The sequence below is a fragment of the Mesorhizobium sp. M1066 genome, from assembly GCF_040318635.1.
Taxonomy (GTDB): Bacteria; Pseudomonadota; Alphaproteobacteria; order Rhizobiales; family Rhizobiaceae; genus Mesorhizobium.
The window spans coordinates 1-56,497 of record NZ_JAMYMR010000033.1 but is presented as its reverse complement, the minus strand read 5'-3'; the positions used below and the strand labels follow the sequence as shown (position 1 = coordinate 56,497).

Here is a 56,497-nt window from a genome sequence, read left to right as displayed (position 1 = left end):
GGTGCCAAGCATTTCGCTCCTATCGCACCCACACCCCCCTTACACTCTCCCGCTCCACCAGCGGACACTCCAGCTTCGTAATCGGATACCGCCCCCGTCCAGGAGCCGCCGGCGCCTCCAGCTGTTCGATCGCCCATTGGCCCATCGCCATGTGCGGCAGGATCGAGGTTGTCAGCGGCGGGAACAGATGCCGGGCGATTTCCTCGTCGTCGTAGCCGACGACGGAAATATCCCCAGGGATGTGCAGGCCGGCTTCCTTCAGCGCTTCGTAGCAGCCGATCGCGGTGCGGTCGTTCTGGCAGAAGATGGCGGTGGGCTTATCCCTGAGCGCCAAGAGCTTGACGGTCGCGGCGTAGCCGGCGCTGGCCGACCAGTCGCCCTCGACCACCAATTCGCCGTCGAACGGGATGTCGGCGGTGGCGAGCGCGCGGCGATAGCCCTTCAGCCGGTCCTGTGCCGCCTGCATCCACGGCTCGCCGGTGATGGTGGCGATGCGGCGGTGGCCGTGGCTGATCAGATGGCGGGTCGAGCTCTGGCCGCCGGCGATCTCGCTCGGCACCACGGCCGGGAAGGCATAGTCCGCCGTGTAGCAGTTGAGCAGGATCACCGGGATGTCGAGGCCGTAGAGATAGTCGGGCGCGGTGATCTCGCGGGTGAAGATGGTCATGTAGATCAGCGCCGAAATGCCCCGCTTGGTGAGCGCGGCGATGGCGCGGGGTTCCATGACGGAATCGCCCAGCGTCTGCGCCACCAGAAGCACGTTGCCGGCATTCCACGAGGCCTGGCGCGCGCCCTCGATGGCGACCACGGCTTCCGGGCTGGTGGCGAGCTGGTCGACGGCAAAGCCGATCACCCCGTCGAGTCCTTCGAAGGCGGGCCCCTCGAAGGCAGGCAACGCCGGGTGAAGGGCCTCGAAAGCGGGCGCGGCGTAGCCAAGCGTCCGCGCGGCTTCGATCACCCGTTCGCGGGTCTGCTGCGACAGCTTGATCCCCGGCGAATTGTTGAGCACGAAGGAAACGGTCGCCTGCGAGCAGCCGGCCGCCCTGGCGATATCGATCATGGTGACGCGGCCCTTGGCGCCCTTGGCCGGCGCCTTGCGCCGCCTCGCCGTGTCGCTGGCCCGATCCGTCGTCTCGCTCATGGCAAATCCCAGTCTGGCTGGCCGGTCAGGCCGGCAAGATGGCGTGACGCTGTCGATTTATAGAGATATCGTCAAGTCATTTATAACTATTAGTATGCCGGAGGTCCATCCGCCATGGACCTTCATACAGGCCAAAGCTCAAATCACAATAGGCTTGGGCCGCGGGTCAGCGGTGGCCACGGCTCGGCGGCGGATACGCCTGGAAATCGCCGGCATTGGCTCGGAACTAATACTGTTTACTAATACAAAAATGCGCTGTACCGTCGATCGTCGCGTCCGGCCCGGTTGGTCCGGGGCGGCGGGAGAGTACGAAAAATGGCCCGATGGCGAGCGGATCCTACCTCCGCAAGCTTTGTCTCGGATATGTGATATGTCAGACAAATCGGACTATTTACGAACGAAGGATGAGTCTCTAAGGTCCATGATCGTGGCTGGAAGGACGCCATTCTTTCTGTGCCGGGAACCCTTTGAGGAGGAGGGCGTCCACGCTGCAAACGGCAAGTCAGGTCAGTGCAAGATCGGCCGGTCCAACGACTGAGCCAAACGGGAGGTTGAACATGAAATCCTTGATACGCAATGCATCCGTAGCCGCGGCCGCGCTGCTGCTTGGCCTGTCGGCCACGGCAATCGCGCGCGCCCAAGACAAGCCGACGCTGGCCTTCGTCGTCAACGGCGCTTCCGATTTCTGGAAGGCCGCCGAAGCCGGCGTCAAGAAGGCGCAAGGCGAACTGCCGGACTACAATCTCGAACTCAAATATCCCGAGCAGTCCTCGGTCGCCATCCAGCAGCGGCTGATGGACGATTTGGTGACCGCCGGCGTCAAGGGCATCATGGTCTCGGCCGTCGATCCCAAGACCTCGACCGATGGGTTGAACAAGATCGCTTCGGAAACCGCGCTGTTCACCACCGACTCGGACGCCCCGCAGACCAAGCGCGTCGCCTATATCGGCTCGTCCAACGTCGATGCCGGCAAGCAGGCGGCCGAAATCGCCAAGAAGGCGATGCCCGATGGCGGAAAATGCCTCGGCTTCGTCGGCCTGCTCGGCGCCGACAATGCCAAGGAGCGCATCCAGGGCATGAAGGATGGCCTCGCCGGCACCAAGATCGAGCTGATCGACGTGCGCGGCGACGACATCGACCAGGCGCGCGCCAAGAAAAACGTCGAGGACGCGCTGGTTGCCAGCCCCGACGTCACCTGCATGGTCGGCTTCTACTCCTACAACACGCCGCGCATCTATGAAGCGCTGCGCGACGCCGGCAAGCTCGGCTCGATCACCGTCGTCGGCTTCGATGACGATCCGATCACGCTGGGCGGCGTCAAGGAAGGCACCATTGCCGCCACCGTCGTGCAGCAGCCCTTCGAATGGGCCTATCAGGGCATGAAGCTGATGGCTGCCTATCTCAAGGGCGACAAGTCGGGCATCCCGGAAGGCAACCTCATCATCATCCCGACCAAGATCATCGGCAAGGATGACGTCGACGCCTACGCCGCCAACCTGAAGGCGATGGCCGGAAACTGATCGTCGGCGGCGCTGCCCCTCATCCGCCTGCCGGCACCTTCTCCCCGTATAGTGACGGGGAGAAGGGATGCGCTCCAACGCTGGCAATCCCCCTCTCCCCGTTCTTCACGGGGAGAGGGTAAGGGTGAGGGGCAGCGCCAACGCCTCGCTTTTTATTGACGGGTTCGATCAGGCCAGTCAGTCTGCGAGATCGCCAATCGCTGTCAGGCATGATGAATTATTCCGACACATCCATCGCAGCAACGACGCCGTTCCTCAGCCTCGAGAACGTGCGCAAGACCTATCCGGGCGTCGTCGCGCTGGACGGGTTTTCCATGGAGGTCAGGCCGGGCGAGGTCATCGGCCTCGTCGGTGAAAACGGCGCCGGCAAATCGACCTTGATGAAGATCCTCGGCGGCGTCACCAAGCCGGACAGCGGCACGATCACCGTCGACGGCACCGCGCATGACAGGCTCTCCGTCGAAGCCAGTCTGGGTTCGGGCATCGCCTTCGTCCACCAGGAACTCAACCTGTTCGAAAATCTCGATGTCGCCGCCAACATCTTCTTCGGCCGCGAGCCGTTGCGCGCCGGGCCGCTCAGGCTCGTCGACCGCGCAAAACTGCGCACCATGGTGGCGCCGCTGTTGAAGCGCGTCGGCGCCAATTTTTCCGCCGACACACCGGTCGCGACCCTGTCTCTGGCCCAGCAGCAGATGGTCGAGATCGCCAAGGCGCTGTCGATCGAGGCGCGGCTGGTCATCCTCGACGAGCCGACATCGAGCCTGCCGCTCGCCGAGACCGACAAATTGCTCGACGTCATCAAGGCGCTGAAGGCCGACGGCATCAGCGTCATCTTCATTTCGCACCGCCTGCACGAGGTCGAGCGCGTCGCCGACCGCGTCGTCGTGCTGCGCGACGGCATGCTGGCCGGCACCTTGCCGAAGAGCGACATCGGCCACGACCAGATGGTCAAGCTGATGATCGGCCGCATGCTGAAGGAGCGCGAGAAAGCCTCGGAGGCGGCGCGTGCGCCCGGCGCCACGGCGCTTGCGGCCAAGGCCATCCGCACCCCTGCCTATCCCGGCCGCCCGGTCGATCTCGACGTCAGGCGCGGCGAAATCCTCGGTCTTGCCGGGCTCGTCGGTTCCGGCCGCACCGAGCTGGCGCGGGTGTTCTTCGGCATCGACGGCAGCCTTGGCGGCACGCTCGAGCTCGACGGCAAGCCGCTTGCGCTGGCTTCCGCGGCCGACGCCGTCGCGCATGGCATCTTCCTGGTGCCGGAAGACCGCAAGCTCACCGGCATCCTGCTCGACCTGTCGATCGCGCAGAACATTTCGCTGCCCAATCTGCCGGCGCATGCGCGCCGCTCCCTGGTGTCCTCAAGCGCCGAGACCGCCACCGCCGAGAAGCAGAAGAAAGATCTCGGCATCAAGGCGCCTTCGGTGCAGACGCGCACCGGCACGCTGTCGGGCGGCAACCAGCAGAAGGTCGTGCTCGGCAAGTGGCTGGCCATGAATCCGAAGGTGATGATCCTCGACGAGCCGACGCGCGGCATCGACATCGGTGCCAAGGCGGAAATCTATGGCCTGATGCGCGCATTGGCCGATGCCGGCGTCGCTGTGCTGATGATCTCGTCGGACATGGAAGAGGTGATCGGCGTGTCCGACCGCATCGCCGTCATGCATGAGGGCCAGATCTCCGGCATTCTCGACAAGGACCGGTTCAGCCAGGAAAACGTGCTGCTGCTGGCGGTGGGCAAGCAGCCGAAGTAGTTCTTGCCACGGGGCCGCGCAAACGCGATCCGCTCAGGCAGGCATTGGGGAGAAGACGATGAGCAAGAAAGATCTCGGCCTGCTGATCCTGATCCTGGTGGTCGGGGCGATCGTTGCGATCATCAATCCGCGCTTCCTGTTGCCGATCAACCTCGCCAACACCTCGAACCTGATCGGCCTGTTCGGTATCCTGTCGATCGGCCAGGCCTTCGTCATCATCACCGGCGGCATCGAACTGTCGGTCGGCTCGGTGGTCGCGCTGCTGGGCACGCTGTTCATCGACTTCATCGCCGTGCGTGGCATGGGATGGCCGGTCGCCTTCGTGCTCATCCTGGTGCTTGGCGCCATCATCGGCCTGGCACATGGCTGGCTGATCACAAGACTGAAATTGCAGCCTTTCGTCGTCACCCTGTGCGGCCTTTTGATCTACCGCGGCGTCGCCCGCTTCTACACTGGCGACGGCACGGCGGGTTTTGCGTTCGGCCAGAACTTTCCCGACCTCGAATTCCTGACCGCCGGGCGCTCATACGGCGTGCCGAACAGCTTCATCGCGCTGATCGTCATCTCAATAGTCATGTGGGTGGTGCTGCACCGCTCGGTGTTCGGCCGCTATCTCTACGCCATCGGCAAGAACGAGGAGGCGGCGAAATATTCCGGCATCCGCACCGGCCGCGTCGTCATCGCCGCCTACGTCATCTGCGGCGTGCTGACGGCGCTGTCGGCGATCTATTTCGCCATGTACACGCGCTCGATCTCGCCGGCCAGCCACGGCCAGTTCTACGAACTCTACGCCATCGCCGCCGCCGTGCTCGGCGGCTTTTCGCTGCGCGGCGGCGAAGGCTCGCTGATCGGCGTCATCCTGGGCACGGTGCTGCTGCAGGAGCTGCAGAACCTCGTCAATCTGCTCGGCATTCCCTCCTCCCTCAACTTCGCGGTGATGGGCGGCGTCATCCTCATCGGCGTGCTGGTCGACCAGCAATGGGGCGTGTTCCGGGCAAGGCGGCTGATGGTCGACGCCACCCGCAAAAGCGCTGCCGGCGCGGCCGCGGAATAACCGCCTGCCGCGACACAATTGCTTGTCCGTGCTTTGAGATTATTATAATAGCATAACCCGAACTGGTCGGGGGCGAACGAGACATGCGCTGCGATTTGCGAGGCAAGGTGGCGCTGGTCACGGGAGCCGCGGGGGCGATAGGCAGTTCCATCGCCAAACGCCTGTCCGACAATGGCGCCGCGGTCGTTGTCGCCGACATCAACAGCGACGGTGCGGACCAGGTCGCCGCCGGTTTGAACGATGCGATGGCCTGCACCGCCGACATCCGCGATGCCGCCTCGGTCGACAGCGCGATCGCCGCCATCATGGACCGCTACGGCCGCCTCGACATCCTCGTCAACAATGCCGGCGTCAACACGCTGGCGCATCGTGTCACCATCGATGAGTTCCCGGCCGAGGAATGGGATCGCATCACCGGCATTGATCTCGACGGTCTCTACATCATGAGCCGCGCGGCATTGGCGCCGATGCTCGCCGCCGGCAAGGGCGGGCGCATCGTCAACATCGCCTCGGTCGTCGGCCTTGCCGCCATGCGGCTGCAAAGCCCGTTCGTCGCCGCCAAGGCCGGCATCATCCATCTGACACGGTCGATGGCCATCGAACTGGGAGCCAAGGGCATCCTGACCAACGCGATTGCGCCGGGCTCGGTGATGACGGCGCTGACCGCCAAGCTGTTTTATGGCGATGACGGCAAGTTCGCCGGCCGCACGCAGGAATTCCTCGTCCATGTCCCGCTCGGCCGTCCGGCCCAGCCCGAGGAGATCGCCGAGGCGGTGCTGTTCCTGGCCTCGCCGGCCGCCAGCTACATCAACGGCCAGGTGCTGGCCGTCGATGGCGGCTGGACGGCGGGATACATGATGTGAGCGGAGCCATGGAAATCGATCTCGATGGCGCTGCGATCGCCTTGGATGGTGACAGCAACCCGGTCGCCGAGGCAGCGCTTGCCGCACTGCTGGCCAATGGCGGCCGGCTGGTCGAAGGCTCGCATGCACGGGAAGCCGATATCCTGCTGATGTCCTGTCCGCTGCGGCCGGGTACAGTGGCGGGCGATCCGCGATCGCTTTATGCCGATGCGCGCAAGGCTGCCGTGACCATGACCGAGCGTGGCAGCGGCCGCATCGTCTTCCTGCTGTCGGCAACCGCCGGCATGCCGATGCGCCGCCATCCCCGCTTTTCCATAGACAACGCCTCGATCCTCGCCGGCATGCGCACGCTGGCCATGGAGTTCGGTCCCAAGGTGCTGGTCAATGCCGTCGGCGTCGGCGCGGTCGAGGAAGAAACCATGGTATCGGGCGACAAGGCGATGCTCAGCCACACCCCTGTCGGCCGCGCCGGCAGCATCGAGGAAGCGGTTGCAGCCGTGCTGTTCTTCTGCGATCCCCTGAACACCTACACGACGGGCCAGATGCTTTGTGTCGACGGTGGATGGATGGCAGGCTATGGGCGTAGTTTCTGAGCGGTTGACGCTGAAGGCCGGAGCGCTGGAGGTCGAGCTGGTGCCGCGGATCGGCGGCAGCGTGAGCGCGCTGCGCTGGCGCGGCATCGATCTGCTGCGCCAGCTTTCGGACCATGATCGCGACGCCGGCAATGTGCTTGGCGTGGCCATGTTTCCAATGACGCCCTATGCCAACCGCATCACCGGAAACGCTTTCGACTTCGCGGCGAAACGCTGGCACGTCCTGCCCAATAATCCGCCGGAAAAGTTCAACGTGCATGGCAGCGGCTGGCAACACGCCTGGACTGTCACCGAGACAGCAGCCGCGAACGCGACGCTGTCGCTGGACATCGCCGCCGGAGCCGAGCCCTATTCCTATCGAGCGACGCAAGCTTTCGCGGTCGCCGAAGAGGGGCTGAGCGTCACCATGACGCTCACCAACACCGGATCGGTCGCCATGCCGTTCGGTTTTGGCCTGCACCCCTGGTTCGATCGCGATCCGGATGTGACGCTGCGGTTCAGGGCTGGGCGATTCTACCTCGAAGAACCCGACGGCATTTCCGGTGACACGATCACGCTTCCGCCCGAACTCGACTTTGCCGAGGACCGGCCTTTGCCAAACGGCTGGCGCAACAATGATTATGGCGGTTGGGCCGGCGAGGCGACGATCCGCTTTCCAACACGCGGTGCCGGCTTGCGGATCAAGGCCGACCCGATCTTCAAGCATTTGATGCTCTACGCCGATCCGACAAAACCGTATTTCTGCGTCGAGCCGCAAACGAATGCCTCCGGTGCTTTCAACCGGGGCCGGTGGGACGATCCGGAGGAAGGCGTGATCGTGCTGGCCCCTGGCGAAAGTGCTGCCGGCACCGTCTCGTTCATGCCTTTTGACTTAAAGTAGCCGCGCCAGCAGCCCGCCATCCACCTGCATGGCGCTGCCGGTGACGAAGGACGCGGCATCGGAGATCAGGAAGCCTATCGCCGTGGCGATCTCGGAGGGGTTGGCGATGCGCGCGATCCTGTCGGGCTCGAAGGACAGGCCGAGCGCTTCCGCACCGCCGGCCTCTTCCAGTCCGTCCAGTGTCATCCTTGTGGCGACGGAGCCGACGAGCACGGCGTTGACGCGGATGCGGTCGACGGCATAGTCGAGCGCCATCTGCCGCGACAATCCGACCACCGCCGCTTTCGTCGCGGCATAGGCCGGCACGCCGGGAACCGTGGCCTCGGCATGCACCGAGGCGATGTTGACGATCGAGCCGCCGCCGGCCGCGCGCAGCAGCGGCAAGATTGCCCTGCAGACACGGAAGATACCCGTTAAATTGACGGCAATGGTCCGGTCCCAGTCCTCGTCGGAAAGCTCTTCGAGCCGCTTGCCGGTCGGATAGATGCCGGCGCAGTTGACGACCGCGTCGAGCCCGCCGAACTGTTCGGCCGCCGCCGCCACGGCCGCCTGGACCTCGGCTTCGCGAGTGAGATCGCACTCGCGAAAGATCAGTTCAGTCTCGTCATGGCGACCGGCAAGCGCCTTGCCCTCCACGGCATCCAGCCCGGCGCCGAACACCTTGGCACCCTGAGCGACAAGATGCTCCGCCGTTGCCCGCCCAATGCCTGTCGCCGCACCGGTGACGAGAACGCGTTTGCCGGCGAACATCATGGCGAAACCTGTGTCGCAATCGCGTGGCGTTGCACCTGCGCCTCGGTCACCGAACGCAGCACGCGATCCTCGCCGCCCTCGCCGCGGCTGAATTCGTCGACGATGCGGCCATCGGCGACGACGAGGCAGCGGTCGCAAAGGCCGATCAGTTCCTCGAGTTCCGACGCGACGATCAGCAGGGCCACGCCTTTTTCGGCCAGTTCGACCACAAGCCGGTAGATCTCGTGCCGCGTCGCCGCGTCGACGCCCTTGGTCGGCTCGTCGAGCAGCAGCACCTTCGGCGCCCGCATCAGCACGCGGGCAAACAGCAGCTTCTGCTGGTTGCCGCCCGACAGATGGGTGACAGCTGCCTGCGGCGACGATGCCTTGACATTGAGCGCGCGCATGGCGCTCAGGATCGAGCTGCGTTCCAGCCCGCCACGCACCATGCCGTGCCGCGAAAGGGGCGCGAGATTGCCGATGGTGATGTTGGCGCCGACAGGCAGGTTGAACAGCAGGCCGTCACGCTTGCGGTCCTCGGTCAGCAGCGCGATGCCGGCCGCGAGCGCATCGCCTGGCGATCTGATCGAGACGGGCTCGCCGGCGACACGGATTTCTCCTTCGGCTGGAACACGGCCATAGATGCCGTGCAGGATCTCGCTGCGGCCCGACCCGAGCAGGCCTGCAAGTCCGACGATCTCGCCGGCGGCGACGGAGAGGTTGACGTCCTTGGCGCCATGAACAGCGCCGCCGTGGCCGGCGACCGTGACCCGGCGAACCTCCAGCGCGGTCGGCGCGCCGACGGGCGCTGCGTGCTGCGGAAACAGCCGCTGCAGCCTTTGGCCCGACATCGAGAAGATGAAGGTCTCGGCATCGAAGTCCTGCCTTGCGATCCGCACCGCCACCTGCCCGTCGCGCAGGACGGTGGCACGGTCGCAGATGGCGAGCACCTCGGGCAGGCGATGGGTGATGTAGATCATGGCGACGCCTTGCGCCTTCAGACGACGCAGCACGCTGAACAGCGCATCGACTTCGGTGCCCGAGAGCGAGGCCGTCGGCTCGTCCAGCATCAGCACGCGTGGTTTCAGCACGATGGCACGGGCGATCATCACCAGATGGCGCTGTGCCGAGGTCAGCGAAGCGACATAGGCCCTGGGATTGATGTCGATGCCAAGCTCGGCAAAGATCTCGCCGGCACGCTGTTCGAGCTTGCGCTGGTGCACCAGCATGCCGTCGCCCAGCCCGGTGCGGCCGGCAAAGACGTTCTCGGCGACCGAGAGCTGTTCGAGCACCTCGATTTCCTGCGGCACGTAGCCGACGCCGTTCGACCGCGCATCGGCGGGAGAGGTAAAGCTGACGGACCGGCCATCGAGCCTGATGGTGCCGGTGTAGGAGCCGGCCGGATGCACGCCGTTGAGGATCTTGACCAGCGTCGACTTGCCGGCGCCGTTCTGGCCGAGCAGAGCGTGGATTTCACCCGGCACCACATCGAAATCGACGCCGCGCAACGCTTGCACGCCGCCGAAATTCTTGGCGATTCCAGTGGCCGAAAACAGCGACTCTTGCGTGGTGTTGAACAAGACGATCCTCTCAAACAGTGCCCGGCCCGCTAGCTGCGGACCCGGCGGCAAGCGTTACTGGCCGGCGCTGTCCAGCATCTTGTAATAGGGGTCGAGGTCTGCCGATGTGATCACCTTGGCCGGCAGCGGATTGCTGTAGGGCACGGTCTTGCCCTGGGCGAGGTCGCCGAGCAGTTCGGCAACCTTGGCGCTCTCTTCATAGAGCGGCTGCGCGACGATGCCGTAGGCGGCGCCCGACTTCACCAGATCGAGGTTCTGCCTGATATAATCCATACCGATGATGACGACGTCGCGTCCCGCCTTGCGCGCCGCGCCCGACCAGGTCTGGATGCTGTTGCCGGTGGTGCCGAATGCGGCGGTGACGTCCGGATTGCCCTGCAGGATCGCCACCGCCTTGGCCTCGGCCGCCGACGGCTCGAAGCCTTCCATCTGCGTGTCGAGGACCTTGATGCCGGGGTATTTCGCGCCGATGGTCTTGCGGAAGGCATCCGACATGGCGTTCTCGGTGTCATTGGAAGCGCCTTGCGTCAGCGCCACGGTGCCCTTGCCGCCCAGTTTTTCGCCAATGGCGACAGCGGCATTCTCGCCGGCGCCGGCAATATCCTCACCGGTCGCGGCTTTGAGCCCCTGCACCGTGCCCTCGGGCGGCAAAACATGCCAGGTGACGATCGGGAAACCTTCCTTGGCCAGCTTGGAAATATAGGAATAAATCGCCGGATCCGGGCCGTAGACGCCGATTGCGTCGTATTTGGTGCGGGCAAGGGCAGCCTCGGCGAGCGGCAGCGTCGCCGGAATATCCCAGTTGGTGGCGCTCGGATCGCCGACGACCTCGCAGGTGTAGCCGAGCTCCTTGCACCTGTTGAGGAAGCCGGCCTGCATCAGCCGGTGCACGGGATGATCCTTCATCGCCTGTACCCAGAGCAGATGAATGTCCGCTGCCCGGGCGAGGCTCGCGGAGCCCAGCGACGTGGCAACCATCGCCGCAATAAGCGCAGCGCGGATCAGGCCGTTCTTCAAATGGATTTTCATGTCTTACCTCCCTTCGTTCACCGACATTTTGCCGGCGGGCTATCTCCCGGGTTTATCTAAGCCCCGGCGATGAAGTAGCGGCGGCGCAATATGTCGAGGCCGACGGCCATAACCATGATCACGCCGACCGCGATCTGCTGCCAGTTGGAGTTGACGCCGATGACGACGAGGCCGCTCTGCACCACTTTCAGCATCAGGATGCCGACGACGCCGCCGGCGACCGTGCCGGCGCCGCCGAACAGGCTGACACCGCCGACCACGACACCGGCGATGACGGTCAATTCCCAGCCGCTGCCGATCGAGGTGCCGCCGCTGCCGAGATCGGCCATGACGAACATGCCGGCGATCGCGGCCAGCGCGCCGACGACGATGAAGGCGCCGATCTTGTAGGCATTGGTGTCGATGCCGACGAGATGCGCCACTTCCTTGTTGCCGCCGGTGGCATACATGTTGCGCCCCAGCACGGTGCGCCGCAGCACGAAGTCGGCGACGATGGCGGCGATGATGAAGAAGGCAAAGCTCCAACCGAGCCCGAAGGCCAGATCGGTGCCGCCGATCGTGTTGATCGTCGGTGGCAGCGGATAGACTGGATAGCCACCGGTCACCACCTGGATCAGGCCCTGGCCGATGAACAACATGCCGAGCGTCTGGATGAAGGCGGGGATGCCGAGCTTGACGACGATCAGGCCGTTGACGAGACCGATCAGCGCGCCGACGCCGACGCCACCGAGTATGGCGACCGAGACCGGCAGGGCGGCCGCGGTCATCAGCTTGGCGGCGACCACCGCCGACAGGCCGGCTACCGAGCCGACGGACAGATCGAACTCGCCGGCGACCAGCAGAATGGTCTGGCCGATGGCGATGATGCCGACAAACGATACGACATTGAGAATGGCACGGATGTTGCGCTCGGACAGGAAGGCTGGTTCGAGCAGCCAGAAGAAGGCGATCAGCAGCGCCATGGCCGCAAGCACGCCGACTTCGCCGACGGCAATGAAGCCGATCAGCCGCCGCCGGAACGATTGCGCATCCCGGGACGGCGAGCTCACCTCTGCCGCGCTGTTCATCCTGACCTCCCTGGCGGCGCCTGATGCCGCTTGGCGTCCGGCACCCTTCGCCCGCGCCAAGCCTTGGCACGCTCCTCGACGCCATTAAGATTATAATATTATAACTTGTCAACGATGAAATTCGGAGACGGCGCGGCAGCTCGCGCCTCGCTGGAAAGCGCGCCCCGCAACCGCTATGAATGGGCTCATGACGCGCGATCCGCAGGACCTTGCCTTGCTGGATCGCGCCCTCTTGGGAGCGTGGTGATGACCGATAGACCGCCGGCGGGCGAGAAGAAGCCGCAGCGCCTCGGCGTCCGCGAGATCGCCAAGCGCGTCGGCGTCGCGCCGATGACGGTGTCGCGCGCGCTTTCCAACCCCGACATGGTCTCGCCGGAGACACGCGCCAAGGTGCTCGAGGCCATCAAGCAGGCCGGCTTCGTGCCGAACCGGCTGGCGTCCAGCATGCGCGGCAATGGCCGCATGATCGGCACGGTGGTGCCGCCGCTGATCAATTCGGGCATCGCCGAACAGGTGCAAGGCATGTCCGACGAGTGCCATGAGAGCGGCTATTCGATGCTCCTTGTACAGGGTGAGTTCACGCAGGAGGCCGAGGAAAAATCGATCCGCAATCTGCTCGGCTGGCGCCCTGTCGGCATGATCCTGCAAAGCTTCGTGCAGAGCGAAACGGCCCGCGCGCTTCTGAAGAACAGCGGCGCCCCGGTGGTCGAAATATCAGAGATCAAGGGCCGCAAGCCGATCGACATGCTTGTCGGCGTTTCCAATTTCGAGACAGCCTATGCCATGACCATGCATCTGGCGGCCAAGGGCTACAAGCGCATCGGCTTCGTCTCGACGCCGATCCACGGCAATGATCGCCTGCAGCAGCGCCGCACCGGCTATCACGCCGCACTCACCGAACTCGGCATCAGGAACCATGACGACATGGAGGTCGAGGTGCCGATCACCGCGCAGGGCGGCGCCGAGGCGCTGGTGACGTTGACTTCCCGCCATAAGGATATCGACGCCATCTTCTTTTCCAGCGATACGCTGGCCGTCGGCGCCGTGCAGGAATGCCACCGGCGGCGCTGGACGGTGCCGGGCAGGATCGCCATTGCCGGCTATGGCGACATGGACCTGGCGGGCCAGCTTTATCCGCCGTTGACCACGGTCAAGGTCAACCGCTACGAGATGGGCCGGCGCGCCGTACGGCAATTGCTGGCAAGGCTCGGCGGCGACACCAAGGTGCCGACCATCACCAGCCTCGGCTTCGAGATCGTCGACCGCGAGAGCGCGTGACGGTCTTTCCTGTTGGCCGAGGCCTCCCTCAGCTTCGTCATCCTAGGGCGGAGCAGCCGCGAAGCGGCGTCGCGGAGACCCTAGGATCCATGCCGTTACGTTGCTGACGGGTGCAGCGGAGCAGAATTCTGGACCGCTGTGGCGCTCGTGAGTCCCGGCATGGATCCTAGGGTCTGCACTGCGCCGCTTCGCTCCTTGCTCCGCCCTAGGATGACGACGAAAGGGAGCTTCAGCTAATCTAAGGACTGCGCTTCTCCGCCTCTTTACGCCGCCCAAGACGCTTTTCCCAGCCTTCGGCATGGACGTTGAGATAGGCGTCGGGATCGTAGGGGTGCTCCTTGATCGCATCGATGTTGAGATCGATGCCGAGCCCCGGCGCGTTCGGCAGCGACAGGTGGCCGTTGTCCGGGTTGACAGCCGGGTGCCAGGTGACGAGGTCGCGTGTCCACGGATCGTTGAAGGCGTCGAAATGTTCCTGGATGAGGAAATTCGGCACCGCCGCCGCCAGCTGCAGGCACACCGCCGTTGCCACCGGTCCGCCGCTCTGGTGCGGCGCGATGTGGCTGCCATGGGCGAGCGCCAGATTGGCCACCTGCATCGATGGGGCAATGCCGCCGAGCGACATCGGCTCGGGCTGGAAGATGTTGACGCCACCGCCTGCCGCCAGCGTGTAGAACTGGCCGACCGTGTCGTACATCTCGCCGGTCGCCACCGGGATCGGCGAGCGATGCGCCATTTCGTGCACGGTTTCCTGCCGGTCGCGTGAGGTCGGCTCCTCCCACCAGTAGATGTCGAGGTCGGCGAATTTCTGAGCCGCCTGCAGGGCGGCAATCTCGGTGAAGCGGGCATGCACGTCGATCAGGATCAGCGTGTCCTTGGGCAGTTCATCGCGCAAGGTCCGGCAGATCGCGTAGGAGAGTTCCAGCTCCTCGCGCGCGATAAAACCTTGCGCGGTGCCGAACGGGTCGAGCTTGAATGCCTTGAAGCCCTTGGCCAGCACTGCCCTGGCGGCCTCGAGAAAAGCCTCCGGCGTCCGCTCGGTGCGATACCAGCCATTGGCGTAGCCGAGCACGCTGTCGCGCACCTGGCCGCCGAGCAACTGGTGGATCGGCACGCCGAGGCTCTTGCCCAGAATGTCCCAGCAGGCGACTTCGACCGCCGCGATCACCGTGCGATGGATATGGCCGCCATCGAGCGAAACACTGTCCAGCATGCGCTTGGCCAGCGCGTTGATGCGGCGCGGGTCCTGTCCGATGGCCAGATGTTTGAGCTCGTGCACGCCGGCTTCGGTGGTCTTGATGAAGCCGTTCAGCGTGCCTTCGCCGATACCGTGAATGCCGCTGTCGGTATGCACTTTGACGAACAGCCAGTTCTTCCACCCGGCGCCGACGGGAAAGGTGTCGATCTCGGTGATCTTCATGCGAAAGTCCTAGCTAGCTTTTTGTTTGACCATGATCCTTTCCGAAAACCGGTTTCCGCTTTTCGGGATCATGGTCTAGCGCGGCAACCGTTGCGATGACGGCCTCGGTGGTCAGGCCGTACTTCGCTTGCAAGGTCGGCACCGCGCCGCATTCGATGTAGCGGTCGGGCAGGCCGATGCGCGTCACTGTCTTCGCAATGCCCGCATCGTACAAGGTCTCGACGACGAGGCTCGCCAATCCACCGATCACGACATGGTTTTCTGCCGTGACAATACGGCCAACTGAGCCGGCAAATTCAGCCACTGCCTCGGCGTCGAACGGCTTTATGGTCGGCACATGCAGCACCCCTACGGAGATGCCTCGCTTGTGCAAAGCCTCCGCCGCATCCAGCGCCCGCTCGGTCATGAAGCCCGTCGAGATGATACCGATATCCGACCCCTCGCGCAGGAGCCGCGCCTTGCCGATTTCGAAGCGGTACCCCGGTTCGAACACGACCGGCACGCTGCCGCGCAGCAGCCTCATATAGACCGGCCCTTGATGCGCCCCGATCGCCTCGGTCGCCGCCTCGATCTCGGTCGCGTCGCAGGGGTCGATGATGGTCAGGCCGGGGATCATGCGCATCAGCGCCAGGTCCTCGATCGCCTGATGCGTGCCGCCATAGCCCGTCGTCAGCCCAGGCAGGCCGGCAACGATCTTGACGTTGAGGTTGGAGTGGGCAAGCGCGATGGCGACGAAATCATAGGCGCGCCGCGTCGCGAATACGCCATAGGTGGTGGCGAACGGCACCTTGCCGGTGCGCGCCAGCCCGGCGGCGACGGCGACGAGATTCTGCTCGGCCATGCCGACGTTGAAGAAGCGGTCCGGGAAGGCGTCGCGGAACGGCAATATGTCGGTGTATTTGCCGAGATCGGCGGTCAGCCCGACAATGTCTGGATGGCTCTGGCCAAGCCGGGCCAGCGCCCGACCGAACGGCGCTTCCACGCTCCGGCGACCGCCGCCGACCGCTTCGTCCTGGCCCATGGCCAGCGTACGCCCAGCCTCCGCTCCGCTCATTGCTGTGGCCCCACGCTTTTGTCGAACTCGGCGATGATGCCGTCCCATTGCGCCACGTCGATGCGGAAGAAGTGCGATTTCTCGCTGCTCTCGATGCGCGGCACGCCCTTGCCCGGCAGCGTGCGCAGCACGATCGCCTTCGGCTTGCCGTTGCGCTCGCGTGCGCCGGCCAGCGCGCCGACCACAGCTGTCATGTCGTTGCCGTCGATCTCGAATGTTTCCCAGCCGAAGGCGCGCCATTTGTCGGCTGCAGGTTCCATGTCGAGCACCACGGGTCCGTCGGCCTGGATGCCGTTGCAGTCGATCAGCGCCACCAGCCCGTCGAGCTTGAAATGGCTGGCCGACATCGCCGCTTCCCAGGTCGAGCCCTCCTGCATCTCGCCATCCGACAGTTCGACGAAGACGCGTGCGTCGGATTTGTCGACGCGCAAGCCCAGCGCCTGGCCGACACCTTGCCCCAGGCCGTGGCCGAGCGAGCCGCCGATCATTTCGACGCCGGGCGTGGTGTCGAGCGTCGACATCTCCAGCCGGCTGTTGTCGGCGCCGTAGGTGACAAGCTCTTCAACCGGAATAATGCCGGCCTCGGCAAAAGCTGCCCACAGCGCGATGGAATAGTGTCCGGTCGACAACAGGAAGCGGTCGCGGTCGGACCAAGCTGGATTGTGCGGGTCATAGCGCAGTTCGTGGAAATACAGCGCCGCCAGCGTGTCGGCGATGCCGAGACCCTGGCCGATATAGCCCTGGCCTTGGCCGCGCGCCATGGTCAGCATGTGGCGGCGCAGCCGCTTTGCCTTGCGTTCGAGCGCGCCTATATCGGCGCAGCCGGGAGGGTAGTTTCGCTGCATCGGATCAGTCCTTGTCGAGTCCGCCCGACATGTTGAGCCGCTCGGCGGTCATGTATGTCGGCGCGTCGAGGCAGAGCCAGACGACCGCTTCGGCCACTTCGGCAATCTCGGCGCGGCGGCCGAGCGGAATGCGGCGGGTGCGCTCGTCGAGAAAGGCCTGCAGATCGTTGCGGCCGTTGGCGCGGGCGAGATCGGCCTCGGTGGAGCGCTGCATCTCGGTATCCATCATGCCCGGCGCCAGGCTGTTGACCAGCACGCCGTAGGGCGCCAGCGCCACCGCGGCGGCCCGCGTGATGGAATCGACGCCCGCCTTGCTCGCCGTGTAGGCGGTATAGTCGGGCAGCGCCATGCGCGAGCCCGGCGAGGTGATGTTGACGATGCGCCCCGAGCGCTGCTCGCGCATCACGCGGCCGGCGGCCTTGCAGGCCATGGCAAGCGCGGTGACGTTGAGCGCCAGCGTGCGCGTCCACGCCTTGAACGTCGCGTCGAGGAACGGCTCGATCACGCCATAGCCGGCATTGTTGACCAGGATGTCGATGCCGCCCCAGCGCGCGACCATTTTTTCGACGGCCGCCTCCGGCGCATCCTCCTGCGTGAAATCGCCTGTTATGGCCTCGGCTTCCGCGCCGGTATCCCTGATTTGCCCGGCGGTTTCGGCCAGTCCTTCGCCATTGATGTCGGTCACCGCGACGCTACAGCCGCGCCGGGCCAACTGGACCGCCACCTCGCGGCCGAGACCGCCGGCGGCACCGGTGACCAGTGCTCTTTTTGGCGTGATACCCTGAATTTCGGCAGGCAAGCGAGCACCCTCCCGGTGGCCATCTTGACGGAATTGATACCGGTACCATAAATGGCTGTCAACGGCGATGTGCTATTGTCCATTTGGCCGTGCGGTTTGGTCGGTATGGGGAGGAAAAGATGAAAGTCGTCGCGCTCGAAACGCTGCAGCTGGCGGAATTTCCGTTCCTGTTCTGGCTGCGCGTCCACACCGATGCCGGCCTCGTCGGCACCGGCGAGACCTTCTGGGCGCCGGGGCCGGTCGCTTCCTACATCCACGACAATGTCGCCGCCTATCTGCTGGGCAAGGATCCGCGCGACATCGAGTTGCATGACCGCACGCTGGGCAGCGTCTATGTCGGCGCCCGCGATTCCGGCGCCGAGGTGCGCGGCAACTCCGCCGTCAACATCGCGCTCTGGGATATCTATGGCCAGGCGCTGGGCGAGCCGGTCTGGCGGCTGCTTGGCGGGCGTACACACAGGACCGTGCCGATCTACAACACCTGCGCCGGCTACAAGCATGTCCGCGCCACCAGGAAGAATGCGCTGTTCGAGCGTGGCGAGGACTGGTCGCTCAAGCCTAGCGATTCGAACGAAGGCCCGTATGAGGACCTGCTCGCCTGGCGCTACAATGCCGGCGGCCTTGCCAGGAGCCTGAAATCCGAAGGCATCGGCGCCATGAAGATATGGCCGTTCGACATCGCCGCCGAGGCGTCGAACGGCACCCGCATCTCGCTTGCCGACCTCGACAAGGCGCTGGAGCCTTTCCAGAAGATCCGCGACGCCGTCGGCCGCGACATGGAGATCATGGTCGAACTGCATGGCCTCTGGACCTTGCCGCCGGCGCTGCGCATCGCCGAGGCGCTGAAGCCCTATGACGTGGCCTGGCTGGAGGAGCCAGTCCGTTACAACGAGCTTGACGCCATGGCCGAGCTTGCCCGCCACACCTCGATACCGATCGCTGCCAGCGAGCGGCTGGCCTCGCGTCAGATGTTCAAGCAGCTGATCGACAAGCGCGCCGCCAGTGTGATCATGATCGACCTTGCCTGGTGCGGCGGGCTCTCGGAAGCGCGCAAGATCGCCAACATGGCCGAGGCCAGCGAACTGCCGGTGACCCTGCACGACTGCACCGGGCCGATCGTCTATGCCGCCAGCTGCGCGCTTTCGGCGACCTTGCCGAACGTCAACTACCAGGAGGCCGTGCGCGCCTATTTCACCGGCTGGTACACCGAGATCGTCGCCGACATTCCATTGGTAAGCGATGGCCGTGTCGCGCCGCTCGAAGGGCCGGGGCTCGGTCTCAGCCTGCGGCTCGAGCTGTTCCAGCGGCCCGACGCCACCGTTCGCATCACGAAATTCTAGCTGCCATCAGCCTCTTTCTGGAGGCGGTAGACATTATGCTATTATAATCTATTATCGGCCTAAGCGAGCGCTCGACAAGCTCGCCGCCGGCACCATGTCGCCCGGCATCAGACGGAATCAGGGAGGCTTTGGTGGCAATTTCTGCGGCGCGCGCACGCGAGCATTTCAAAGGTGCGCCAAACCTGCCCGACCGGAAAATCCTGCTCGACCTGTTCGAACGCATGGTGCTGTTGCGCCGCTTCGAAAGCATCGCCCAGATCGCGTGCCGCAAGGGTGAGACGCCCGGCTTCCTGCATCTCTATATCGGCGAAGAGGCGACGGGGGTCGGCGTCTGCGCGCATCTGCGGCCGACCGACTGGGTCACCTCGACCCACCGTGGCCATGGCCACGCGCTGGCCAAGGGCGCCAATCCGGGACGGGTGATGGCCGAACTGTTCGGCAAGGCCGACGGCATCTGCGGCGGCCGCGGCGGCACCATGCATCTCTACGATCGCTCGGTCGGCCTGTTCGGCACCAACGGCATCGTCGCCGCAGGCATCGGCCATGCTGTCGGCATCGGCATGAGCGCACGCCAGCAGGGGCGTGACGACATCGGCGTCGCCTTCTTCGGCGATGGCGCTGCCAACCATGGCGGCTTCCACGAAGCGCTCAATTTCGCCGCCGTACAGCGGGCGCCGGCAGTCTTCGTCTGCGAGAATAATCTCTACGCCACGGCGACGCCGCTCAACTCCGTCACGCTCAATCCCGAGATCGCCACCAAGGCTGCCTCTTACGGCATGCCCGGCGTTGCGGTCGACGGCAACGACGTCTTCGCCGTCTGGCTGGCGATGAAGGAAGCCACCGAACGCGCCCGTGCCGGCAAGGGTCCGACCCTGATCGAGGCTAAGACCTACCGCACCGTCGGCCACCATGAGGGCGATCCGGTCATCGGCACCTACCGCACCCAGGAGGAACTCGACGCCTGGATTAAGCGCGATCCGATCGACATGTTTCGCAAGCGGCTGATCGAGGAGTATGGCGTCGCCGATGCGGAAGCGCTGGCGGCCATCGAAAGCCGGATCGAGACGGTGGTCGAGGAGGCGCTGGCCTTCGCCCGCAATTCGCCCGAGCCGGATCCGGCGACTGTGCGCCTGCATGTCTTTGCCGACCCGATCAACCCGCCAGCTGCCTTGCAACCGCGCACCGTCGTCGAGACGCGCACGCAAGGCTGGCTCGAAGCGGTGCGCGACGGCATCGCCGAGGAGATGCGCGCCAATCCGGCGATCCTTTATTTCGGCGAGGGCACCGGTGAACGCGGCGGCAGTTTTGCTCACACCAGGAATCTCTGGCAGGAGTTCGGCGCCGAACGCATGATCGACACGCCGATTTCCGAACAGGGCTTTACCGCCGCCGCCCTCGGCGCTTCGGCCACCGGCGCCCGCACCGTGTCGGACTTGATGTTCGCCGACTTCGCCTTTGAGACCGCCGGGCAGATCTTCCTGCAGGCAGCGAAGCTGCGCTACATGACCAGCGGCCTGATGAGTGCGCCGATGGTGGTGCGCGTCGGCGCCGGAGCGCTGCGCAGTTCCGGCCCGCATCACAGCGGCATCTATCATCCGGTCTTCGCCCATATGCCGGGCCTCATCGTCTGCGTGCCGTCAACCCCGGCCGACGCCAAGGGCCTGATGAAGACCGCGTTGCGGGCAGGCGATCCCGTCATCATGCTCGAACCGAAGGCGCTGTTCGCCTCCAAGGGCGAAGTGCCTACAGGGGAACACTATGTGCCGTTCGGCGTCGCGCGCATCGCGCGGGCCGGCACCGACATCACCATCGTCGCCGCCGGGCAGATGGTGCAGCGCGCGCTGGAAGCTGCGCAGGCGCTGGCCACTGAGGGCATCGAGGCCGAGGTGATCGATCCGCGCACCATCATGCCGCTCGACATCGACACGATTGTCGCCAGTGTGCGCAAGACCCATCGCCTGCTCATCGTCGACGAGGCCTGGGCGATGTGCGGCCTTGGCGGCGAGATCGCGCAAGCCATCAACGAACTTGCTTTCGACGAGCTCGACGCCCCGCCCGGAAGGCTGCACACGGCGCCGACCTCGCACCCCTTCGCCCCGGTGCTCGAGCGCGCCATGCTGGTCGATACGGCGCGCATCGTCCAGGGCGTGCGCGACGTCATAGCGGGCAAGCCGCCGGTGCCGGATCACTGGTACACGGTCGGCCTGAAAAGTGCTGCGCCGGCTAAATCAGTGCCGGCTCCTACCAAGCCGCAGCCCGCCACACCAGCCGCTGTCGCGACCGCCGCCAGCGACGACGAGCCGATAACGATGCCGTTCGGCGACCTCACCGTCAGCGAAGGCACCGTCGTCAAATGGCTGAAGGCGGTCGGCGATGCGGTCAGGGAGGGCGAACTGATCGCCGAGATCGAGACCGACAAGGCCGTGGTCGAGATCGAGGCGCCGATCAGCGGCACGCTTGCCGCGATCGACCAGCCTGTCGGCGCCGTCGTGCCGATGGGCGGCCGCATCGGCGGCATCAAGAAATAGTTCTCTCTCCCAAACATTCCGAAGGGCAAGCATGAAGATCCTGTGCGCCAACTGGCAAGCCGCCGACGAAGCCGAACTCGAGCGTGAGCACTATCGCGACATCGAGTTTATCCTCGCCAGGTCGACCAACGACAAGGCCGCCAGTCTCGATCCGGCTGTCTGCGAGACGGTCGATGCCGTCATCAACTATTCGCCGACCCACAATGTCGCCGCCGAGCCGACCGCCTTTCCCAAGGCACGGATCGCGGTGCGTTCCGGCGTCGGCTTCGACAACATCGACACGACGGGCTGGGGTGCGCGCAGGATCCCGGCCTGCAACGTGCCGGACTATGGCACCACCGAAGTCGCCGACCACGCCATCGGTCTGATTCTGGCGCTGACGCGCGGCACCTCCGCCTACGGCGCCGAGCTTTCCGGCAACGGTGCTGAAGGCTGGCATTTCTCCAAGGCGCCGCTGGTGCGCCGGCACAAGGGCGCCACTTTCGGCATTGTCGGGCTTGGCCGCATCGGGCTGGCCACAGCGCGTCGCGCCGCCGCCTTCGACATGAAGGTGGTGTTCTATGACCCGCATCTTCTGTCAGGCGTCGACCTGTCGACCGGCTATGAGCGGGTCCATTCGCTTGATGAGTTGATGGGGCGGGCGGATGTCGTCAGCGTCCACGCGCCGTTGAGCGAGGAAACCCGCAAGCTGCTCGGCACGGCGGCCTTCGCCGCCGCCAAGCCGGGCCTCGTGCTGATCAACACGGCGCGCGGCCCGATCGTCGATCTCGACGCGCTGGAAGCCGCGATGCGCAAGGGGACAGTCGCGGGGGCGGGGCTCGATGTGCTGCCGAACGAACCCGGTGACCTCGACCATCCGCTGCTCGCGGCATGGCGCGCCCGCGAGCCTTGGATCGCCAACCGGCTGATCGTCACGCCGCATGCGGCGTTCTACAGCCCGGCATCGATGCGCGACCTCAGGCTGAAATCGATCGAGGTCGTGCACGCCTATCTCACTGAGGGCCGGCTCACCAACTGCGTCAATGCGGAGTATCTCAAATGAACATGGCGGTGGCGCAGACGCCGCGGCTGGCTGTTTCGCCCTATGCGCGCCGCCTGGCGCGCGAGCGCGCTGTTCCGCTGGAAACCCTTCGTGGCAGCGGTCCCGGCGGTCGCATCCTGGCCGCCGATGTGCTGGGCTTCGTTGCGGTTGCCACGCCCGCAAATCCGCCTCACATCGTCGCCCCTTGTGTTGCTGCTGCTCCCCACATCGCCGCCTTTGCGGCGTCGGTCGCACTGGCTGCGCTGCAAGACCTGCTGGCCGCGCTGGAGAGCACGGGAAGAGCGTTCGACATCGACGACGTGCTGCTGCGCGCGGCGGGTCGTGTATGCGTCGAGATCGCGGATGCCGCCAAGGTCGGCGACGCTTCGGTGGCGCTGGAACTGGCAGGCCGGCAAACAGTGTTTGCGACCGCTCCGGAGATGCCCCTGACCTCGTTGCGCACAACGCGGCTTGCAGCCCTGGCCAACAACCGCGACGACGCGGAGATACCCGCGCTGCTTTCCATCCGCCTGCTGCCCGCGCGCGACATCCGGCCGGTGATGCTGCCGCTCCTGCCGGGCCGAGCCATGCGCCTGGTTGTGTCGGTCAACACGGCAGGCGACCATGCCGAATGCCTGCTCATCACGGATGCGGCAAGAGTTGAGGAGGCGATCGCGGGCGCATGGCTCGTCGCCCTGAAATCGGCGATCGAACACCCGCTCCGGCTCTTCGTCTGAGACGGTTGGTTGTCTAGCCTCGGGTCAAAGAAGCTATTATAAAAGCTTCGACACAGGCGCGACGAGGCTCATGGATAACTCCGTTCCCACCATCGACAGTCTTCCCCGGCGCACGCTCGGCCGCGCCAACGGGCCGCTCTATCGCCAACTCGCCGACATATTGCGCGAGCCGATCGGCAACGGCACCTTTCCCGTCGGCGGCGAACTGCCGAAGGAGGCAACCATCGCCGAGCATTTCGGCGTCAGCCTGATCACCGTGCGGCAAGCGCTGCGGGACCTCGAGGCCGACGGCTTGATCAGAAAAAGGTCGGCGAAACCGGCGGTGGTCACGGCGCGCAATCCGTCGGTCAATCTGAGCTGGAAGTTCAAGAACTTCGCCGACATGGCGGCCTTCACCAAGGACGCGCAACTGACGGTGAAATCCTATCGCAAGGAGGTTTCCCCCGTGCTGCAGCGCCATTTCGGCATGGCCAAGGACGAGGCGGGCTACTGCTTGCGCGGCATCCTGTCGGTAGGCGAGCAGAAGAAGGCGCAGATCACCAGCTATTTCCCGCCTGCTGTCGGAGCCAAGCTGAAGCGCGACGATTTTTCCGACGTGCTGATCTTTCGCTCGGTGCAACGGCATCTCGGCCTGCGGCTGGACGTCGCGCATGTCACTGTCCGCGCCGAGATCGCCGACGAGGCCATCGCCGAAGACCTCGGCGTCGCCCTGGGCAGTGCGGTCCTGAGTGTGGAGATGCTCTATCAGTCGGCTGACCAGCAGAGCATCGAGTTCACCATTGCGCGGCATCCAGCCGACCTGTTCAGCATCAGCTACGACGCACCGAACGATCTGGCCTGAACCCGATCGGCGAGTCCGATCAGTGCGGATTTTCCTGTCGCGCCCATGGACAGTTTTATAAAGTTATAATAGCATCATAGCTAAGATGAGACTGTGCCGAGAACCACGATTTGACGTGGGTGCACGACCCTCATCCGATGTCGAGGATTTGCACGTCTGAAAATGCAAAGCGGTCCGGGGTGATGGCATGCACAAAACAAAAGTCCGTTCCGCTGGCGCGAAATGAGCGATAGCCGCAAAACGGCAGCGAAATGACTGCCTCGAAGCCCCCCGATGCGCCTTGGCCCAAATTGACAAGGCGAATTGGTACCGGTATCAATTTATCCGCAGCACCCACCAAGATGGCGAAGTCCGTCGCTGGCTGATGCAGGAAACACGAAGGAGGAGAGACCATGAAACTGAAGACAGTTTGCATAGGATTGGCAGCTCTTGCCATGTCTGCAATCGGCATGAGCACGGCACCGAGCCGTGCCGAGGACAAGAAGCCCTACACCATCTACCTCTCGAACAATTTCGTCGGCAATGACTGGCGCCAGCAGATGGAGCGCGTCGCCACCGTGTCGGTCAACAAGGGACCGCTGAAGGGCCGCGTCGACCTCAAGATCGAAAATGTCGAGAACACCGTCCAGGCGCAGATCAATTCGCTGAACAACATCATCCGCCAGAAGCCGGACGCCATCCTCGTCGATGCCGGTTCGGATTCGGCCTTGAACCCGACCATCAAGAAGGCCTGCGACGCCGGCATCGTCGTCATCAGCTTCGACCAGGTGGTGACCGAGCCCTGCGCCTATGCCGTCGCCTCCGACTGGGACCGCATCCCCTCCGTCATGGCCGAGTGGATGGCCGTGCAGCTTGGCGGCAAGGGCAACATCATTCTCGACCGAGGCCTCGCCGGCGCGCCGATTTCGGCACAGTTGCAGCAGGGCTATGAGAAGGTGCTGGCCAAATATCCCGACATCAAGGTCGTGGGTTACTACAACGGCAATTATGCGCTGGGGCCCGAACAATCGGGGGTCGCCGCCTTGCTCGCCGCCAACCCGCAGATCGACGGCATCATGACGCAAGGCTACGGCTCGGGCGCCATCCAGGCGCTCAAGGATGCCGCCCGGCCGATCGTCCCGGTCGTCGGCTTCTCCTACAACGTCGCCGCCCTTACCTGCGCGCAGACCAAAGGCGCCAAGTGCATCCTCGGCTCCAATCCGGCCTATCTTTCTTCGGAAGCGATCAAGCTGGCGGTCGATATCCTCGACACCGGCAAAAAGCCGGCCGAGCGGTCCGTCTCGGTCAAGGGTGATTTCGTCACCACCGATCCCTTCGAGTCCAAGCTCTACCCGGGCACCAAGATGATCAAGATCGCGGTCGGCGAGAATGCCTTCCCCGACCAGCCGCCAGGCCTGACGCTGCCGATCACGCCCGATTGGGTCGAGATCACCGCTGCGGAAGCCGCCGGCAGCAAGTAACATTCCGCGACCACGACCCTGTCTCCCGGCATCGCAGGATGTCGGGAGAGCTTTTCGAAGGCGCATTCATGGACCTCGTCACCGTCAAAAGCCTGTCCAAACGCTATGGCGGCATTGTTGCGCTGAGCGAGGCGACATTCAGTGCGCGCGCCGGTGAGGTGCACGCGCTGCTCGGCGAGAATGGTGCGGGGAAAAGCACCTTCATCCAGATTCTGTCCGGCGCCGTGCGCCATGACGGCGGCTCGATCCTGGTCGATGGCAAGGACTATCGCCCCGCCAATCCGGATGCCGCCCAGGCGCGCGGCATCGCCGCCGTGTTCCAGGAGCTGTCGCTGATCCCCGACCTCAGCGTCGAGCAGAACATCTGGTTTCGCCAGGAACCAAGGACGTTTCTGCGCACCGTCAATCGCGCGGAGATGCGCCGCAAGACGCTGGCGCTGCTCGACAAATACAAGTTCCCGGCGCTTCGGCCCGAGCAGGAGTTGCGGCGGCTGACATTGGCCGAACGGCAGATCGTCGAGATCGCCAAGGGTCTGGCCAAGGATCCCAGTATCCTGATCCTCGACGAGGCGACCTCGGCGTTGCCCGCGCGCGAGGCGGAATGGCTGCTCAAGCTCACCCGGCAACTGGCCGCCGAGGGCCGGCTGGTCATCTTCATTTCGCACCGCATGGCCGAGGTGCGCGCCATCGCCGACCGGCTGACCATCTTCCGCAATGGCAGCACCATCGCCGTGCACGAGGCCAATGCGGTGTCCGACGACGAGATCGTCACCCAGATGATCGGCAGGCATCTCGACCGGCTCTATCCCGAACGGATTGCCACCGCGACCGATCGCGTCGCCCTCAAGGTCAAGGGTTTTTCCAGCGGCAGCCGGCTCTCCGGCGTCGACTTCGCGCTGCGCGAGGGCGAGGTGCTGGGCGTCGGCGGCCTGCAGGGCCACGGCCAGCGCGAACTGTTCCAGTCGCTGTTCGGCGCCAGCAAGGCGAGCGGCACCGTCGAGCTGTGGGGCAAGCCGGTTTCGATCGGCAATCCACGCCAGGCGCTGACCGGCAAGGACGGCATCGCGCTGGTGCCGGAGGACCGGCGCGGGCAGGGCCTGCTTCTGACCAAGAGCGTGCGCGAGAACCTGACCCTGTCGGTCATCAAGCGCTTCACCGAAAAGGGCTTGCTGAGCCGGCAAAAGGAAGCTGCCCTTGTCAAGGAGATGGTCGATTTCCTGCGCATCAAGGCCGGCACACCAGAGCAGCTTGCCGGCACGTTGTCGGGTGGCAACCAGCAGAAGGTGATCTTCGGCAAGATGCTGCTCACGCAAGCGCGTGTGCTGTTGCTCTACGACCCGACGCGCGGCGTCGATGTCGGCACCAAGGGCGAGATCTTCCAACTGATGCGCGATCTCGCGGCCAAGGGCTATGCGATCCTGTTCCATTCAAGCGACATGCCGGAACTCGTCCATGTCGCCGACCGCGTGCTGGTCATGCGCAATGGCGGCATAGCCGCCACGCTGGAGGGTGAGCGTATCTCGGAAGCAGGCATTTTGCGCGCCGCCATGCTTGAAAGCGAGGCGGCCTGAGGCATGGTGATGTCAATCGCAGAAAGACCTGTTGAGATGGCGCAAAAGCCAGCCGAACTGAAATCCGCCAGCCAGGGCATCGATTGGCGTGGCCGAGCGCTCGACCGCGCGCCGTTCCTGGTCGCCTGCCTGATGCTGGCCTTGATCGTTGCCATCTATGGCAGCCTGCAATCCGGTGTCTTTTCGCTGGAAGAGATCAACCTCGATACCGCGGCGGCGATGACGCTGATGCTGGCGGCAACCGGCCAGACCATCGTGCTGGTGCGCGGCGGCATCGACCTGTCGATCGGCGGCATGATCAGCCTCGGCACGGTGATCGCGGCAACGCGCTTCACCGATGACCCCTCGACCGTCGCTCTGTGGGCGCTGGTCATTCTGGCCCTCGGCTTCCTGATCGGCGCGTTCAATGGCCTGCTGATCTCGCTGCTCAAGCTGCAGCCCTTCCTGGTCACGCTCGCCACCTGGTCGATCCTCAACGGCGTCGCCATGATCATCCTGCCGACCGATGGCGGCAGCGTTCCCGGCTGGTGGGTCGGCTTCGGCTATGCCCAGCTGTTCGGCCTGACCAGCCCGGTCTGGATGCTGCTGGCCCTGCTGCTGTTCTGGTGGTGGTTCCGCGCAACGCGGATCGGCGTCACCATCCAGGCAACGGGCTCCAACGAAAAGTCGGCCTTCCTGTCGGGCGTCTCGATCACCCGGGTCAACGTAGTAACCTATGGCCTGTCCGGCCTGTTCGCCGCGGGCGCGGCACTGTATCTGACCACACAGACAGGCGCCGGCTCGCCAACCATCGGCAAGGATTACATCCTGCCGTCGGTGGCGGCGGCGGTCATCGGCGGTGTCAGCCTGTTCGGCGGCCGCGGACATCTCGCCGGCACGCTGATCGGCGCCTTCGTGCTGACCCTCATCGGCAATCTGGTCTTTGTCCTGCATGTGTCGAGCTACTGGCAGCCGGTGGCATCGGGCGTCATCCTGCTGCTCTCGGTGCTGGCCAGTTCCGTCGCCGAAAAGGCCGCAAGGAACCGTGTCCAATGAGCGCTTTCCTCGCCCGCAACCGGCTCATCGTGCTGGCCTATGCCGGCATGGTCGTGCTGCTCCTGGTCACGGCCTTGTTTTCGCCGGGCTTCCTGTCGGTCTCCAACATGCGTTCCACCGTCGTGCTGGCCGCTTTTGTCGGCATCGTCGCGCTCGGCCAGACCTTCATCATCATCGGCGGCGGTATCGACCTGTCGGTGCCATGGGTGCTCAATTCGGCGGCCATCGTCATGGCGCTGCTGTGCGGCGGCCAGGACCTGCCGCTGGTCTGGGTCATGCCGCTGCTGCTTGCCGGCGGCGCGCTCATAGGCCTGATCAACGGCGTCGGCGTCGCCCAGTTCGGCGTGCCGCCGATCATCATGACACTGGCCACCAACGTCATCCTGCAAGGCCTGATCCTGGTGCTGACCGGCGGCTCGCCGACGCCCTCGGCGCCGGCTCTGATTCAGTTCCTGTCGGTCGGGCGCATTGGCGGTTTCCCGGTGATCGCGCTGATCTGGCTGGCTCTGACACTGATGGCGACGCTGCTGCTCTCCAAGGCCGCGTTCGGCCGCCACCTCTATGCGCTCGGCACCAGCGCCACGGTCGCCGAATTCTCCGGCGTGCCCACGGTGCGCACCACCATCCTGACCTATGTCGTCTCGGGCCTCACCGCCGCCTTCGCCGGCATGCTTCTGACCGGCTATTCCGGCCAGGCCTATCTCGGCATGGGCGACGCCTATCTGTTCACCTCGATCGCGGCGGTCGCCATTGGCGGCGCCTCGATCCTTGGCGGCAGCGGCCATTATCTCGGCACCGTCGCCGGCGCCATGGTGCTGACCATCCTCACCGGACTGCTGCCGGCACTGAACCTGTCGAGCGGCGCACTGCTCATCGTCTACGGCGCGGTGATCCTGCTCACCGTGTCGATCGGCAGCGAGACCTTTGCCGGGCTTGGCGGCAGGCTGCGCAGAAAAGAAGGCTGACCATGGTCGAGATCACCTGCGTCGTCAATGCGAAGGCCGAACTTGGCGAAGGCACGCTTTGGGACCCCAAGGCCGGCGTGCTCTGGTGGATCGACATCTGGAAGAAGCTGATCCACCGCTACGACCCCTCGACCGGCAAGGACGAGGTGTTCGAGACGCCGGAATATCTTGGCTGTCTCGGTCTGCGCGAGAAGGGCGGCCTGGTGCTGACCATGACCGACGGCTTCCATTTCTTCGACCCGGCGACCGGCATATTCGAGGCGATCGTCGACCCGGAAGCACATATGCCGAAAACCCGCTTCAACGATGGCAAGCCGGACCGGCAGGGCCGTTTCTGGTCGGGCTCGATGTTCGAGGTGCCTGGCCAGCCGATCGAGTTCATCGGCGCGCTCTACCGGCTCGACCCCGACCTTTCGGTGCACAAGATGATCGACGGCATCGGCTGCTCCAACGGCATGGCCTGGAGTCCGGATTCGAGCGTCATGTATTTCTCCGACAGCCATGCTGGCGCGGTCTGGGCCTATGATTTCGATCCTGCCACCGGCGACATCGAGAACCGCCGCACCTTCATCGACATGACGGTGACCGGCGGTCTCGCCGACGGCGCCACTGTCGATGCCGAGGGCTGCTACTGGGTGACCATTCCGGTGACCAGCAAGGTCTGCCGCTATGATCCGGACGGCCACCTGATGCAGACCGTGCTGCTGCCGACAGACCTGCCGACCTGCTGCGAATTCGGCGGCAAGGATCTCGACATCCTCTATGTCACCACGGCCGTGCTCAGGCGCCCTGCAAGTCATTTCGTCGGCCAGAAACACCCGGGCGGATTGTTCGCGCTCGACGTCGGGGTCAAGGGCTTGACCCTCCCGGCGTTCAAGGGCTGACCTGTGGCTCACGCCGCCGACATGACCAGCGGTATCTCGACCTTGCGGGTCATTCCCATAGCGAAACGACGCTCGAGATAGCCGGCATAGAGCGACAGCGGCCAGCACAGCGCGAAGTAGATCAGCGACACGGTGCCGAACACCATCACCGGCTGGAAGGTCACTGTGTTGACCTGCGTGGCCGCACGGGCAAGCTCGGTCAGCCCGATCAGCGAGGCGATCGACGTCGTCTTGACGATCTGCACCATGAAACCGACGGTCGGCGGCAGCATCAGCCGCACCGCCTGCGGGATGATCACCAGCCGCAGCGTTCGCGTGAAGCGAAAGCCGAGCGCCGTCGCTGCCTCCCACTGCCCCTTCGGGATCGCCTCGATGGCGCCGCGAAAGATTTCGCCGAAGAAGGCGCCGCCATTGAGCGAAAAGGTCACGGCCGCGGCTACCCACGGGTCCGGCCGGTAGCCAAGGAACGAAGAACCGTAATAGGCCATGAACAGCTGGATCAGGATCGGCGTGCCCATGAAGAACTGGATGTAGCCGGCCGCCAGCCAGCGCAGCGGCCGCGCCGGCGCCACCCGGATCGCCGCCACCACCAGGCCGATCAGGCCGCCGCCGGCAAAGGCGATCAACGCCAGCAGGATCGTCCAGCGCGTCGCCAAGAGAAGGAACATCAGTTCGTTGGGGCCGAAATCGCGCAGGCTCATGGCTTCCACCTGAACATGAGCTTGCCGATGCCGGCAAAGAGCAGGCTGGCTGCCTGCACCAGCACGAAATAGATGATGGCGATGATGATGTAGACCTCGAAGCTGCGGAATGTCTGCATGACGAGGTTGTTGGCGACCGCCGTCAGCTCTTCGGCCGCAATCGCGCCGACGATCGAGGTGCCCATGATCTGCAGGATGAATTGCGCGGACAGCGACGGGTAGACCGCGCGCGCCGCCGGCACCAGGATGACATGGCGGATGATGCGAAAGCGGCTAAGGCCGAGCGACTTGGCCGCCTCGATCTGGCCTTCGGGAATGGATTCAATGCCGGCGCGCAGGATCTCGGTGGCGTACGCACCGAGATGGATCGAGAGCGCAACGACGGCCGCAATGTTGCTCGACAGCTTGAAGCCGAACAGCGGCAGCGAGAAGAACACGAAATAGAGCTGGATCAGGAGCGGCGTGTTGCGGATCAACTCGACATAGCAGGCGATCGGCCACGACAGGAAACGCGGCCCGAAGCTGCGGCTGACGGCGCCGGGAATGCCGATGGCGGTGCCGAACAGGATCGACAGCACAGCCAGCTGGATGCTCTTGCCCAGGCCGCTCAGCAGCAGGTCGAGATGGATGAGGATCGGGCTGAATTGCAGGGCGGTTTGCATGGGCATCCCGTCACGAGGTCAACGAGGCGGGGCCGGTCTGCCCCGCCCGACTGGGGATGCGTCGATCAGAACACCGGCAGCGCCGGCAGCGGCTGGTTGCGGTATTTCATCGACAGCGCATCGAGCGTGCCGTCGGTCTTCAACGAGAACAGCCAAGTGTTGATCCACTGGCGCAGATTGTCGTTGCCTTTGGTGACGCCGATGCCGAAGTAGAAGGTCTTGAGCACGTATTTCTGCTCGAACGCGTCGCCGTTCTGCGCCTTCTTCAGATAGATCTCGCCATAGTCGCCGCCACCCATCGCGTCGATCTGGCCCGACACCATTGCCTGCAGCAGCGAGGAATAATCGTCGAAGCGCAGGATCTCAATGCCCGGATTGGCTTCGGCTGCCTTGGTCAGCAGGCCGTCCTCGCCGGTGCCGCGCGTCAGGCCGACCTTCTTGCCGACGAGGTCGGCAACGCCCTTGATGCCAGTGCTCTTCGGCGCGATCACCACCGCCGACTGTCCTGCATAGGGGATCGAATAGTCGATCTGGATGGCGCGAGCCGGCGTGATCGAGAAGATCGAGATAACGGCATCGACCTGCTTGGTCAGCAGTGCCGGGATGCGGCCGGGCGAGGTGACGGTGACGAATTCAACCGGCACGCCGAGCGCCTCGCCCATCTTGTTGGCGACCTCGATGTCGAAACCGGTCGGCTTCAAATTGGCATCGAGAAAGCCGTAGGGCGGCGTCGTGGTGTCGATGGCGACGACCAGCTTGCCGCGCGAGATGATCTCGTCGACCGTCTGCGCCGAAGCAATCGACGGTTTGAGCGCCGACAGCGCCAGCACAATGCCGGCCAGCAACGCGCCGGCGCCTTTCAGGAAAGTCCGCATGTTGTTCCTCCCATGCATTTTCTAGCGCCTTGTGATCGTTCACGCGGGGCGCAGCCGCTCGACGACGTAAAACAGGATCGGCATTTCGCTCGCTGGCTTTCCCCTTGCAAAAACGGGGCACGGCGTTCCTCCGCGACTTATAATGGTATGCTATTATAATATTTAGCACTTGTCTACGAACTCTGACCGGGGGCGCTTGTGTTGACGGGCCGCATACCTTGACGATCAGCGGAAACATCAATCGCTTCGTCACCCTCGGGTTCCACGACGCCCCTACGCGGCTGCTTCGCCAGGGATGACGGCGTTGGGGAGGCTTCGGCCAATCTCGAATGTTCGTGATGATCCAGCGAAACAAACGACGAATCGTGGCTGCCGGCAGGCCCAATCCGTCAAATCAGCCGTGTAGCACTGCTAGATCAGGCCCGACATGTCGGAAAAAGCCATCGCCTTGCGCAGTACCTCGGCGAAGCGTTCGCCGGCGGCTTCGCGCGGGCCGCTGTTGTCGATCGAGGTGACGCCGGGCCCGGACAGGCTCACATTGGCGCTGCGCGCCAGTCGCGCCAGCACCTCGCCGCGTGACTCGCGGCCGCGCATTGCCAGCCGCTCGGCCAGCACTTCAGGCGAGGCGGTGATCTCGACGATGGCCAGATTGGCATAGCGTTCGCGCAAGGAGGGGATGATCGCGCGCGACACATTGGCGACAGCGACACGGCCATTGGCAACGGACCAGTCGACATCGGCGGGGATGCCGTAGCGCAAGCCGTGCGCTTCCCAGGAGATGGCGAAGGCGCCATCGGCTTCGGCCTCGACGAAGGCGGCGTCGGCCAGCGTGTCGTGGTCCTCGCTGGCGACATCGCTCGGCCTGGTGATGACGCGGCGGACGAACTCCAGCCTTGTCTCATCGGCAAAGCGGGCGCGGGCGTAGCCGATCACTGTGTCCTTGCCGGCGCCGCTTGGGCCGACGACGGCGACGAAAACGCCATCGCGGATCGGAAACGTCTCGGCCGACAATTCCCGCTCGATCAATGCCGACACCATCATGCGACCCGGCTTCCCTGCCGCCACACGGTGCGCACCACCGGGACATGGTCGTCGACGCGCACGCGCACCAGATCGGCGCGGCGGCCCTGTTCGATGACGCCGCGATCGGTCAGGCCAACCGCATCGGCCGGGTTCTTCGAGACCATGGCGACGGCCTGCGGCAGGGAAATGCCTTCGACGACATCGCCGAGGAAGAACGCCGACTGGATCAGGCTGAAGGGAATATAGTCGGACGACAAGATGTCGAGCAGGCCGTCGCCGGCCAGCGTCCGTGCCGAGACATTGCCCGAATGCGAGGCGCCGCGCATGACGTTGGGGGCGCCCATCAGCACGCCCATCCCCGCCTCTTTCGAGGCCCTGGCGGCCTCTTCCGTGGTCGGGAATTCGGCGACGCGCACGCCCTGTTCGATCGCCTCGTCGACATGGCCTGATGTGGCGTCGTCGTGGCTGGCCAGCACGATGCCGCGCTCCTGGCAGGCGGCTGATATCACCGCCCGGTTCGGCGCCGAATTGCGCGCCGATTCCCCCATCCGCTTTTCGCAGAACAGCTTGAAGTCGCGATCGGTCAGCTTCAGCTTGCGCTGGTAATAGTAGGCATAGGTCTCGAGATTGACGAACTGGCGCTGGCCTGGCGCATGGTCCATCAGCGATGCCAGTCTGACCCGCTCGTCGCCATCGAAATTGGCGAAAGCCCTAAGGCAGTCCGGCGCCGAAACCTCGCAGCGCAGATGGATGAAATGGTCGGCGCGCAGACGGTCCTGCTTCACACTGTCCTCGATTGCGTCGGCCAGCTTGCGGATGTCGGCCGATGTCAGGTCGGCGTCTTCGTCCATGCCGACGCGCAAGGCGTCGAGCACGGTGGTGATACCGGCGGTCGCCACCTGCGCGTCATGGGCGAGCACGGCAGCGATCGGATTCCAGCGCACCTTGGGCCGCGGCGCGTAGTGGCCTTCGAGATGGTCGGTGTGCAATTCGACCAGCCCGGGAATGACATAGTCGCCGCCCATATCCTCGCCGATGCGGCTGATGCCGGATTCGATGCCGGCGATAAAGCCGTCGCGCAGCACCAGCGAACCCTCGACGATCTCGTCGGCAAGCACGATGCGGGCATTGTGGAGAACAGTCTCGGCGGTCATTTCAGGCAGTCCTTCAGGCGGTTTTTCTGGCCGGGCGGCGCCCGAGCGCGTGATGCGAGAGCACCATGAACGGTGCACCCGGTTCGGTTTCGACAAACAAGGTCAGCGCATCCACCAGCACCTTCTGTTGCAGCACTTCCGCGAACAGGCTGTCGATCGCTGCGCGCAAACGAGGGCTTTCCTGTGACCCCGCCCGGCCGGACAGCGTCATGTGGAAGCGAAAGGTTTCGAAGACATAGGGGTAACCCCATTGGCAGAGATTGCGGAACTCGGCCGGCTTCAGCGAATCCGGGCTGCGCCGCTCGATTTCCGCCTCGCTCAGCGGTGCGCGAAACCGGTCGAAATCGCGCACCACGTCATCGGCGAACCGGTTGAGCGCAGGCACTGGCTCTTCCGGCACCAGTGCGAAGAAGCCGTCGATCTGGCTCACGACGAGACGCGGGATGGTCACCACCGGCGTCGCCTCGGCAAAATGGTCGAGTGCGGCGCGCAGAGAGGCTTCGGTCTCGTCGGCAGCCAGGCGGAAGGGGGCTTTCAGCGTCGCGTGGAAACCATAGCGGCGCGCCGAGGCGGTGTGGAAAGCGACTTCCGCCGCCGACAGGTCGGCTACAGCCTCGACCGGCCTTGTCGCGGCGCCGAACGGGTCGCGGCCGAGCCAGTTGGCGGCGATCCGCGCCAGCGGCTCGTCCTGCCGGGGGGTGAAATAGAGAGCATAACGCATGGAAAGTCCTTGTCAGCTTCGCTGCCATAGGTGATTTCCATGACGAATTGACGAAGCCTTGCTGGCTTTCAGGTAACAAAACGCTGCGGCGCGGTCATTAGCCGACGATTTTTTCGTGCTGGACCAGGGAGCGAGTGCTCACGCAGCGACCGGTCAGGCCTTCATCAGCCACTCGTGCTCGGGCGCATTGTGGAATTTCCACGTCCGCTTCGGCCCGGCCATGACGTTGAGATAATAGAGGTCGTAGCCGTGGCAGGCGGCGCAGGGGTGATAGCCCCCGGGCACCAGCACGACATCGCCATCCTCGATCGCCATCGCTTCGTCGAGCGCGCGGTGGCCATTCTTGTCGGCATCGGTGTAGACCCGCTGGAAGGCAAAGCCCTGCGGCGGGTTGAGACGGTGATAGTAGGTTTCCTCGAGATAGGATTCGGCGGGTAGATTATCCTGGTCATGCTTGTGCGGCGGGTAGCTCGACGTGTGGCCGCCAGGCGTGATGACCTCGACCACCAGCAGCGAATCGGCCGGCTTGCCCTCCGGCAATATGTTGGTGACATAGCGCGTGTTGGTGCCCTTGCCGCGCACCTCCTGGTCGAGATCGTCCGGTGCGATCACCCGCACCGGCAGGCCGCCGCCAAGGCCCGGCGCCGAGCAGACGGCAAGTTCCAGCTCGGTATCCGCCGTCACCGACCAGTCGGAGCCTTGCGGAATGTAGACCGACCACGGCTTGCCCTCGAAGGGCGACATGCGCTCGCCGAGCAGGCCGAGATCCTTGCCGCCGGCTGAAGCCTTGCCCTTGCCGGTAACGAACACCAGGCAGACTTCGCGATCCTCCGTCTTGCCGGACGCGCTCTCGCCGGGCTTCAACCGATGCAGGTCGAAACCGACATAGGTCCAGCCGGCGCTTTTCGGCGTCACATGGGCGACGCGGCCATGGCCTTTGTCGGCTTTGACGAGCAGCTTCGACATTTCTTGTCTCCTATTCCAGTGGCCTGACGGTTGCAGGCCTGTAAAGCCAAGTCGTTTGTTTGAAAGGACCATTGCAAACGTTCGGAAATTGGCCGGCGCCCTTCCAACTTCGTCATCCTAGGGCGAAGCAGGAGCGAAGCTCCGTCGCGGAGACCCTAGGATCCATGCCGTGACCTCAGTCAAAGAGTGCAGCGGAGCGGAATTCTGCACCGCAGCGGCTGTTTCGATGTCGCGGCATGGATCCTCGGGTCTGCGCCGCGTCGCTACGCTCCTTGCTCCGCCCGTGGATGACGAAGCTGGAGGCCTTGCGGTGAGTCTCCAACAACGCGACCCGTCATGCGCGCAGTACCCGACCCGTAAGCCTTCTGCGCCATGGGCCGCTTTATTCCTTCGGCTCGACCGGCTGCTTCGCCTCGTCAGCGGGCTTATAGAGATAAAAGAACTGCCAGACGGCGTAGCCGGCGAAGCCGAGCGCGATCATGCCCCAGAACGGTGTGCCGGTGGCGAACTCGATGATCGACCAGATGACGCAGACCGCGACGATGGCGACACGCCGCCACAAAGGCCGGAAGAAGGGGTGTTCGGAATCTTTCATCGGGCCAATCTACAGCAATCGGCCTCGCCGGGAACCCGTCGCACCAGCCATTGAGAAACTAGACATTTGGAAAGCCTTGCGTCTCGACCGTATAGCCGGCGGCGGTCATGACGCGCATCAATTCCTTGTAGCCAACCTCTGCCATCCTGAGCGGCGGGTTCTTCTTCGGATCCTGCTCGGCCTCGACCACGAACCAGCCCTCATAGCCATGGTCGGCGAAGCGCTGCACGATGGAGCCGAAATCCAGCGAGCCGTCGCCCGGCACGGTGAAGGCGCCGAGCGCCACCGCGTCGAGGAAGGACTGCTTCGTGCGATCGAGCTTTTCGATCACCCCCATGCGAACGTCCTTCACATGCACATGGCTGATCCGGGTATGATGGTTGTCGATGGCGCGCAGAACGTCGCCGCCGGCGAATGCCAGATGGCCTGCATCGAGCAGCAGCGGAATGCCGGCTCCGGAATGGCGCATGAAGGCATCGAGTTCCGGCTCGGTCTCGACCACCGCCGCCATGTGGTGATGATAGGACAGCGGCATGCCCTGTTCGGCGCACCATTCGCCAAATTCGGTCAGGCGCTTGGCGTAGGCCTTCATCTCAGCATCCGACAGCTTCGGCTTTGTGGCGAGCGGCTTCGAGCGGTCGCCCTGGATCGAACGGCCGACCTCGCCATAGACGATGCAAGGCGCATTCACCGCCTTGAACAGGTCGATCATCGGCTGGATGCGATCCTTGTTGTCGGCCATCTCCCCATCGACCAGCGTGCCGGAGAACCAGCCACCGCACAGCGTGACGTCGGCTGCCTTCAGGATCGGCAGCATGATTTCGGGATCATTGGGAAAACGCCGGCCCATCTCCATGCCGGTGAAGCCGGCCGAGCGCGACTGGCGCAGACATTCTTCCAGCGACACATCATCGCTGAGTTCCGCAAGATCGTCGTTCCACCACGCAATGGGGGACATGCCCAGTTTGGCTTTCAAGTCGTCACTCCGGTTCTTGTTCACCCTCCCCCTTGTGGGCAGGGTCGCTGCGAAGCAGCGGGGTGGGGGGTGGCGCCGGACCCCCACCCGGACCTTCGGTCCGACCTCCCCACAAGGGGGAGGTAGGGGTGACAGCGCCTATATCAATCGCCGACGGTCTGCATCTTCCGCTTCTCGTCATACGCCTTGCGCGCCGCGTTGACCTGCGGCCGTACAGACACTTCCGGCACCGCCACGTCCCACCAATGGCCCCCGGCATCGGTGGAAACCAGCGGGTCGGTGTCGATGACCAGGACGGTGGTGCGGTTGTTCTTCTTTGCCTTCTCCAGCGCGTTTTCCAGCCCGGCGATCGACGGCACCTTCTCGGCGATCGCCCCCATGCTCGCCGCATGCGCGGCAAAGTCGATGTCGGGCAGGACCTCGTGGCGCGAATCCTTCAGCAGATTGTTGAAGTTGGCGCCGCCGGTCGCCATCTGCAGCCGGTTGATGCAGCCATAGCCGCGATTGTCGAGCAGCACGATGGTGAGCTTGAGGCCGAGCATCACCGAGGTGGCGATCTCCGAATTCATCATCAGGTAGGAGCCGTCGCCGATCATGACGACGATCTCCTCGCCGGGCTTCGCCATCTTGGCTCCGAGCCCGCCGGCAATCTCGTAGCCCATGGTCGAGAAGCCATATTCGCCATGGTAGGATCCGGGCGCGCCCGCCTGCCATAATTTATGCAGTTCGCCCGGCAGGCCGCCGGAGGCATTCAGCAGCGTCACACCGGAGCCCATGGCGCGCTGCACGGCGCCGATCACCTGCGCATCGGAGGGGCAGGCGGCATTGGTCGACGCCGTCACCTTGGCCGCCTCGACCTGCCAGGCCTTCTTGCCGGAGGACGCATTGTCGGTCCAGCTTGCCGGCGCCTTCCAGCCCTTCAGCGCAGCACCGAGTTCGGCCAGGCCCTCGGCCGCATCGGCCACCAATGGTAGGGCGCGGTGCTTGCCGGCGTCGAAGGGCTGCACGTTGAGCCCGATGATGGTCTTGCCCGAATTCTTGAACAGCGCCCACGAACCAGTGGTGAAGTCCTGCAGGCGCGTGCCGATGGCCAGCACGACATCGGCGTCCTCAGCCAGCCGGTTGGCGGCAGAAGTGCCGGTGACGCCGACCGCCGCCATGTTGAGCGGATGGTCGTCCGGCAGCGAGGATTTGCCGCCTTGCGTCTCGCAGACCGGGATGCCGGCGCTCTCGGCGAATTTCGCCAGTTCGTCCGACGCCTGCGAATAGAGGACACCGCCGCCGGCGATCACCAGCGGCTTTTTTGCGCCCTCTAGCGCCGCGACCGCGGCGGCAAGCTCATGGCGATCCGGGCGCGGCCGGCGCTGGTGCCAGACCCGCTCGGCAAAGAAACTCTCGGGGTAGTCGTAGGCCTCGGCCTGCACGTCCTGGCACAGAGACAGCGTCACCGGGCCGCATTCGGCCGGATCGGTCAGCACAGCCATGGCGCGGCTGAGCGCAGGAATGATCTGCTCCGGCCGGGTGATGCGGTCGAAATAGCGCGAAACCGGACGGAAGCAGTCGTTGACCGTCGCCGTGCCGTCGGAGAAATCCTCAGCCTGCTGCAGCACCGGGTCGGGAATGCGGTTCGCGAAGACGTCGCCCGGCAAAAACAGGACAGGCAACCTGTTTACATGGGCGAGCGCCGCCGCCGTCACCATGTTGAGCGCGCCGGGGCCGATCGAAGAGGTCGCGGCCATGAAGCGGCGGCGGAAATTCGCCTTGGCGTAGGCGATCGCCGCATGTGCCATCGCCTGTTCATTGTGGGCGCGGAAGGTCGGCAATTCGTCGCGCAGCTGATAGAGCGCCTCGCCGATGCCGGCGACATTGCCGTGGCCGAAGATCGCCCATACGCCGCCGAAGATGGGGACTTTGCGACCGTCGATCTCGGTCATCTGGCGCGACAGGAAGCGGGTCAGCGCCTGCGCCATTGTCAGGCGGATTGTCTTGCTCATGGTGTTTTCCTCCGCAGTCCTATTCGCGCCTTCTTATGCCGCCTTGCGGCCGCGCGCGGCAAGCCACGCATCCGTCAACTGTTCGAAGCGTGACGCCATGTCGGCGATCGCCTCGTCATCCGACATCTTGCCGGCCAGCCATTGTTCGGCCGCATGGACGAAGATGGTGCGGCCGACGGCAAAGCCCTTGACGATGGGCGCCTTGGCGGTGGCGGCGAAGGCCGCTTCCAGCTCGTCCTGTGGCGCCTCCAGGCCAAGCAGCACGACGCCGCGGCACCACGGGTCGTGCTTCAGGATGACGGCCTCGATCTTCGCCCAGGCGCCGCTCGACGCCTGCGGCTCGAGCTTCCACCAGTCCGGCTTGATGCCGAGCGCATAGAGTTCCTCCAACGCGCGCGGGATCGTCGTGTCGTCGAGCTTGCCATGTTTGCCGGCAATGATCTCGATGAGAAGTTCCCTGCCGACCTTCCGCGCGCCTTCGAACAGGGCGCGCAGTTTGTGCTGCTGTTCGTCCTTCAGCGCCGCCGGATCGTCGGGATGATAGAAGCACAGGCATTTGATGCAGTGGTCGACCGGCCATTCGACAAGCTGCGAGCCGATGTCCTGCGAGAATTCGAAGCGCAGCGGCCGCGAACCCGGCAGCTCCACCGGCCGCCCGAGCCAGGCGAAGGAATGCCTAGCGAATTCGAACATCGCCTTGCGGCCGTGTTTCTCGTCGATCAGCATGCCGTAGCCGTCGCGGCCGGCGGCGACCTTAGCCGCGGCCTTGACTGCCAGCACCTTGAAGTCTTCGATCCGGGCCGGATCGGCACCGGCCTTCGCCGCCACATCCTCCAGCTGGATGCGATGGTCGCAGGCGAGCGCCATCAGCGAGGCGACGTCGCGCCGGCGCGTCGTCGCCCAATGGATGTGGTTGATCGCCTCGTCCTTGCGCAACGCCAGATGCTTGCTGCCGTGTTTGAGGAAGAACCGCAGTTCTTCGAAGGTCGGATATTCCGGCGCGCAGAGCAGCCGCGACACGGCGAAGGCGCCGCAGGCGTTGGCCCAGGTCGCCGCCGTCGCATGGTCTTCGCCACCCAGCCAGCCGCGCAGGAAGCCGGACATGAAGGCGTCGCCGGCGCCGAGCACATTGTAGATCTCGATCGGAAAGCCCTTGCCGACGACACCGTCCTCGAGATCGTCGCTGATCGGTCCGTCATAGACGATGCAGCCCATGGCGCCGCGCTTCAAGACGATGGTGGCGGACGACAGCGAGCGGATCGTCTTCAAGGCACTGAGGCAATCGTCGGCGCCCGACGCGATCATGATCTCTTCCTCGGTGCCGACGATGAGGTCGCAATCGGGCAGCACCGTCTTCAGCTGGGCCGAGACCCGGTCCGATTTCACATAGCGCTCGAACCCCTCGGCATGGCCGGCGAGGCCCCACAGGTTCGGCCGGTAGTCGATGTCGAACACCACCTTGCCGCCCTTGGCCTTCATGATGCGGATCGCCTTGCGCTGGGCGGCGTCGCTGTTGGGCCTGGAAAAATGCGTGCCGGTGACGACGATCGAGCGCGCCCTGGCGATGAAGGCCTCGTCGATGTCTTCCGGCGCCAGCGCCATGTCGGCGCAATCCGAGCGGTAGAAGATCATCGGCGAAACGCCTTCGTCCTCGACCGACAGCAGCACCAAAGCGGTAAGCCGTTCCTTGTCGGTCTTCAGGCCGTCGACATTGACGCCTTCACGCGTCAACTGCTCGCGGATGAAGCGGCCCATCTGCTCGTCGCCGACGCGGGTGAGCAGCGCCGAGCGCAGGCCGAGCCTGGCGGTGCCGACAGAGATATTGGCCGGGCAGCCGCCGACCGATTTGGCGAAGGAGGTGATGTCCTCCAGTCGCGAGCTGATCTGCTGCCCATAAAGGTCTACGGAAGCGCGACCGATGGTGATGACGTCGAGCGGCGCGTATTCAGCGTCCACGGCTTCGCTCATTGGAACCTCCCGTCGGCCTTGTTGTGTTGGGGTACACGCGCGAGTGGCAGCGTGGCGCCGGGAATATGAAATAATAATTCCAATCCATAGTCAATATGGAATGAGCGTTCCTTCGGGGAAAAGTACCTTTCGGCGGTGGATCAGGCCTTGCGCTTCCGACCCGTGTCGCGTCGCTTCTCGCCGACGCCGACGGTCAGCGCCATGGCCAGCGCCATTGTCGCCGACAGCGAGCGGAAGCCGGCGAAATCGGCCTCGGCAACCTCGAACCAGACCTTGGCGAACTGGGCGAGCGGGGAAAACGAGCTGTCGGTGATGGCGACGATCGGCACGCCCTGTTCCGAAATACTGCGCGCCTCCTCGATGGTGGCAGGCGCATAGGGCGAGAAGGAGATGGCGATGACGGCATCCGCCGGCGTCGCGAAGCCGATCATCTCGGCATTCAGCCCGGCCGCCGATTCGATCAACTGGTTGCGGATCTTCAGCTTGCCCAGCGCATAGGCGATGTAGGAGGCCACCGGATAAGAGCGGCGCTTGGCCAGCACGTAGATGGTTTCCGCCTTTGCCAGCAGGGAAATAGCGTCTTCCAGATGCGCATCGTCCAGCGTGCGCGAAATGTCGTTGAGCGAGGTGCTGGCGGCGGCGACGAAGCCGTCGAAGATCGACCGATGGCCGACGCCGCCCTCAGCCTTGATGCGCAACGCCTGCAGCCTTTCGTCGTAGGAGGAGTTGCGCTCGCGCAGCCGTTCGCGAAACACCTGCTGCAGGCTGGTGAAACCATCGAAGCCAAGCTGCTGGGCAAATCGGATCAGGGTTGAAGGCTGCACGCCGGCCGAAGCGGCGATGCTGGCGGCGGTGCCGAAGGCGATATCGTCGGGATTGTCGAGCGCATGGGCAGCGATCTGGGCGATGCGCTTCGGCAGGCTTTCGCGCCGCTCCAGGATGGTGGTGCGCAGCGTCTCGAAATCGCGAGGTACCCGTTCGTCCATCGTCGCTCTGTCCGGGCTCATGCGTGAAGCGTCCCTCTGTGCATCATCATAGCGAGCCTGCGCAAGAACACCATAAAAAATGAGGCAGACATTCCATTCCATGAAAAAATGGACTAATTCATCCACGCAACGCTTCAGGCAGTGGAGAAACGGAAAATGGTCGGCGTCGGTCTCATCGGTACGGGTTTCATGGGCAAGTGTCACGCCATCGCATGGAGCGCCGTCAGCGCCGTCTTTCCCGACGTTGCCAAGCCACGGCTCGTCCATCTCGGCGAGGTCAATGAAGAGCTCGCCCGGCGCAAGGCGGGCGAGTTCGGTTTCGCCAAGGCGTCCGGCGACTGGCGTGCCGTCGTCAACGATCCCGAAGTCGATATCGTCTCGCTGACCACGCCCAACCAGTTCCATCCGGAAATGGCCATCGCCATCCTGGAAGCAGGCAAGCATCTGTGGTGCGAAAAGCCGATGGCGCCGAGCTTTGCCGAGGCTGAAGCCATGGCGGCGGCGGCGAAAAAGTCCGGCAGGGTCGCGGCGCTCGGCTACAACTACATCCAGAGCCCCGCCATCCGCCATATCGGCGCTTTGCTGGAAGAGAAGATCATCGGCGAGGTCAACCATCTGCGCATCGAGATGGACGAGGACTTCATGGCCGACCCGGAAGCGCTGTTCTTCTGGAAGCACGAGGCGGCCTCCGGTTACGGCGCGCTCGACGATTTCGCCGTGCATCCGCTGTCGCTGGTCTCGGCCCTGTTCGGCCGCGTCGCCAACGTCATCTGCGACATGGCCAAACCCTATGCCGATCGCAAGCTGGCCAGCGGCGGCCGTCGCGCGGTCGAAACCTACGACATCGCCAGCGTGCTGATGCATCTGGAGAATGGCATTGCCGGCACGCTGCTGGTCAACCGCTCGGCCTGGGGCCGCAAGGGCCGCATCGCCGTCCAGATCTTCGGCTCGAAAGGGTCGATCCTGTTCGACCAGGAACGATCGAACGAATTCCAGCTTTACCTCACCGCCGACCGGCCGACCGAGCAGGGCTACCGCACCATCCTGGTGGCACCGCACCACAAGCCCTATGACCTCTTCGTGCCGGCGCCAGGCCATGGCCTCGGCTTCAACGACCTCAAGATCATCGAGTGCCACGAATTGCTGACGCGGCTTGAAGGCAGGCCGGCGCGGCTCATCGAGTTTGCCGAAGGGCTGGAGATCGAGCGCACCGTGCACGCGATGGCGCGTTCGTTCGAGGAGAAGCGCTGGGTGGACGTGCGGTGATATAAGCCCGCTTCAGACGACCGTGGCCGCAGCGTTCGCCTCCCAGCCGTTGACCCAGACCTGCCGCAAGCGGTCGCCTTCGCCCTTGAACCGCAACCCCGTCGCCTGGCAATCCTCGATCCGGTCGCTGCGGAAATTGCGGATCGCCTGGCGCAGATCGCACCAGGCGACGATGTTGGCGGTTTCGGCGTAGTAGATGAGCGCGATCGGGCGGATGAGGCGCTCGGAGGCGCGGCCCATTTCGTCTCGATAGGAGAGGTAGAGCTTCTCCTCGTCACGGATGGCGCGTCGCACCAGCGCCAGGTCGATCGCGCCGGTAGAAGGCGTGGCGAAACCCCAGGCATGCAGCGCATTGGCGTCGAATATCTGGCGCAAGGGTGATGGCACGGCGCCGGCGATCTTGACGCTGACGCGCTTGGCCGCTTGCTTGAGCTCGCTGTCGCCCGTGCGCTCCAACAGCGCCAGCGACAGGACGATCGCCTCCATCTCCTCGATCGAGAACATCAGCGGCGGCAGGTCGAAGCCGGGGCGCAGGATATAGCCGATGCCGCGTCCGCCCTCGATCGGCACGCGCATCGCCTGCAGCGCTGCGATGTCGCGATAGATCGAGCGCACCGTCACTTCCAGCCGCTCGGCAATCGTCGCCGCCGTCACCGGCTGCCGCGCCAGCCGCACGATCTGGATGATCTCGAACAGGCGTGACGCCTTGCGCATTTTTTCCCCGGGTTGCGAGCCCAACTGACACAGCATTGTCAGTTGGGCTGATCTATAGGAGCGCCTATCGAATTGAAAATCAACACAATCCGCGGCGGCTTGGCCGAGCGAAGCGACAGGCAACTGACATGGACTATGCGGAAAATCTCTGGCTTTTCTTTATCCTGCTGTTCGGCATCATCGCCGTTCCGGGCATGGACATGCTCTTCGTGCTCGCCAATGCACTGACCGGCGGACGCGACAGGGGTCTCGCCGCGACTGGCGGCATCATGGTCGGCGGCATGGTGCATACGCTGAACGGCGCCATCGGCGTCGGCCTGCTGATGCATTTCGTGCCGATCCTGTTCAAGCCGCTTCTGCTTGCCGGCGCCGCCTACATGGCCTTTATCGGCATCACGCTGATGCGCAGTTCCATCACTGTCGGTCAGGAGGGGCCTGCCGGCAGCCGTTCCGCATGGAAGGCCTTTCGCCAGGGTTTTGTGACCTGCCTGATCAACCCGAAGGCATACCTGTTCGTGCTTGCCGTCTATCCGCAGTTCCTGAAACCGGACTACGGTCCGATCTGGATGCAGGCGACGATCATGGGGCTGCTGACCGTGGTGACGCAGGCTGCGATCTATGGCGGACTGGCGATCACGGCCGGCCGCAGCCGCAATCTTCTGATCGCCAATCCGAGGGCGACCATTTTTGCCGGCCGGGCGGCCGGACTGCTGCTCTTTGCCGTGTCGGTGTTCACGGCATGGGAGGGGCTAAGGGCGGCGTAGGGATTTCTTGCGAAGAGGACCCCCACCCCCTAACCCCTCCCCACAAGGGGGAGGGGGACTCCAGTCGACGCCGACAACGGCAAACTGCCGACGTTTTCAGGCGTCAAAGGTTCGAGTAGGAGTGCGCGGCAGCGTTCCCTCCCCCTTGTGGGGAGGGTTAGGGTGGGGGTCCTTCTTCGCAAGTATCCATATGCGATTGTCCTCCCTCTTGTGGGCAGGGGTTAGGGGTGGGGGTCCGTGCCGGGCAAAGGCCGGCAACAGTGGCTCAAGCGGCTCCCTGCCGGTTGTCGATCATGGCGCGGCGTGTCGAGCGGCGCCATTCGACAGCACCCGCAAGGCCGTGCAGCACCGTCTCGGTAGTCGCCCAGTCGATGCAGCCATCGGTGATGCTCTGGCCATAGACCAGCGGCTTGCCCGACACCACGTCCTGCCGGCCGGCGATGAGATTGCTCTCGATCATCAGGCCGATAATGCGCTCGTCGCCCGCCGCGACCTGGCCGGCGACGTCGGCCGCGACCTTGGGCTGGTTCTCGGGCTTCTTGGCCGAATTGGCGTGGCTGACATCGATCATCAGCCTGGGCGCAACGCCGATCCGGGCGAGTTCCACAGCGGCGGCTTCGACGCTCGCCGCGTCATGGTTGGGCTGAACGCCGCCGCGCAGGATGACGTGGCAGTCCTCATTGCCCGTGGTCGTGGCGATGCCGCTGCGCCCGCCCTTGGTCACCGCCATGAAATGATGCGGCTGGGCGGCGGATTTCACCGCCTCGGCGGCTATGCGAAGATTGCCGTCGGTGCCGTTCTTGAAACCGACCGGGCAGGAGAGGCCCGAGGCCAGCTCGCGGTGGATCTGGCTCTCGGTCGTGCGCGCACCGATCGCGCCCCAGGCAACCAGGTCGGCAATGTATTGCGGTGTGGTCATGTCGAGGAATTCGGTCGCCGCCGGCAGGCCGAGATTGTTGACGGCCGACAGCACATTGCGCGACATTCGCAGCCCCTTGTCGATGTTGAAGCTGCCGTCGAGGTCGGGATCGTTGATCAGGCCTTTCCAGCCGACCGTCGTGCGCGGTTTCTCGAAATAGACCCGCATCACGATCTCCAGCCGGTCCGACAGGCTCTCGCGCAGCGCTGCCAGGCGGCTGGCATAGTCGACGGCCGCGACCGGATCGTGGATCGAACACGGGCCGACAATGACGAGCAGCCGGTCGTCGGTGCCGTTCAAGATGGCATGGGTTGCGTTGCGCGATGCGCTGACGGTGCGCGTCGCGGTCAAAGTGCGCGGGATCTCCCGCATCACCTCGTCCGGTGTGCTCAGTTCTCGGATTTCCTTGACCCGAAGGTCGTCTGTGGTGGTCAACACGGCTTTCTGCTCCTGTCGAGAGCATGATGCCGAAAAGTGTGAAGCGGTTTTCGGACGACATCATGCTCCTCTTTGATTTAGAGGGAACCTGCCGGCTGAAACAAAAAAGCCGCCAGGTATGGCGGCTGTTCGGATCTTGTTGCTGCAATCTTCAGATCGAGCGCAATCCTCCCGCCGCCAGCGAGCTCCTAAAGTACCAATATGTGGCGGTCAGGTTGATCATGAGGCTCATATAGTCGATGCGGAGGCGCTTGTCACGTGCTGTAAATGAGCTGGCGAAATCTCTGGCGAGAGCGCTCCTCTCCCCGTCACTATACGGGGAGAGGATGCCGGCAGGCAGATGAGAGGCAGCGCTTGCGTCGAAGGATAAGGAAAGGGGCGAAAAGCCCCGACTTCAATAAACTCTGTAACTGTCAAAGTCGGTGCTGCCCCTCATTGCCCTGCCGGGCATTTCTCCCCGTATAGTGACGGGGAGAAACCGGCCGGTCGCGGCGCCGATCCTATTCCGGCGACGACCCAGCAATGCTCTGGTCGTAGTCGACCAGCGATCCGGTCATGACGCCCGACTGCGGGCTCACCATGTAGCTGATCAGCCGCGCAAGCTGGTCCGGCTTCACCAACTGGCCCATAGGCTGCGCCGCTTCGGCCTTTGCCAGCCAGTCGTCTGGCGCATCGTGCCATTTCTTCTGCACGATGTCCTCGCCCTCTGTGTCCATCCAGCCCGGCAGCACCGCGTTGCAGCGGATGCGGTTGTAGCGATAGGCATTGGCGACGTTCTTGGTCAGCGTCATCAGCGCGCCCTTGCTGGTCGAATAGGGCGTCAGGAACGACTGGCCGGTATGCGCAGACATCGACAGCACATTGACCATCGAGCCGGGTGCCTTCTTTTCCAAGAGATGCGCCACCACGCCTTGCATCAGGAAAAACGGGCCGCGCACATTGGTATCGAAGATGGTGTCGAAAAGCTCCTCGGAGGTTTCGACCAGCGAGCCGCGCGCCGATGTCGCGGCGGCATTGACCAAGGCGTTGATGGTGCCGAAATGCGAGATCGCGCTGGCAACGGCGCGCTTGCAGTCGGCCACCTTAGAGACGTCGGCGCTGATGAAGATCGCGTCGACGCCCGCATTCTTGAAATGGGCGACGGCCTTGTCGCCCTTCTCTTGCGAGCGGCCGATGAGCGCCAGTGCCCGGCAGCCCTCGTCGGCCAGCGCTTCGGCAACGGCAAAGCCGATCCCCTGGGCGCCACCGGTGACGATGGCGCGTGTCTGTGAATTGCGATCGGCTGTTCCGCTCATCGCTCTGCTCCTGTGGTTTCTTCCTAAGGTTTCTTACTTGTCGAGACGGACGGTCTTGCCGGTCGTTGCTGATTTCAGCGCCGCATCGGCCAGCTTCAGCGCGACGAGGCCGTCAGCGCCGCTCGGCGACGCTTTCTTGCCCGAGGTCGCGGCTGTGATGAACGCGGCGATCTCAATGGCATAGGCGTCGAGGTAGCGGGTCATGAAGAAGTCGTGCAGCGGCGGGCGCGTATAACCCTTCTCGTTGGCCAGTTCGATCGACACCGGGCGCTGGTTCTCGGCGGCAACCATGCCTTTCGAGCCATGCACCTCGATGCGCTGGTCGTAGCCATAGGTGGCGCGGCGCGAGTTGGAGATGACGGCCTGCTTGCCGGAAGCGGTTTCCAGGATGACGCTGACGCTATCGAAATCGCCGGCAGCACCAATCTTCTTGTCGACCAGCACCGAGGCATGGGCGCTGACCGCCACGACCTCTTCGCCGAGCAGGAAGCGCGCCATGTCGAAATCATGGATGGTCATGTCGCGAAAAATGCCGCCCGAGCGCTTGATGTAGTCGATCGGCGGCGCGCCGGGATCGCGCGAGGTGATAGTGACCATCTCGACGGTGCCGATGGCGCCGTCGTCGATCGCCTTGCGCACGGCGGCGAAATGCGGGTCGAAGCGGCGGTTGAAGCCGACCATCAGCGTCGCCTTGGTTTTTTCGACCACGGCCAGGCACTTCTCGACGCGCTTGACGTTGAGGTCGATCGGCTTCTCGCAGAAGATCGCTTTGCCGGCCTTGGCGAAGCGCTCGATCAGATCGGCATGGGTGTCGGTCGGCGTGCAGATGACGACGGCGTCGATATCCCCGGCTTTCTCGATATCCTCGATGCTGCGCACCTCGGCGCCATAGGCGCTCGCCAGCTCTTTGGCGGCCTTCTCGAACGCGTCGGCAACGGCAACCAGTTTGGCCTGCGGGTTGGAGCCGACGGCGCGGGCGTGGACCTTGCCGATGCGGCCGGCACCGAGGAGAGCGAAGCGAACGGTCATGATATTTCCTCTGGGGGGATGGGTTAGAGAGAGTTGTGTCCACACCTTCCTTTTGGGGGAAGGTGGCAAGGCTATTTTTCGAGCGCGCCAGAAAACAGGATGACCATCCTGTTCAGGCCGCGAGTTCCGCCTCCCCGGTCTTGGCGCCGGTGATGTAGGAGACGATGTCGTTTCCGTCGGTGTTCTCCTTGCGCAGATTGGCGACGATGCGGCCGCGCCGGAACACGACGATGCGGTCGCAGAGATCGAACACCTGGCGCATATTGTGGCTGATCAGGATCAGCGGCTCGCCATTGTCCTTGAGCGTGCGGACGATGTTTTCGACCTGCGCGGTCTCCTGCACGCCAAGGGCAGCCGTTGGCTCGTCCATGATGATCAGCTTGGAGGCGAAGGTCGCCGTCCGGGCGATCGCCACGCACTGGCGCTGGCCGCCCGACATGTGGCGGATGGTGTTGGACAGATTGGGGATCTTCACCGCCGTGCGGACGAGCGCCGCCTCGGTCGCCTTGCGCATGTATTTGCGGTCGAGGATCGAGAACGGGCCGAGGTTGAACAGCACCTTCTCGCGGCCGAGGAACAGGTTCGACGGCACGTCGAGATCGTCGGCCAGCGCCAGGTTCTGGAACACGGTCTCGATGCCCGCCGTGCGAGCCTCGATCGGCCCGGCAAAATTCACTTCCTTGCCGTCGAACCAGATCTGGCCGCTGGTGCGCTGCTCGACGCCGGTGATCTGGCGCACGAAGGTCGATTTGCCGGCGCCGTTGTCGCCCATGATGGCGACATGCTCGCCCTTGCGCAGCTCGAAATTCGCGCCTTCCAGCGCATGCACGCCGCCATAGCGCTTGGTCAGGTTTTCGGTCTTCAGGACGATGTCTGACATGGTCATGCCCTCATTGCCCGCAGGCGTTGGCGCCACTGGTCGAGAACCACCGCACCGACGATGATCACACCCTTGACCATCTCCTGGTAGTAGGCGTCGAGGCGCAGGAAGGTGAAGCCCGAGATGATGACGCCGAAGATCAGCGAGCCGATCACCGTGCCGATGATCGAGCCGCGGCCGCCCGACAGGGAGACGCCGCCGATGACCGCCATGGCGATGGCGTCGAGTTCGTACATCACGCCCATGCCGGACTGCGCGGTCAGGTTCTTGGAGCTCAGCACCACGGCGGCGAGCGCTGCGAGAATGCCGGCGATGACGTAGACCAGGATCTTGTGGTTGGCGATCTTGATGCCGGACATGCGCGCGGCATCTTCGTTGGAGCCGATCGCGTAACAGTGCTTGCCGTACCTGGTGTAGGTCATGATCAGCTGGAACAGGATGGCCAGCGACAGAAAGATGACGACGGGCATCAGGCCTTTGCCGATGCCGGCGAAACTCTCGGTGGGAAACGAGATCGGCTGGCCCTTGGACCACCATTTGGCGATGCCGCGCGCGGTCACCATCATGCCGAGCGTGGCGATGAACGGCGGAATGCGCGTGTAGGCGATCAGCGCGCCATTGACCAGGCCGGCAAACAGGCCGCAGGCGATCGCCACCAGCAGCGGCACGATGACAGGCAGGTCCGTCCAGCCTTGCGCCAGGAACATCGCCTTGGGATTGGGGTTGCCGTTGACCGTCGCCACCTGGGCGAAGCTCATGGCAATCATGGCGGTCGCGCCGACGATCGAGCCCGAGGACAGGTCGATGCCGCCGGTGATGATCACTTGCGTCACGCCGATGGCGATGATGCCGACGATCGACACCTGCAGGATGATGATCTGCAGGCGCGCTTCGTTGAAGATGCCGCCGACATCGCTGCGTGTGTTGAACAGGAAGCTGTCGCCGAGAAAGACGCGGCCGATCAGTTCGAAGATGACGACGAGAATGACCAATGCCAGGAAAACATTGAACTCGGCCGGCCATGTGCGCTTCCTCGCATCATAGCCGACGCCGCCGACGCCATGAGATGTCTGTGCCACGTATCCTGTCCTCCATCAGCCGCGGTCGCCCTCGCGCCGTGCCGGCGCTGAGGGAGAGAGGGGAGCGGCGCTGTCGCGATCGAGAGCGCCGCTCCGTATCGAACCGTTGGCGGCTCAATTCTTCTTCAGGAACTTGTCGATGTTGGCCGGCGTCACCAGCTGGAAGGGCACGTAGACCTTGTGCTCGACCTTCTCGCCCTTGGAGAGCTTGAGCGCCGCATCGAGAGCGCCGGCGCCCTGGCCGGCCGCGTCCTGGAACACGGTTACGTCGAGGTCGCCCGCCTGCATGGCCGCCAGCGCGTCCTGGGTGGCATCGACGCCGCCGACGACAACCGCCTTCATGTCGATGTTGCCGGCCTTCATCGCCTGGATGGCGCCGATGGCGCTTTCGTCATTGTTGGCGATGACGCCGTCGAACGGCTTGCCGGTCGACAGCCAGTTGGTCATCAGGTTCTGCGCCTCGTCGCGGTTCCAGTTCGACGTCTGCTTGTCGATGATCTTGATGAAGCTGCAATCCGGCGTCGCGATCACATCGTCGATGTCCTTGGTGCGCTGCACGGCGGCCTGGTTGGAAAGCTCGCCCATGATCACATAGACATTGGCTTCCTTCTTGCCGGCTTCCTTGAACAGGCGGCAGACTTCCTTGGTCTCGAGCGTGCCGGAATCGGCTTCGTTCGAGGCGACGAAGGCCTGGTTGTCGGGCAGCGTATCGACATTGACCGGCTCGCGGTTGACATAGACCAGCGGGATCTTGGCTGCCGCGGCTGCGTCCGACATCGCCTGGGTGGCCGAAGTGTCGACCGGGTTGACGATGATGGCATCGACGCCGGAGGCGGCGAAGTTCTTGATCTGGTCGAGCTGCTTGGCAACGTCGTTCTGCGCGTCCTCGACCTGCAGCTCCACGCCGCTCATGCCCTTGGCCTGCTCGATCATGCCGTTGCGCAGCACGGTCAGGAAGTTGTCGTCGAACTTGGCCATCGACACGCCAACCTTGGCGGCCAGGGCGGATGAGCTCATCAGCGCCGCGAAGGCGACGCCCAAAATCAATTTCTTCATTGTGTTTCTCCTCCACATATTGGTGTCCGGTTTCACCGATTTATCCGGAATCCCCGATCTCCCCGGGGAATCTCTCCCTGATATCTTTTCTATTCCGGATGACGCTTGCCTCCTGGCTGGAACGTCAAACCCTCTGTTTGAAACAGATGTCCCGGAACGAAAGAACCAAAATACACAGATGATGAAATATTTATTCCATTTCACATCGGGGCGTCAAGGGCGATTCCGCGGCCTGCCGGCCGATTTACGCATCGCTCTGATGGATTCTATCATTTGCCTCGGCGGCCTTGCGCGGCGGCGGGCTAGATGTTTTCCGGCAGATAGATGTCGAAGGGCAGGAAGGTCTGGCCCGGAGCGTTGGCGGCGCCGGTCTCGATGGCATGCGCCATCAGGTCGACAAGCTCACGGCACAAAGCGGCGAGCGGGGTCGAGATCACCATGGTGAGGATGTTGTCGGCGAGTGCCGCGCGCGATTCGGCGTTGATCTCGTTGCAGACGACCACCGGCATGGTCGCGGGCTTCGCTGCCCGCAGCGCCGAAACTGCGCCTTCCATGCCGCCGCCCGCGACGTAGCAGCCGGCAAGATCCGGATAACGCGCCAGAAGATCGATCATCGCGTCATGGGTCACCTGGTTGGCTTCCAGATTGACCAGCGTCTCAAGCACGCTGAACTCCGGCGCGTGCTCGCGGAAGAAGGAGCGAAAGCCGATCTCACGCAGCTCATGGCCGTGGAAGCGGTGGCTGCCGACGAAGAGGGCGACCTTGCCGGGCCGCTTGGCTGCTTTGGAGATCATCCATGCGGCGGTGCGCCCGACCTTGCGGTTGTCGAGGCCGATATAGCCCTCCCGGATGCCGGCGGCAAAGTCGGACAGCACCGAAAAGACCGGCTGCCCTCTCGCCTTCAAGGTTTCCACGACCGCTGTCAGGGTCGGATGGTCCGGACCGACAACGGCGATGGCCCTCGATTTCGCCGCCAGCCTGCGCATCTGGGAGGCGATTTCGTCGGGAGCCAGGGAACTGGCGAAATCGATGGTCGCAACGCCGCGGAAGCGTTGCGATTGCGAGATGGCCAGTTCAAGTTCCCGCGCGAAGTCGCCGTAGAAGGCATCATTGCCCCGCAGCAGCAGGAAGCCCAGCCGGTACTCCGGCAATTCCTGGCGCATGCGCTGCTTGATGAGGCCGGCGGCGTGGTAGCCGATATCGGTAGCGGTCTCGTAGACCCGGCGCGCTGTCTCTTCGCGCACCGGCAGCCGGTTGTTCAGCACGCGGTCGACGGTGGCGACACTGACGCCCGAAATGCGCGCCAGATCTGATATTGTCGGCCGCTTCACCATGCTTGCCTCGTCGGGTTTGCCTGAGCCTTCGTACATCATGCTGATGGGAAATGATAGAAACTATCTTTGTGATGTTGAGTCTATCATCGGTTGGCGTTACTTTGATGCTCGAAACCAAGGGATTTCACGGCATCGCTCTGGCGGATGCCTTTGCCGAGGGAGGCAATAATGTCCACTGCGCCGTCCCGGCGTGACTACAGCCTGATCGGCCGCGACGCCAAGCTCGCCGTCGAGACCGGCCTGTCGGCGGCCGAGTGGTATCACACCGACGTACCGCGCAAGCAGATGAAGGAGCTGATGCAGCGCTCCGACGGGCCGGCGATCCGCGATACGGCGATCTGGTTCGCCGCGCTGATCGTCAGCGGCGCCGGCGGCGCCTGGTTCTGGGGCACATGGTGGTGCGTGCCGTTCTTCTTCGTCTATGGCGTGCTCTACGGCTCCTCGACGGATTCACGCTGGCACGAATGCGGTCATGGCACCGCCTTCCGGACGCAGTGGATGAACGATGCGGTCTATCAGATCGCCTGCTTCATGATCATGCGCAATCCGGTGACCTGGCGCTGGAGCCACACGCGCCACCACACCGACACCGTCATCGTCGGCCGCGACCCGGAAATCTCGGTCATGCGGCCGCCTGATCTGGTTCGCGCCATGCTGGGCTTCGTCGGTGTGCTCGATGCCTGGCATGCGATGTCAGACATGCTGCGCAACGCCGCCGGCACCGTCAGCGCCGCCGAAAAGACCTTTATTCCCGAACAGGAACAGCCCAAGGCGATCCGCGTCGCCCGCATCTGGACGGCGATCTATGCCGCCACCGTCGGGCTGGCGCTCTACACCGGTTCGTTCCTGCCGCTGATGCTGGTCGGCCTGCCCAGGCTCTATGGCGCCTGGCACCATGTCATGGTCGGGCTGCTGCAGCATGGCGGCCTGGCCGATAACGTCACCGACCACAGGCTGAACAGCCGCACCGTCTACATGAACCCGATCAGCCGCTTCATCTATTGGAACATGAACTACCATGTCGAGCATCACATGTTCCCGATGGTGCCGTACCATGCGCTGCCGAGGCTGCACGAACTGATCAAGCACGATCTGCCGGAACCGACACCGTCGATCCTGGCCGGCTACCGCGAGATGATCCCGGTCTTCCTGCGCCAGCTGCGCAACGAGGACTATTTCCTCAAGCGCAAGCTGCCGCCGACCGCACGGCCATATCGCGAAGAATTCCACAACGACATCGCCGCCGCGGCGGAATGATCGTGCTTCCATCCGATCTGGACTGTTTATTTAACGCAATTCCGGACGGAAAACCGCTGCGCACTTTTCCTGGATTTGCTTTTGGGAGGACTTGAATGAGCGACTGGGTCGAGGCCTGCGCCACCGGCGACATAGACGAGGAGGATGTGATGCGCTTCGACCATGGCGGCCGCACCTTCGCCATCTATCGCAGCCCCGACGACGAGTTCTTCGCCACCGACGGCCTCTGCACGCATGAAAAGGTGCACCTGGCCGACGGGCTGGTGATGGACGACATCATCGAATGCCCCAAGCACAATGGCCGCTTCAACTACAAGACGGGTGACGCCCGCGGCGCGCCGGTCTGCGTCAACCTGAAGACCTATCCGGTCAAGGTCGATGCCGGCAAAGTCCTGATTCAGATCGGATGACTGATATGGCGAGGGGAATGGTCATCATCGGCGCCGGCGAATGCGGCGGGCGCGCGGCATTGGCGCTGCGCGACCTCGATTATCAGGGGCCGGTGACGCTGGTCGGCGACGAGCCGCATCTGCCCTACGAGCGCCCGCCTCTGTCCAAGGAGGCGATGGCCAGCGATGCGCCCGAGATCAAGGCGATCGCCAGCGACGCAATTCTGGCCGAGAAATCGATCCGGCATATCCATTCCGTCCAGGCCGTGGCGATCGATCGGGCGGCGCATGCGGTGCGCCTGTCGGACGGATCGGTCCTGCCCTACGACAAGCTCCTGCTGGCAACCGGTTCGGCGCCGCGCAAGCTGCCGATGCCGGGGTTGGGTCCGCGCTGCGTCTATCTCCGCACCTTTGCCGATGCGCTCGCCATTCGTGCGCATCTCACCGCCGGCAACCGCATCGCTATCATCGGCGGCGGTTTCATCGGTCTCGAACTCGCGGCCGCGGCCCGCAAGCTAGGCGCTGCGGTCACCGTCATCGAGGCGCAGCCGCGCATCCTGATGCGCGGCGTGCCGGCGGAGATCGCCGAAATCATCCATGACGCGCATGTCGCCGAGGGCGTTGATATTCTGTGCGGGGATGGCATCGCGTCCATCGCCGACGACGGCAACAACGTGCGCATAGCGCTTGCTGGCGGCCGGGAAATCGTCGCCGACCTCGCAATCATCGGCATCGGCGCCGTGCCGGTGACCGGGCTTGCGGCCGAAGCTGGGCTGGCGATCGACAACGGCATTGCCGTCGATGCTGAGCTGCGCAGCAGCGATCCCGACATCTTTGCCGCCGGCGATTGCTGCTCGTTTCCGCTCGCCGTCTATGGCGGCCGCCGCGTGCGGCTGGAGGCCTGGCGCAACGCCCAGGAGCAGGGCGCGCTGGCGGCCAGGAACATGCTCGGCGCCGGCGAGGCGCATGCGGCGGTGCCTTGGTTCTGGTCGGATCAATATGGTCTGTCCCTGCAGATCGCCGGGCTGTCCGACGAAGGCAGCAGCACCGTGCGCCGCGGCCTCGGCGACGGCGCTTTCATCCTCTTCCATCTGGCGCAAGACGGCAGGCTGGTGGCGGCCAGCGGCATCGGCCCCGGCAATACGGTTGCCCGCGACATCAGGTTGGCCGAAATGCTGATCGGCAAGCGCGCGAAGCCGGCGCCGGAAGCGCTGGGATCGCAGGACGTCAAGCTGAAGTCGCTGCTGGCGGCTTGAGCCTGCTCTGCCCCTTGCGGGAAGGGTAATCGCATATGGAATTCCTGAGATGTCTGCCTGGCACCGACCCCCACCCCTAACCCCTCCCCACAAGGGGGAGGGAGACTTCCGTCGGCGCCGACCTAGGCTAGAGCGGGATGAAATGAGACTGAATCGGCTTGGGATTCCCTTAGGCGTGCAAATCTGATTCAACCTTCATGCTGGGCAAGGAG

Annotated in this window: 52 protein-coding genes; 22 read left to right on the top strand and 30 right to left on the bottom strand. The window is 64.2% G+C overall.

The annotated features are described in order from the left end of the window. Positions 1–19: 19 nt before the first annotated feature. Entirely contained in the window at positions 20–1,141 is a 1,122-nt protein-coding gene (locus tag NKH52_RS28115) for a LacI family DNA-binding transcriptional regulator (RefSeq protein ID WP_352727713.1), read from the bottom strand. Positions 1,142–1,698: 557 nt separating this feature from the next. Between NKH52_RS28115 and NKH52_RS28110 the strand changes: the two genes are divergently transcribed. From NKH52_RS28110 to NKH52_RS28085, 6 genes are all read left to right on the top strand, one after another. Then, positions 1,699–2,661 (top strand): sugar-binding protein, encoded by a 963-nt coding sequence (locus tag NKH52_RS28110; RefSeq protein ID WP_352727715.1) that lies wholly within the window; start codon positions 1,699–1,701, stop codon positions 2,659–2,661. 212 nt (positions 2,662–2,873) lie between these two features. Next, positions 2,874–4,412 (top strand): sugar ABC transporter ATP-binding protein, encoded by a 1,539-nt coding sequence (locus NKH52_RS28105; RefSeq protein ID WP_352728338.1) that lies wholly within the window; start codon positions 2,874–2,876, stop codon positions 4,410–4,412. 58 nt (positions 4,413–4,470) lie between these two features. After that, positions 4,471–5,466 (top strand): ABC transporter permease, encoded by a 996-nt coding sequence (locus NKH52_RS28100; RefSeq protein ID WP_352727717.1) that lies wholly within the window; start codon positions 4,471–4,473, stop codon positions 5,464–5,466. A gap of 83 nt (positions 5,467–5,549) precedes the next feature. Further along, positions 5,550–6,329: an SDR family NAD(P)-dependent oxidoreductase gene (locus NKH52_RS28095; RefSeq protein ID WP_352727718.1), complete on the top strand. Its 780-nt coding sequence runs from the start codon at positions 5,550–5,552 to the stop codon at positions 6,327–6,329. Beyond that, positions 6,326–6,922, top strand: a complete 597-nt coding sequence (locus NKH52_RS28090) for an SDR family oxidoreductase (RefSeq protein WP_352727720.1) — start codon at positions 6,326–6,328, stop codon at positions 6,920–6,922. The genes NKH52_RS28095 and NKH52_RS28090 overlap by 4 nt, the downstream gene beginning before the upstream one ends. Next, positions 6,906–7,802 (top strand): aldose 1-epimerase, encoded by an 897-nt coding sequence (locus NKH52_RS28085; protein ID WP_352727721.1) that lies wholly within the window; start codon positions 6,906–6,908, stop codon positions 7,800–7,802. Before NKH52_RS28090 ends, NKH52_RS28085 begins: the two co-directional genes overlap by 17 nt. Here NKH52_RS28085 and NKH52_RS28080 read toward each other — a convergent pair. The 4 genes from NKH52_RS28080 to NKH52_RS28065 are packed head-to-tail and all read right to left on the bottom strand — an operon-like array spanning position 7,794 to position 12,210. Then, the gene (locus NKH52_RS28080) at positions 7,794–8,555 is read right to left on the bottom strand and encodes an SDR family NAD(P)-dependent oxidoreductase (protein WP_352727723.1); all 762 of its coding nucleotides are present in this window, start codon (positions 8,553–8,555) and stop codon (positions 7,794–7,796) included. The genes NKH52_RS28085 and NKH52_RS28080 overlap by 9 nt on opposite strands. After that, positions 8,552–10,114 (bottom strand): sugar ABC transporter ATP-binding protein, encoded by a 1,563-nt coding sequence (locus tag NKH52_RS28075; RefSeq protein WP_352727725.1) that lies wholly within the window; start codon positions 10,112–10,114, stop codon positions 8,552–8,554. The genes NKH52_RS28080 and NKH52_RS28075 overlap by 4 nt, the downstream gene beginning before the upstream one ends. Before the next feature lie 54 nt (positions 10,115–10,168). After that, the gene (locus tag NKH52_RS28070) at positions 10,169–11,143 is read right to left on the bottom strand and encodes a sugar ABC transporter substrate-binding protein (protein ID WP_352727727.1); all 975 of its coding nucleotides are present in this window, start codon (positions 11,141–11,143) and stop codon (positions 10,169–10,171) included. A gap of 56 nt (positions 11,144–11,199) precedes the next feature. Further along, the gene (locus NKH52_RS28065) at positions 11,200–12,210 is read right to left on the bottom strand and encodes an ABC transporter permease (protein WP_352727729.1); all 1,011 of its coding nucleotides are present in this window, start codon (positions 12,208–12,210) and stop codon (positions 11,200–11,202) included. Between the two features lie 246 nt (positions 12,211–12,456). On the opposite strand from NKH52_RS28065, the gene NKH52_RS28060 reads away from it, so the two are divergent. Beyond that, the gene (locus tag NKH52_RS28060) at positions 12,457–13,488 is read left to right on the top strand and encodes a substrate-binding domain-containing protein (protein ID WP_352727731.1); all 1,032 of its coding nucleotides are present in this window, start codon (positions 12,457–12,459) and stop codon (positions 13,486–13,488) included. A gap of 238 nt (positions 13,489–13,726) precedes the next feature. Here the strand turns inward: NKH52_RS28060 and NKH52_RS28055 are convergent, their stop codons facing one another. From NKH52_RS28055 to NKH52_RS28040, 4 genes are read right to left on the bottom strand one after another with little or no spacing between them, the layout of a single operon-like run. Then, entirely contained in the window at positions 13,727–14,908 is a 1,182-nt protein-coding gene (locus tag NKH52_RS28055) for a mandelate racemase/muconate lactonizing enzyme family protein (RefSeq protein ID WP_352727733.1), read from the bottom strand. Positions 14,909–14,921: 13 nt separating this feature from the next. Continuing rightward, positions 14,922–15,962: a transketolase family protein gene (locus NKH52_RS28050; protein ID WP_352727735.1), complete on the bottom strand. Its 1,041-nt coding sequence runs from the start codon at positions 15,960–15,962 to the stop codon at positions 14,922–14,924. Beyond that, positions 15,959–16,807: a transketolase gene (locus tag NKH52_RS28045; RefSeq protein WP_352727736.1), complete on the bottom strand. Its 849-nt coding sequence runs from the start codon at positions 16,805–16,807 to the stop codon at positions 15,959–15,961. The genes NKH52_RS28050 and NKH52_RS28045 overlap by 4 nt, the downstream gene beginning before the upstream one ends. Positions 16,808–16,811: 4 nt before the next feature. Then, entirely contained in the window at positions 16,812–17,606 is a 795-nt protein-coding gene (locus tag NKH52_RS28040; protein ID WP_352727737.1) for an SDR family NAD(P)-dependent oxidoreductase, read from the bottom strand. Between the two features lie 119 nt (positions 17,607–17,725). On the opposite strand from NKH52_RS28040, the gene NKH52_RS28035 reads away from it, so the two are divergent. The 5 genes from NKH52_RS28035 to NKH52_RS28015 all read left to right on the top strand — a co-directional run bounded on the left by NKH52_RS28035 (position 17,726) and on the right by NKH52_RS28015 (position 24,073). Continuing rightward, positions 17,726–18,946, top strand: coding sequence for a mandelate racemase/muconate lactonizing enzyme family protein (locus tag NKH52_RS28035; protein WP_352727739.1), 1,221 nt, complete (start codon positions 17,726–17,728; stop codon positions 18,944–18,946). Positions 18,947–19,077: 131 nt separating this feature from the next. After that, positions 19,078–21,474, top strand: a complete 2,397-nt coding sequence (locus tag NKH52_RS28030) for a thiamine pyrophosphate-dependent enzyme (protein WP_352727741.1) — start codon at positions 19,078–19,080, stop codon at positions 21,472–21,474. 31 nt (positions 21,475–21,505) lie between these two features. Beyond that, complete coding sequence (locus tag NKH52_RS28025; RefSeq protein ID WP_352727743.1) at positions 21,506–22,516, top strand: C-terminal binding protein; 1,011 nt, start codon at positions 21,506–21,508, stop codon at positions 22,514–22,516. Beyond that, positions 22,513–23,232, top strand: a complete 720-nt coding sequence (locus NKH52_RS28020) for an E3 binding domain-containing protein (RefSeq protein WP_352727745.1) — start codon at positions 22,513–22,515, stop codon at positions 23,230–23,232. Before NKH52_RS28025 ends, NKH52_RS28020 begins: the two co-directional genes overlap by 4 nt. Positions 23,233–23,302: 70 nt before the next feature. After that, entirely contained in the window at positions 23,303–24,073 is a 771-nt protein-coding gene (locus NKH52_RS28015; protein ID WP_352727747.1) for a GntR family transcriptional regulator, read from the top strand. Between the two features lie 130 nt (positions 24,074–24,203). Here the strand turns inward: NKH52_RS28015 and NKH52_RS28010 are convergent, their stop codons facing one another. Beyond that, on the bottom strand, positions 24,204–24,524 hold the full coding sequence (locus NKH52_RS28010; RefSeq protein ID WP_352727749.1) for a hypothetical protein: 321 nt from the start codon (positions 24,522–24,524) through the stop codon (positions 24,204–24,206). Between NKH52_RS28010 and NKH52_RS28005 the strand changes: the two genes are divergently transcribed. The 5 genes from NKH52_RS28005 to NKH52_RS27985 all read left to right on the top strand — a co-directional run bounded on the left by NKH52_RS28005 (position 24,523) and on the right by NKH52_RS27985 (position 29,988). Then, on the top strand, positions 24,523–25,533 hold the full coding sequence (locus NKH52_RS28005) for a substrate-binding domain-containing protein (protein WP_352727751.1): 1,011 nt from the start codon (positions 24,523–24,525) through the stop codon (positions 25,531–25,533). The genes NKH52_RS28010 and NKH52_RS28005 overlap by 2 nt on opposite strands. 68 nt (positions 25,534–25,601) lie before the next feature. Continuing rightward, positions 25,602–27,104 (top strand): sugar ABC transporter ATP-binding protein, encoded by a 1,503-nt coding sequence (locus NKH52_RS28000; RefSeq protein WP_352727753.1) that lies wholly within the window; start codon positions 25,602–25,604, stop codon positions 27,102–27,104. Positions 27,105–27,140: 36 nt separating this feature from the next. After that, on the top strand, positions 27,141–28,139 hold the full coding sequence (locus NKH52_RS27995; protein WP_352727755.1) for an ABC transporter permease: 999 nt from the start codon (positions 27,141–27,143) through the stop codon (positions 28,137–28,139). Further along, positions 28,136–29,104: an ABC transporter permease gene (locus NKH52_RS27990; protein ID WP_352727757.1), complete on the top strand. Its 969-nt coding sequence runs from the start codon at positions 28,136–28,138 to the stop codon at positions 29,102–29,104. Before NKH52_RS27995 ends, NKH52_RS27990 begins: the two co-directional genes overlap by 4 nt. Positions 29,105–29,106: 2 nt before the next feature. After that, positions 29,107–29,988 carry an SMP-30/gluconolactonase/LRE family protein gene (locus NKH52_RS27985; protein WP_352727759.1) on the top strand — a complete coding sequence of 294 codons (882 nt, stop codon included), beginning with the start codon at positions 29,107–29,109 and terminating at the stop codon, positions 29,986–29,988. Between the two features lie 8 nt (positions 29,989–29,996). Here the strand turns inward: NKH52_RS27985 and NKH52_RS27980 are convergent, their stop codons facing one another. The 12 genes from NKH52_RS27980 to NKH52_RS27925 form a co-directional block, all read right to left on the bottom strand. After that, a complete protein-coding gene (locus tag NKH52_RS27980; protein ID WP_352727761.1) occupies positions 29,997–30,689 on the bottom strand; it encodes an amino acid ABC transporter permease in 693 nt (230 codons plus the stop codon). Continuing rightward, positions 30,686–31,351, bottom strand: a complete 666-nt coding sequence (locus NKH52_RS27975) for an amino acid ABC transporter permease (protein ID WP_352727763.1) — start codon at positions 31,349–31,351, stop codon at positions 30,686–30,688. The genes NKH52_RS27980 and NKH52_RS27975 overlap by 4 nt, the downstream gene beginning before the upstream one ends. 65 nt (positions 31,352–31,416) lie before the next feature. Beyond that, entirely contained in the window at positions 31,417–32,226 is an 810-nt protein-coding gene (locus NKH52_RS27970; protein WP_352727765.1) for a transporter substrate-binding domain-containing protein, read from the bottom strand. A 411-nt stretch (positions 32,227–32,637) separates the two neighbouring features. Beyond that, positions 32,638–33,267: a phosphonate metabolism protein/1,5-bisphosphokinase (PRPP-forming) PhnN gene (gene phnN, locus NKH52_RS27965; RefSeq protein WP_352727767.1), complete on the bottom strand. Its 630-nt coding sequence runs from the start codon at positions 33,265–33,267 to the stop codon at positions 32,638–32,640. After that, positions 33,264–34,403, bottom strand: a complete 1,140-nt coding sequence (locus NKH52_RS27960; protein ID WP_352727769.1) for an alpha-D-ribose 1-methylphosphonate 5-triphosphate diphosphatase — start codon at positions 34,401–34,403, stop codon at positions 33,264–33,266. The genes phnN and NKH52_RS27960 overlap by 4 nt, the downstream gene beginning before the upstream one ends. A 13-nt stretch (positions 34,404–34,416) precedes the next feature. Next, a complete protein-coding gene (locus NKH52_RS27955) occupies positions 34,417–35,124 on the bottom strand; it encodes a DUF1045 domain-containing protein (protein WP_352727771.1) in 708 nt (235 codons plus the stop codon). 153 nt (positions 35,125–35,277) lie between these two features. Beyond that, entirely contained in the window at positions 35,278–36,090 is an 813-nt protein-coding gene (iolB, locus tag NKH52_RS27950) for a 5-deoxy-glucuronate isomerase (protein ID WP_352727773.1), read from the bottom strand. Between the two features lie 382 nt (positions 36,091–36,472). Continuing rightward, positions 36,473–36,685: a DUF3329 domain-containing protein gene (locus NKH52_RS27945; RefSeq protein WP_352727775.1), complete on the bottom strand. Its 213-nt coding sequence runs from the start codon at positions 36,683–36,685 to the stop codon at positions 36,473–36,475. 58 nt (positions 36,686–36,743) lie between these two features. After that, positions 36,744–37,661 carry a myo-inosose-2 dehydratase gene (iolE, locus tag NKH52_RS27940; RefSeq protein ID WP_352727776.1) on the bottom strand — a complete coding sequence of 306 codons (918 nt, stop codon included), beginning with the start codon at positions 37,659–37,661 and terminating at the stop codon, positions 36,744–36,746. A gap of 143 nt (positions 37,662–37,804) precedes the next feature. After that, complete coding sequence (gene iolD, locus NKH52_RS27935) at positions 37,805–39,655, bottom strand: 3D-(3,5/4)-trihydroxycyclohexane-1,2-dione acylhydrolase (decyclizing) (protein ID WP_352736564.1); 1,851 nt, start codon at positions 39,653–39,655, stop codon at positions 37,805–37,807. Between the two features lie 33 nt (positions 39,656–39,688). Continuing rightward, a complete protein-coding gene (locus NKH52_RS27930) occupies positions 39,689–41,623 on the bottom strand; it encodes a bifunctional 5-dehydro-2-deoxygluconokinase/5-dehydro-2-deoxyphosphogluconate aldolase (RefSeq protein ID WP_352736562.1) in 1,935 nt (644 codons plus the stop codon). A 140-nt stretch (positions 41,624–41,763) separates the two neighbouring features. Further along, positions 41,764–42,609: a MurR/RpiR family transcriptional regulator gene (locus NKH52_RS27925; RefSeq protein ID WP_352736566.1), complete on the bottom strand. Its 846-nt coding sequence runs from the start codon at positions 42,607–42,609 to the stop codon at positions 41,764–41,766. Positions 42,610–42,765: 156 nt separating this feature from the next. Here NKH52_RS27925 and NKH52_RS27920 point away from each other — a divergent pair, with 156 nt between their 5' ends. Continuing rightward, a complete protein-coding gene (locus NKH52_RS27920) occupies positions 42,766–43,875 on the top strand; it encodes a Gfo/Idh/MocA family protein (RefSeq protein ID WP_352736560.1) in 1,110 nt (369 codons plus the stop codon). A 12-nt stretch (positions 43,876–43,887) separates the two neighbouring features. Here the strand turns inward: NKH52_RS27920 and NKH52_RS27915 are convergent, their stop codons facing one another. After that, positions 43,888–44,589: a helix-turn-helix transcriptional regulator gene (locus NKH52_RS27915; RefSeq protein ID WP_352736558.1), complete on the bottom strand. Its 702-nt coding sequence runs from the start codon at positions 44,587–44,589 to the stop codon at positions 43,888–43,890. Between the two features lie 128 nt (positions 44,590–44,717). Between NKH52_RS27915 and NKH52_RS27910 the strand changes: the two genes are divergently transcribed. After that, positions 44,718–45,353: a LysE family translocator gene (locus tag NKH52_RS27910; RefSeq protein WP_352736556.1), complete on the top strand. Its 636-nt coding sequence runs from the start codon at positions 44,718–44,720 to the stop codon at positions 45,351–45,353. A gap of 265 nt (positions 45,354–45,618) precedes the next feature. Here the strand turns inward: NKH52_RS27910 and NKH52_RS27905 are convergent, their stop codons facing one another. The 7 genes from NKH52_RS27905 to NKH52_RS27875 all read right to left on the bottom strand — a co-directional run bounded on the left by NKH52_RS27905 (position 45,619) and on the right by NKH52_RS27875 (position 53,383). After that, positions 45,619–46,710, bottom strand: coding sequence for a 3-deoxy-7-phosphoheptulonate synthase (locus NKH52_RS27905; RefSeq protein WP_352736554.1), 1,092 nt, complete (start codon positions 46,708–46,710; stop codon positions 45,619–45,621). 500 nt (positions 46,711–47,210) lie between these two features. Continuing rightward, on the bottom strand, positions 47,211–48,005 hold the full coding sequence (locus tag NKH52_RS27900) for an SDR family oxidoreductase (protein ID WP_352736552.1): 795 nt from the start codon (positions 48,003–48,005) through the stop codon (positions 47,211–47,213). Positions 48,006–48,038: 33 nt separating this feature from the next. Continuing rightward, positions 48,039–49,034 carry an inositol 2-dehydrogenase gene (gene iolG, locus NKH52_RS27895; RefSeq protein ID WP_027039991.1) on the bottom strand — a complete coding sequence of 332 codons (996 nt, stop codon included), beginning with the start codon at positions 49,032–49,034 and terminating at the stop codon, positions 48,039–48,041. A gap of 112 nt (positions 49,035–49,146) precedes the next feature. Continuing rightward, a complete protein-coding gene (locus NKH52_RS27890; protein WP_023810655.1) occupies positions 49,147–49,914 on the bottom strand; it encodes an ATP-binding cassette domain-containing protein in 768 nt (255 codons plus the stop codon). A gap of 2 nt (positions 49,915–49,916) precedes the next feature. Next, entirely contained in the window at positions 49,917–50,993 is a 1,077-nt protein-coding gene (locus NKH52_RS27885; RefSeq protein WP_023810654.1) for an ABC transporter permease, read from the bottom strand. Between the two features lie 114 nt (positions 50,994–51,107). Continuing rightward, positions 51,108–52,049, bottom strand: a complete 942-nt coding sequence (locus NKH52_RS27880) for a sugar ABC transporter substrate-binding protein (RefSeq protein WP_024502009.1) — start codon at positions 52,047–52,049, stop codon at positions 51,108–51,110. 302 nt (positions 52,050–52,351) lie between these two features. Continuing rightward, on the bottom strand, positions 52,352–53,383 hold the full coding sequence (locus NKH52_RS27875) for a LacI family DNA-binding transcriptional regulator (RefSeq protein WP_023810652.1): 1,032 nt from the start codon (positions 53,381–53,383) through the stop codon (positions 52,352–52,354). 168 nt (positions 53,384–53,551) lie between these two features. Here NKH52_RS27875 and NKH52_RS27870 point away from each other — a divergent pair, with 168 nt between their 5' ends. From NKH52_RS27870 to NKH52_RS27860, 3 genes are all read left to right on the top strand, one after another. After that, a complete protein-coding gene (locus NKH52_RS27870; protein ID WP_352736549.1) occupies positions 53,552–54,640 on the top strand; it encodes a fatty acid desaturase family protein in 1,089 nt (362 codons plus the stop codon). A 95-nt stretch (positions 54,641–54,735) separates the two neighbouring features. Beyond that, on the top strand, positions 54,736–55,050 hold the full coding sequence (locus NKH52_RS27865) for a Rieske (2Fe-2S) protein (protein WP_027161041.1): 315 nt from the start codon (positions 54,736–54,738) through the stop codon (positions 55,048–55,050). Beyond that, positions 55,047–56,285: an NAD(P)/FAD-dependent oxidoreductase gene (locus NKH52_RS27860; RefSeq protein WP_352736546.1), complete on the top strand. Its 1,239-nt coding sequence runs from the start codon at positions 55,047–55,049 to the stop codon at positions 56,283–56,285. The genes NKH52_RS27865 and NKH52_RS27860 overlap by 4 nt, the downstream gene beginning before the upstream one ends. Positions 56,286–56,497: the final 212 nt, after the last annotated feature.

Excerpts from the sequence above, each read along its gene's own strand:
- NKH52_RS27860 (WP_352736546.1), top strand. The coding sequence starts at position 55,047 with ATGACTGATATGGCGAGGGGAATGGTCATCATCGGCGCCGGCGAATGC.
- NKH52_RS28060 (WP_352727731.1), top strand. The coding sequence starts at position 12,457 with ATGACCGATAGACCGCCGGCGGGCGAGAAGAAGCCGCAGCGCCTCGGC.
- NKH52_RS28065 (WP_352727729.1), bottom strand. The coding sequence starts at position 12,210 with ATGAACAGCGCGGCAGAGGTGAGCTCGCCGTCCCGGGATGCGCAATCG.
- NKH52_RS27995 (WP_352727755.1), top strand. The coding sequence starts at position 27,141 with ATGGCGCAAAAGCCAGCCGAACTGAAATCCGCCAGCCAGGGCATCGAT.
- phnN (WP_352727767.1), bottom strand. The coding sequence starts at position 33,267 with ATGATGGTGTCGGCATTGATCGAGCGGGAATTGTCGGCCGAGACGTTT.
- NKH52_RS28000 (WP_352727753.1), top strand. The coding sequence starts at position 25,602 with ATGGACCTCGTCACCGTCAAAAGCCTGTCCAAACGCTATGGCGGCATT.
- NKH52_RS27920 (WP_352736560.1), top strand. The coding sequence starts at position 42,766 with ATGGTCGGCGTCGGTCTCATCGGTACGGGTTTCATGGGCAAGTGTCAC.
- NKH52_RS27875 (WP_023810652.1), bottom strand. The coding sequence starts at position 53,383 with ATGGTGAAGCGGCCGACAATATCAGATCTGGCGCGCATTTCGGGCGTC.
- NKH52_RS27910 (WP_352736556.1), top strand. The coding sequence starts at position 44,718 with ATGGACTATGCGGAAAATCTCTGGCTTTTCTTTATCCTGCTGTTCGGC.
- NKH52_RS28095 (WP_352727718.1), top strand. The coding sequence starts at position 5,550 with ATGCGCTGCGATTTGCGAGGCAAGGTGGCGCTGGTCACGGGAGCCGCG.
- NKH52_RS28010 (WP_352727749.1), bottom strand. The coding sequence starts at position 24,524 with ATGCCGATTGCAGACATGGCAAGAGCTGCCAATCCTATGCAAACTGTC.
- NKH52_RS28045 (WP_352727736.1), bottom strand. The coding sequence starts at position 16,807 with ATGCAGCGAAACTACCCTCCCGGCTGCGCCGATATAGGCGCGCTCGAA.
- NKH52_RS28025 (WP_352727743.1), top strand. The coding sequence starts at position 21,506 with ATGAAGATCCTGTGCGCCAACTGGCAAGCCGCCGACGAAGCCGAACTC.
- NKH52_RS28115 (WP_352727713.1), bottom strand. The coding sequence starts at position 1,141 with ATGAGCGAGACGACGGATCGGGCCAGCGACACGGCGAGGCGGCGCAAG.
- iolG (WP_027039991.1), bottom strand. The coding sequence starts at position 49,034 with ATGACCGTTCGCTTCGCTCTCCTCGGTGCCGGCCGCATCGGCAAGGTC.
- iolB (WP_352727773.1), bottom strand. The coding sequence starts at position 36,090 with ATGTCGAAGCTGCTCGTCAAAGCCGACAAAGGCCATGGCCGCGTCGCC.
- NKH52_RS27945 (WP_352727775.1), bottom strand. The coding sequence starts at position 36,685 with ATGAAAGATTCCGAACACCCCTTCTTCCGGCCTTTGTGGCGGCGTGTC.
- NKH52_RS28105 (WP_352728338.1), top strand. The coding sequence starts at position 2,874 with ATGAATTATTCCGACACATCCATCGCAGCAACGACGCCGTTCCTCAGC.
- NKH52_RS28015 (WP_352727747.1), top strand. The coding sequence starts at position 23,303 with ATGGATAACTCCGTTCCCACCATCGACAGTCTTCCCCGGCGCACGCTC.
- NKH52_RS27915 (WP_352736558.1), bottom strand. The coding sequence starts at position 44,589 with ATGCGCAAGGCGTCACGCCTGTTCGAGATCATCCAGATCGTGCGGCTG.
- NKH52_RS27865 (WP_027161041.1), top strand. The coding sequence starts at position 54,736 with ATGAGCGACTGGGTCGAGGCCTGCGCCACCGGCGACATAGACGAGGAG.
- NKH52_RS27980 (WP_352727761.1), bottom strand. The coding sequence starts at position 30,689 with ATGAGCCTGCGCGATTTCGGCCCCAACGAACTGATGTTCCTTCTCTTG.
- NKH52_RS28035 (WP_352727739.1), top strand. The coding sequence starts at position 17,726 with ATGAAAGTCGTCGCGCTCGAAACGCTGCAGCTGGCGGAATTTCCGTTC.
- NKH52_RS28070 (WP_352727727.1), bottom strand. The coding sequence starts at position 11,143 with ATGAAAATCCATTTGAAGAACGGCCTGATCCGCGCTGCGCTTATTGCG.
- NKH52_RS28050 (WP_352727735.1), bottom strand. The coding sequence starts at position 15,962 with ATGAGCGGAGCGGAGGCTGGGCGTACGCTGGCCATGGGCCAGGACGAA.
- NKH52_RS27890 (WP_023810655.1), bottom strand. The coding sequence starts at position 49,914 with ATGTCAGACATCGTCCTGAAGACCGAAAACCTGACCAAGCGCTATGGC.
- NKH52_RS28100 (WP_352727717.1), top strand. The coding sequence starts at position 4,471 with ATGAGCAAGAAAGATCTCGGCCTGCTGATCCTGATCCTGGTGGTCGGG.
- NKH52_RS27955 (WP_352727771.1), bottom strand. The coding sequence starts at position 35,124 with ATGCGTTATGCTCTCTATTTCACCCCCCGGCAGGACGAGCCGCTGGCG.
- iolD (WP_352736564.1), bottom strand. The coding sequence starts at position 39,655 with ATGAGCAAGACAATCCGCCTGACAATGGCGCAGGCGCTGACCCGCTTC.
- NKH52_RS28085 (WP_352727721.1), top strand. The coding sequence starts at position 6,906 with ATGGGCGTAGTTTCTGAGCGGTTGACGCTGAAGGCCGGAGCGCTGGAG.
- NKH52_RS28055 (WP_352727733.1), bottom strand. The coding sequence starts at position 14,908 with ATGAAGATCACCGAGATCGACACCTTTCCCGTCGGCGCCGGGTGGAAG.
- NKH52_RS28020 (WP_352727745.1), top strand. The coding sequence starts at position 22,513 with ATGAACATGGCGGTGGCGCAGACGCCGCGGCTGGCTGTTTCGCCCTAT.
- NKH52_RS27970 (WP_352727765.1), bottom strand. The coding sequence starts at position 32,226 with ATGCGGACTTTCCTGAAAGGCGCCGGCGCGTTGCTGGCCGGCATTGTG.
- NKH52_RS28110 (WP_352727715.1), top strand. The coding sequence starts at position 1,699 with ATGAAATCCTTGATACGCAATGCATCCGTAGCCGCGGCCGCGCTGCTG.
- NKH52_RS27990 (WP_352727757.1), top strand. The coding sequence starts at position 28,136 with ATGAGCGCTTTCCTCGCCCGCAACCGGCTCATCGTGCTGGCCTATGCC.
- NKH52_RS27925 (WP_352736566.1), bottom strand. The coding sequence starts at position 42,609 with ATGGACGAACGGGTACCTCGCGATTTCGAGACGCTGCGCACCACCATC.
- NKH52_RS27960 (WP_352727769.1), bottom strand. The coding sequence starts at position 34,403 with ATGACCGCCGAGACTGTTCTCCACAATGCCCGCATCGTGCTTGCCGAC.
- NKH52_RS28080 (WP_352727723.1), bottom strand. The coding sequence starts at position 8,555 with ATGATGTTCGCCGGCAAACGCGTTCTCGTCACCGGTGCGGCGACAGGC.
- NKH52_RS27985 (WP_352727759.1), top strand. The coding sequence starts at position 29,107 with ATGGTCGAGATCACCTGCGTCGTCAATGCGAAGGCCGAACTTGGCGAA.
- NKH52_RS28005 (WP_352727751.1), top strand. The coding sequence starts at position 24,523 with ATGAGCACGGCACCGAGCCGTGCCGAGGACAAGAAGCCCTACACCATC.
- NKH52_RS27975 (WP_352727763.1), bottom strand. The coding sequence starts at position 31,351 with ATGCAAACCGCCCTGCAATTCAGCCCGATCCTCATCCATCTCGACCTG.
- NKH52_RS27870 (WP_352736549.1), top strand. The coding sequence starts at position 53,552 with ATGTCCACTGCGCCGTCCCGGCGTGACTACAGCCTGATCGGCCGCGAC.
- NKH52_RS27930 (WP_352736562.1), bottom strand. The coding sequence starts at position 41,623 with ATGAGCGAAGCCGTGGACGCTGAATACGCGCCGCTCGACGTCATCACC.
- NKH52_RS27900 (WP_352736552.1), bottom strand. The coding sequence starts at position 48,005 with ATGAGCGGAACAGCCGATCGCAATTCACAGACACGCGCCATCGTCACC.
- NKH52_RS27880 (WP_024502009.1), bottom strand. The coding sequence starts at position 52,049 with ATGAAGAAATTGATTTTGGGCGTCGCCTTCGCGGCGCTGATGAGCTCA.